This window comes from Secundilactobacillus oryzae JCM 18671, assembly GCF_000740055.1.
Classification (GTDB): Bacteria; Bacillota; Bacilli; order Lactobacillales; family Lactobacillaceae; genus Secundilactobacillus; species Secundilactobacillus oryzae.
The window spans coordinates 1-57,671 of record NZ_BBJM01000007.1; the positions used below are offsets into that span (position 1 = coordinate 1).

Consider the following 57,671-nt stretch of genomic DNA (forward strand, 5'->3'; position numbering starts at 1 on the left):
GTTACTAGCGAATTGACTTCGCAAATGTTTGTTTTGGATTCAACCTAAGTTGAATCGCCCTGCACATTTGATTCGTCGAAACTTTGTTCAGTTTTCAAAGGTCTACTTTATTTCTTGCAACGTTTATAAATTATAAACGTTGTTATCAGCGAAGTCAACAACTTTTTTCAAAAACATTTTTTTGAATTGGTATATGTTGGCTTTCGTAACTGACAACAGTAACTAATTTACCAGGTATTTGAATTCCGGTCAACACTTTTATTCATTTTTTTGGAATAAAATTCAAAACCGAACTTTATTCCTGAACAATACATAATTAAATCGTTAAAACCGAACGCAAATGGTTAAATGGCCTTTCACTATTCGTAAAAATAACAGGCGTCGAATCCCGCACGAGATCCAACGCCTGTCCTTATTAGTGTCGCTTCTTTTTACGACGCCCTTTTTTTCTAAATGCGGGTTGTTGTCCCGGCTTAATTTTACTTGTATATAACGCTTGACCCTCTTGTTTGTTTTGGGAAAGATAGAATTGCGTGAACGCATTTACCTGTGCACGTTTAGTTGTATCCACTCCCGCAATCCGCATTGCTCGAGTGAGGTTCGTATAAAAGTCATCAAAGTTCTGATCATACAAATGCACAAGGGCATCGTGATGCTTACGAATCCATTCTAATAAGTCCTGTTCATTTGAAAGGACCTTAATAGAAGAAAGATGCTTAACCAGCTCACTCAAAGCGAATGGAATCTGATCAAACAGCGCTTGATCCTTCTCGTCGGACTCTAGAATAGGGACAAACCGACGGAACATTGCTTCGGCGAATAACTCACCATCCCACGTCTCTGGTTCGCGTTTCAGACCAAGAACCATGAGTTCAGAAGCTGCATCAATGATGACATCGAAGTAGTGCCGATCCGTATCCGTTAAATTACCAACAACGGGTAACTTATGGAGATCATCTAGCCAACGGTCAATCTGATCACCAACTGCTTCAGGTGTTTCTGCAACAACCTCAGCTTTTACGGCCTTAGTTTTTTTATCGCTGATCTTCTTAGCCGTATCTGTCTTTTGACTACTCAAAGCGAGCATGTCACTTCGCGTATCCTTAGCAACCTTAATGAATGCTTGACTATCATCAAGGAGTGCCTCGGCCTCAGCAAACTTAAAGAAGCTTGTCAAAATGGGCGTGGTCGCAACATAGTAGTTGTGTGGTTCATCTTGGTCAGTGGCAAATCGACCCGTAAGTATCGTTGCGACGTCTTTTGGTTGCCAATTTGCAAGTGTGGAATTCTTAGCCGTTAAAAAAGCAGTCAATACCTGCTCAGTAAACTTCTGCTGGTTATCAGATAGTTTCTGGAACAAACTACTCTGCTGAAATTTACCGATGATTTCCTGTGGGTCCATGAGTTAATCTCCAATCCGATTCGAAAGTACTGCACTCATTATAGAAAAAATGAGCATGATTTTCAAACTAAGGTGGATTTATGTAAAAAACACTTAAGGTCGGAGAAAAATCAAAGACATTCGCATCGCTTTTTTGTATCCTTATCAACTGAAGAATGAGAGAGGAGTCAACTCATGGATCCAGTAGTTATTGTGAGCGCCGTCCGTACCCCAATCGGTAAACTTGGCGGTGCCCTATCCAGTTTAAATGCCGTCGAACTTGGTACTATCGTTGCAAAAGAGGCTATTCGTCGCGCACAGGTTTCACCTAAGCATATCGACCAGGTCATCTTTGGTAACGTCCTTCAAGCCGGCTCAGGGCAAAACGTTGCCCGTCAAATTGAAATCAATTCAGGCATTCCCGATACCAGCACCGCAATGACCACTAACCAAGTTTGTGGGTCCGGGCTTAAAGCCGTCCGCCTTGGTCAGACCGCCATTGAAATGGGAGATGCTGACGTTGTGTTAGTCGGCGGTACCGAAAGCATGTCTGCTGCGCCGTTCATTGCACCTCACGTCCGTTTTGGTCATAAATACGGACAAGTCCCGTTCTTCGACAGTGTAGAACATGATGGTTTAGAGGATGCTTTTTCCAAACAACCCATGGGCATCACTGCCGAAAACGTAGCGGAACAATTTAAAGTGACTCGAGAAGCACAGGATGCCTTCGCACTGCAATCACACCAACGGGCGGTTCAAGCTCAGCAAAATGGTGCCTTTAATGAAGAAATCGTTCCCGTAACAATTAAAACTAAACGTGGTAGCATTACTGTTTCTGAAGATGAAGCCGTCCGCCCAGACACTTCTATAGAAGCTTTAGCAAAATTACCGGCCTCGTTTAAGAAAAACGGAACCGTTACTGCCGGCAATGCAGCAGGTCTGAACGATGGTGCCAGCGCACTCGTTTTGATGAAAGCTTCTCGTGCCGAACAACTCGGCTTAACCTACCTCGCAAAAATTGATGGCTACACCGAAGTTGGCATCGATCCAGCCATCATGGGTTACGCACCTTACTACGCCATCAACAAGCTAACTGCTAAATTAGCAATCAGTACTGAGGAAATTGACCGCTTCGAAATCAATGAAGCGTTCGCCGCGCAGAGTGTGGCGGTGGTCCGCGACCTGAAACTCGATTCTAAAAAGGTCAACGCTAATGGTGGTGCGATTGCGCTGGGTCATCCCCTCGGTGACTCTGGTGCCCGAATTCTAACCACCCTGATTAACCAGTTACACCATGACAATCTCCAAACTGGTATCGCCTCCCTCTGCATCGGTGGCGGAATGGGTATGGCCATGGCCGTTTCTAAAGCTTAATTCCTATAAAATACAACGAGCGCCCTGACAACTTTGCCGGGGCGCTCATTTTTCATTCTTCTATAAAGGTCTGATTCAAATCAAACGTAATCGGTTGTTCGACACTGATTTCGTCTGGCGTCACGTGGCAGCGATAGGCTACCACCTGGACGCCAGCTGCCATGGCTTCTTGAATTGCTGCATAAAGCTTCGGCGCTCGTTCTCTGTATATCGTCATCGTCGTCACGTAATCCATTTGGACAATTAAACAAAGATAGGCACGGTAGCCATCCTCCAGCGCCTTTACCAGCTCGTGGACGTGCTTCACTGCTCGAGTCGTCGGTGCGTCAGGAAAAGCCGCTAAGCCATACCCCTCCAGTGTGACACCCTTCACCTCAATAAAGAATGGCTGGCCATCTGATGCCTCACCACGAAAATCAATCCGTGAATCGCGATACTTTACCTCGGCCTTTAAGGCGGCCACGTGCGTCACGTTTGGTAAATGAATTTGTTCAGCCATTACGGCTTCGGCAGTCACTAAGTTAGGGGCCTGACTATCAATATTAATCCAGTGACCACGCTTATTTACCGCTACAAGATCCCAGTGGGTAATTCGCTTAGGCGCATCGCTGTGAACCAGTGAAACTTCGACACCTTGGATTAAGAGTTCTTTATTCCGTCCCGTATTTTTCACATGGACCCGAATTAACTCATCGTTTAACCGACACACGGCCGTAAACCGATTTTCCTTTTCGATAAACGTGGCAAGTTGATAGTTTTCGTATTTCACCGCAAATTCCCCCCAATGACGAGTAGCGAGCCCTATTTTAGTTCAAAAAAAATGATTGTCTTCGCCCCAAGTTTACCCTATAATTGTCGAGATTTGAAAAATACTTATTAAAAATTAGGAGTGAACATCTTGTCAGCAACATACCTACGACAGGCCACAATGGCTGATTTACCCGCAATCATTTCAATTATTTCCGATGCTAAAGCCTACCTAAAGGAACAAAATATTAATCAGTGGCAATCCGGTTATCCATTTGATTCCGATATTGAAATGGATATCAAGGACGGTATTTCCTACGTCCTGATTATTGACGGCAAGGTGGCCGGCACCGCTGCCATTCACCAAGGTCTCGATCGCAATTACCTCGAAATCCAAGATGGCGAATGGGTTAACGGCACGTTTGCCAAGTATACGGCGATCCACCGTATCGCACTTTCAGGCGCCTTTCGTGGCCAACACCTCTCTGAAAAACTGATGAGTGGGGTTGTGACGATTTCTAGTACCCTAGGCTATAAGGATATTCGGATTGATACCCATCCTAAGAACCTTGGCATGCAACACGTCATTACGTCTAACGGCTTCACTAAGCGCGGCGTTATTCATATGCAGGATGAAAGTGATCCAGAACGATACGCTTACCAACTGATTATTGATTAATTCATACACTAAACCCCGTCAAGTTTAAACTTGGCGGGGCTTTTTTAGTGCAATATGGCCATCAAATCTTCAATCGCTTTATCCGCGTTTCGTGCCCCGTTACCCACAGGATAATACGTCGGATACACCGGATAATAATGGCCTCCGACCTGCAAATCAAAAGGCTGCTGGCGAGTGGTCGAGACGCTTAATGATTTGCCCAATAAAATTGAGCTCACTTGATTACCGAACGCAATAATTTGCTTAGGTTGTACAATTTCAACTTCTTGCTTCAGCGTTTCCAGGTACTCTCGAAAAATCAGGTTAGAGACCGGGATTGTGCCCGCAAAAGTACACTTCGCCAGGTTCGTCATGAAGTAATGGTGCTGCGTCACATCCTGATAAACGGCGTCAGCAAATTCCGGCGTCCAGTCTTGGGGGTGCTTAGCTTCAATTGCTGTCCCCGTTTGTTCATTTAAAAGACCTAGCCGTATAAACAAACGCCAAATTGGCTTCGTGCCAATCCACGGGGCTCGCATCCCCAACCAGTCAGCATGGGTGGAGACATTCCGTCCAGTCGGATTCATAAACACAAACATCGTATCTGGCTGCTGACTATCCCCCGCACCGTAAACCGATCGAAACTGAGGATCACCAAATTCAAGTTGCATTTGATCGTAACGTTGATTAAGCTCCTGCAGTTCCAAATCATTCACCTTCAATCGTGACCAAGTCGCCACTAGCTAAGAGATACAGATACTTGTCCGTCACCGGACGATCGAGGATATCCGCTAATGCTTCTGCGTACAGGTTCACTTGCCCCCTGTAACGTTCTTTAATCTTCTCAATGCTAGCCGCCTTATCATTAAAGGCTACGTAATCCGTTTTGAAATCATAGAGGATAACGCGTTCAGGAAGCACCACGTATCCATCCATGATTCCGTGAATCAGAACCTTAGCCTCTTCGTCATCGATTTCGCCAAACAATTTTTGTGCTGACAGCAAGAGCGAGAAGGGTTGTTCTCGTTTTACTTGAGCTGGATGTGCCACTAACAGTTGACCTAACTCACTATTTTCGAAGAAATTCAGTACGCTGGCCTGATCGATCTTGGCCGCAACCTCTTCCGTCAGGACATTCCCCATCACCAACTCCTGCACACGAGCTGCAATTCGGGCTGCTGTGATTGGTTGGGTTAAATCAATTTCTTGCATCAACAAATGGGTGGCCGTTCCGATTTCAGTAGCCGCCGGTGCTTGCTTCGTTTGAAGGAATCTCGGTTGGTCAAAGTCCTTCGCCACGAAGCGGTTTGCCGCACCAGTTTCATTCTGATTAATGCTAAAGTCGCCCATCTCAATGGTATCCGGGTCGTTAAATAGGCGCTTAACCTCAGATACCGACTGGTACGCGGTCGTTTGCGTCGCCTGTAAATTCGGATAACTAAAGTTCATGACCCGATCAATATCGGAAACGTTCACTTCACTATAATCAGCGTCCCCCAACTTATTGTGCAGGGTCTTCAACCACTCTGCCCCAGTCATCGGCGTCGTTTGCTGACCAATTTTCTGAAGATCCGTAACGGTCACAAACTCAATTTGAAATTGGGTCTCATCCCCATTTAAATCAATAAAGTGCGGATCCACCTGTCGGCTTCTCAAGCTTTCAGCAAACCGTGGGTGCCGAACCAGACACATGCCAATCCAATCTAGCGCGTTGTTGGTGTTTAACCGATCGTTCATGTCTAAGACCAATCGATCACTCTGGCAGGCTTTTTCCCAGTTGGCAACCGCTTTTTCTCGATCCTTAACCGTACCGACAATAATTAACCGCTGTTCAGCTCGGGTTAACGCCACATAAAGCTTTCGCATCTCCTCAGCGAGACTCGCTTGTTTCGTCGCTTCACTGGCCAGCATTTTTTGCAAACTATCAAACTTAGCACGTCGATGCTCATCGAAATAAGTAATCCCGATTCCTAATTTATCGTTTAAGACCGCGTCGCCCTTCGTATCGCTCATATTAAACTGATGACTCATATCCATGAGGAAGACCACTGGGAATTCCAGCCCCTTGCTCCCATGAATGGTCATTACCCGAACGGCATCATCACTCACCTCAGTTGGTGCTTCCGCTAAGTCCTCATCCTCGCTTTGCATACGTTGGATGAACTGCACGAACTGGAATAGTCCTTTGAAATTACTCTTTTCGTAAACTGCAGCTCGTTCGTAAAGTGCATGCAAGTTAGCCTGACGCTGCTTTCCGGCCGGCATCCCCGCTACATAATCCAAGAAACCAGTCTCTTGATAAATGCGCCAAATTAACTCAACTAATTGGTTTTGTTTGGCAACATCCTTAAAAATAGTTAACTGCTTCAAGAAGCGGTCAATTTTTGGAAAAATGGCATCCCCATACGGGTTTCCTGACTGGTAAGTATCGTGGAATTGCAGAACCGCTTGGAAGTAATCCCCCGTCTTATCTGTCACGCGCAAGTAAGCCAACTGATTTTCATCCAAGCCCACGATTGGTGACCGTAGCACCGCTGCCAACGGAATATCTTGGTACGGATTATCAATCAAACTCAATAACGCCATCATAATTTGAATTTCGGTGGTTTTGAAATAGTTTTGCGCATCATTAACCAAAACCGGAATCCCCATTTGGGCAAACAACTCGGTAATGACGAGGTTGTTGTTCTTCGTTGGCGTCAAAAGCGCGAAATCTTTGAAGGCAACGGGACGCATTTCACCCGTCTCTCGGTCAAAAATTTCCGTTCCGTTGGCCTGCATCTCTAAAATCCGTTGACCGACCATCGCAACTTGACCTCGAACCTTATCATCAATCTTGAACGTTGCATCAATGGGTTCATCTTCATTTTGCTCGGTCATGACATTGGTCTGTTGGTCCTCATAAATCAGTAGTTCAGTTGCTGGTGTATAACCATCAGGATAATAAGACGCACCAAAGACCAGCTTGGCACCACCAGTGTAGTCCATCTCACCTAATTCTTGATTCATCAATTGTGTAAAAATGAGGTTGGTGAAGTCATCGACATTCTTAATTGAGCGGAAGTTTTCGGCCAACTGAATGTCTTTTCCTGCTTGAGGATCTTCACCAAAATGATTGAACTTGCCTACAAATAAGCTCGGATCCGCCAAACGGAACCGATAGATGGATTGCTTCACATCCCCCACCATGAATAAGTTCCCCGGTTCATGACGCGTAATGGTTTGCAAAATAGCTTCTTGAAGTGCGTTAGTATCCTGGTATTCATCAACCATGATTTCTTCGTAGCGATCCCGTAACTGTTCCCGCACTGCCTTTCCTTGCTCCGTATCCGCACTGAGAATTTCAAGTGCATAATGCTCAAGATCACTGAAGTCGAGCACATGTTGCCGTAACTTTTCTTGTTGATAGGCGTCGCTAAATGCTTGCACCGTCGTCGCCAATTTGGTCACGATTGCGTGACTTTGTTGCATGACTTCAGTTGTGATCGCTTCGTTTAACGCCAAATAAGTATCCTGTAACTCATCAATGACAGCCAAGGCAGCTTTACGGGCCTCTTGTGCTTCCTTCTTGAGTTCAGGAACGTCATCCTTTTTGGTCACTCGAGGAGACGTCGACCGTTTCACAAATAGCGTCTCGCGCACTTCGTCCCACTTCAAGTCAGGCAATTGATCTTGAGTTGCCCGTAGACTTGCCATTTCCGTTTCACACAATTCTGCTAACTTGGGAAATTCAGCTTGGTTCGCTTTTTCAAGTGCATAACCCAGGTCCTTAATCGCTTGTTCAACACGATTTTGAATCAATGGGAGGATTTGCTTGCGATACAAGTCACTGTCATTCAACGTCCCATTGATTACATAAGGGTCCGCTAGCTGTTGCAACCATTGCGCTGGATTTGGCTTGGCGTTGGCATAGAAATAAACTCGATTAACTAAATCCGTCAGGCCGTCATCGTTACGGTCGTTTGAGAAGTTGGCCGTCAGTCGTTTAAATGAGCCATCTTCATCATTTTCGTACAGCGTTTCTCTGACATCCTGCCAGACTTGATCCCGTAGCAAAATGCCTTCCGTCTTATCCGCCAGCAATCGGAAAACGGGATCCAAATCAATAATATAGTAGTAACGCTCAATAATTTGCTGACAGAAAGCGTCCAAAGTACTGATATTAGCCACCGGAAGTAGGCTTAGCTGATGCATCAGTCGACGTCGATTTTCACCCGTCGTTTCGGTGATTTTGCGTTCCAATGATTTGTGAATCCGATCCTTCATTTCCTTAGCCGCTGCCTTAGTGAAGGTCACGATTAGAAGCTGATCAACCCCGATGCCCTCTTCAGTAATCCGCTTGATCACCCGATCGACCAGCACTCGCGTCTTCCCAGAACCCGCAGAGGCAGAAACTAATAGATTCGTGTCGCGCGTATCAATAACCTGTTGTTGGCTCTTCGTATATTTAATGTCTGCCATCGGTTTGATCAAACTCCTTTCTCAAATTGGCTAAGACTTCTTCGTCACTCAATTTTTCAATTTCATGGTAATTATTTTCTGTTAATAATGGGTCAAACTGCATCACCGATTTGTATGGTGAGAACTGCATAGCTGTCCGTTGATCCGGCCACTTGGCTGGGTTCATCGCAAGTTTGCCAGCAAAAATATCGGTTGCCGCTGATTTAATGAGACCCTCGGTATGTTGCAAGAGCCCATCCAGGTCTCCCGGACGGATGAGGCGACTCCGACTCATCGCCGAGCCATCCTTCTTTTTACCAAACGGATAGAGCGTTGAGTTCCCATAGCCAGCTTCACCCAGTCTGGTATCCAAGGTATTAATCAGGGTTGGATCATCAACCAAGATCCCCTTATACTTTTCTTTCGCCAGCAAGGCCTCAAGAAAATCGTCATCCGTAGCAAGTTTGAAAATATCCTTGAATGAGAGCTTAGGATTCGACAAATGTAGGTATAATGCCCCAGCTAGTTCCGCATTCTCGGTACCGGCAATTGTTGCCAAATTGCGTTTAACAGCATCCAAATAAGTCATCATTTGCATCGCCGTTCCCTGGTAGGCATCACTCAAGTTGAAATCATGAACGCTAGACTTATAGTCGACGACACCCAAGTAAGTTTTACCGTCAACCTGCATTTGATCGATTCGGTCAATTTTGCCACGCACCTCAACCTTGCGAGCACCAGGGAGTGCAAAGGCAATCGGATCCAAACCCGTCTTAGCAGCCACGTGACCAAATAAAACCTCCGTTTGAGTTGGCCGCATTGGGGTTCGCTGACTTTGCTGATGTAACGTCGTCGCCATCCGTCGAACCGTTGCAATCAGTTGGCCCGCAATATAGGCCATTCGGTTGGAGCTCTTCAAAATGGCAAATTGGAGGTTCGCTGGGTCATCTAAAATTTTTGTCACAATTTCATCGACTAATTCGTGAAGTTGCGAATCATCTAGTTCCGCCAAATCCAAGCGCTGATCACGCAGCATTTTAACCAGCATATCCATAGCCGCATGGAAAAATTCACCCGTGCTAGCTGGTGACAATTCAAACACCGGTCGCTCCTGAAGTTTTAATCCATACTTTAAGAAGTAAGCATATTGATTACTATAAAATTCTTCCAGTTTCGAAATAGAGGTATAAATGGTTTTCCCGTAAAGCGCATCAACAATTTCTGGTACCAATGACTTTGGCTCGTTTCGGTAGCTCATCCCACCAAGCAGATGTTCAGTCAGACTGTGATAGTTACTATCCTGAATCAGCGTTTGGTAAACGTACTGCCAAGCTGGTGCCAAAGCCACTTCACTCGTTCGACTTGCATCACTAACCTGCACTAAATGCCTAAGTGTTGCCCGTTTAGCACCTAAATAATGCCAAATTTCATTATCAGCAGGATCTGGCACAGCTGCATGATTTTGGATTTCAATCCCAAAGTGCTGCGCAATTCGAGCCACATAAGGACTGAGCTGCCGTTTCTCCTCTTCATCACCGTTTGTCGAGTACGTAAAAATCAACCGTTCGCTTCCTGATACAAAGGCCAAGTAGTTTAAAAACGGTTCGTTGTTAAGCGTGGCACTATTCGTCTCACCCAAAAATTTATCATCTGGTAACTGAATCTTTTCGCGGTCTTCGTCCGATAATAGGCGATTAGCAACTGTCACATCCGGCATGACGTCGTCGGTTGACCCAATCATGAAAGTGACCTTGCGATTGTTCATCTGGACCATTCCGCTTTCGGAAACTGTCACCTGATCTAACGTTGATGGAATCTGAGAGAATGTTGCCCCCTCGAATCCTGCCTGCAAAAGCGCCAAAAATTCATCCAAATTAAACGCACGATCGCCTAGGATTGCCACGTATTCATCCAGCATGTCACAGAAAGTGGTCCACGTTTGCTCAGGCTGATCCGCTTTTGCCAAATCACCTTGGTCCAGATAGGCATCTCGCCAGGAAATCAATTGATCCTTCACGCCACTGGTCTCTAGAAATTGGTACAGAATAGCCGCAGCATCACGCCCCGTCTTAGCCGCTTTAATTCGCTTGAAAAATGGTGGGAGCGTGTCTTTTACAAGCCGGCGAATTGAATTGATTTGGGCCGCAATGGCCTCGTTCTTGGTCGTTTCAACCCCATCATCTCCCGGCATAAAGCGCGCATATTCCCAGTCGGCGTCTTGTATCCAGCGACTGCCCTCGTAACCAACCTTCAAGACCCAGTTTTCGGTCAGTGCCAACGATTCTCTGAATTCCTGAATGGGCATAACCGTGCCGTCTTCGTTCCGTGGCAATAATAGCTCCGTTTTCAACAGCCGCATGAGATCCCGGTAACGGTAGTAATGCGCGTCCACTTCAAATAGCGCCGTCAGCAATTCCACAAACGGGTGATTTGCCATGGCGATATCGTTATCAATGAAGAACGGAATTTCCTGCATCCGAAAAATAGGGGCCAGCACATTTTGATAGCGGTCCAACTTTCGTGAAACGACTAAGAAGTCACGATAGCGATAGCCTTTCGTTGCCACCAATCGTCGCATTTCTGCCGCCATCTGGGCGACTTCCGCATACCGGTTGTCCGCACTAATAACCTCGACAGCGTTTGGTGTTTGAAAGGGCTGGGGCTTCGTCACGGACCGCCCGTTAGAAGACGTAATCCAGTAATCTTCAACTTGTTGCAAATCCGATGAGATCCGCGATTGACCCGCAACCTTATCGGGTAGCAGTTTAACTTTCGTTACCGTTGCTAGTAGTTTCAACTGTTGATAGGTTTTCTTAGACTGGCTAAATAAGCCCGGCGTCCCGCTTTCATCACGGAGCGTGGCCGCATCAACAGTCAACGCCACTTCCATGTCCGCCGCATTGGCCATAATTTCCTGCAGCAATTTCAGCTCTTGAGCTGAGAACTGTGAAAAGCCATCAATATAAAAATGAGCATGGCTAAGGTCCTGCGTCTTTAGAAAGTCCGACAGCGCATTCAAAATATCCGTGTTTTCAATGTACTTATCACGCATCGCAGCATCAAATGCTCGGTAAACAATAGCTAAGTCATGTAGTTTGGCACTCAAATCAGCACCTTTATCCTCGCCATCGTTGGCGATTTGCTCAAGGTCCTCATCGGTGATACGGCCAATTTTTAACTCCGCCAACTGCGACGCTAATTTACTAATAAATCCTGGGCGACTAGCTTCACCTTTAAATAAAATAAGTTCGTCTGCGTGGTCAGCAATGGCCTGATAGACGATCATATTCAAACCAGCGCTAGAAATTCGGGGAATCTGGTAGTACGGGGTATTCTTCATGAAGTACCAGGCTAGTCGCGTAAACGAAAAAACCTGAACTTGGCTTTGCGCGTACTGATCAGTCGCATCAGCACGTTGCGCTAACTTTTCGAGCGCAAAAACTTCGGATTCAAACTTAATATGATTGGGAACAAGATAATAAAACTGATCGTTAGGATTTTGCTGCAGGGTTGCCCCTAAATCTTCCAATAACACTTGGCGATGGTCGCATCCCGCTTTTCCAATGATAACCTGAAATGACATTAACGCTGTTCCCCTTTCGTGAATTGATTTCTGTCACCATTTTACTGGTTTTACCCATCAAATACTAGCTAACTTGAACATCCGTTCTAGTGATAAATTCGAAAAAAATCCCACCATCCACGTTTGGAAAGGTTAGAATATGATTAGAACATTTTAAGACTGATGAGGTGGTTTGCATGAACAAACAAGAAAAAATTGAAATTCTCCAAGATTTAGTGAAAATCGATTCCCAAAATAACCACGAGGCTCAAGTTGCACACTACCTGCAAAATCTTTTTGAGGCCCATAACATTAAGGCCACCATTTCCGAGTACGCGCCTGATCGGGCTAACTTAGTTGCCGAAATCGGTAATCCAAGTAGCGACCAAGTGTTAGCCTTTGCCGGCCATCTCGATACGGTATCCGTTGGCGACCGTGACCTTTGGACTTACCCACCATTGGCAGCTGAAATTCATGATTCCAAACTCTATGGCCGCGGGAGCGCCGACATGAAAAGTGGTTTGGCGGCCATGGTCATTGCGATGATCGAACTAAACGAGAACGTCGCCCCATTAAAGGGTCGCATTCGCTTCATCGGAACGGTTGGCGAAGAAAATGGTGCCATGGGGTCACGCGACCTCACCATCGACGGCATCGCCGATGATTTATCCGGGATGGTCCTTGGCGAGCCGACAAGCGGTCGCGTCGTTTACGCCCATAACGGTTCACTGAATTACACCGTTTCTTCAACTGGAAAAAGCGTGCATAGTTCAATGCCCGAACAAGGTGTTAACGCACTGACCAACCTGGTTCAATTCGTGAATGCGGAGGCCACCCTGTTTGACGATGTGGCATCGAGCCCGGAAGTTGGTCCCCTGGTGCACAGCGTTACCATTTTTCATAGTGGCGATCAAGTTAACAGCATCCCCGGTAGCGCAACGTTACAAGGGAACATTCGACCCATTCCCGAATTCGATAACCAGGCCGTTATTGACCGTTTGAACCAAGCCGTCGATCAATTAAACGAGGCCCCCAACATGGATCTCAAATTGACCATCAACTACAGTTTCAAGCCCGTCATCAGTCAGGCCGATTCCCCTTTCGTACAACAAATTAAGCACATCTCCGATTCAGTTCTCGGCTCAGAGGCCCCGCTAGCCGTCATCCATGGTGCTACTGATGCATCTGAATATACAAAGTCTGCTAACCAGTTTCCACTCGTGGTCTTGGGTGCTGGCTCCTGGAATGCCGCTCACCGAATCGATGAAAACGTTGCGTTAGATAATTACTTGGCAGTTCTTGAAATTTATAAGCAAATTGCCTTGAAAGTGTTGGGATAAAAATAAGGTTTCGCCGTTTGGCGAAACCTTATTTTTTTACGCTTCCTTCATTTTCTTAACCGTTCTAGCCACATCATCACTGTGCGTAATCATCGAAATGACCGCTGACCCGGCAGCACCCGTAGCACTCACATCCGATAAATCAGCTTCAGTAATACCGCCAATCGCCACAATCGGGCGGTCAGTCGCTTCAACCAGTTTTGTTAATCCCGCCAGCCCAATGACTGGATCGGCATCCGCCTTGGAGCCGGTTGGAAAAATCGGGCCACAACCATAATAGGCAATCCCCGCAATTTGATTGGCTTTTTCAATCTCTGCTAGATTCGAACAGGAATAACCAACAAATAACTTCCCAGCTACCCGCTCGAGTACTGCTTGAATTTGTTCGTCAGATTGACCGACATGGATACCATCCGCTTGAACGGCCAGCGCTAAGTCGACATCGTCATCCACGATAAATGGAATTCCCGCTTCCTGGCACAATTGCCGTAATTCACCAGCAACTGCCAGCCGTGACGTCTTATCGAGCGTTGATTTTGGCCCTTTGTCGCGTAATTGAAAAGCGGTAATACCAGCTTGAATGGCGCTCTCGACCGTGGTTATCAAATCGCCAGCTGGCAAATCTTGTGTACCACACACGAAGTAAGCCTTCAGTTGTGATTGGTTAAATGGAATTTTCATCTTCTGCCACCTTTCGATAAGCCCAGTGATTCAACGGGCTATGACCGTGTCCAACCTGAATTTCATCCTGGATGGCCGCTTCAACGTAGCGTTTGCCGATGTGAATGGCCTCCGCCATTGTGCGCCCCTTTGCTAATTCTGAAGTAATGCACGAAGAGAGTGTGTCTCCGGTCCCGTGGGTTCGGATAGTAGCCACTCGAGGTGCGGAGACCCAAAACGTTTCACCAGATGCCAACAGCGCTAAATCACGTACCTCGTCACTATCGCCGTGCCCGCCTTTAATTAAGACGTTTTGGGCACCTTTGGCCTGAAGTCGGTGCGCCGCTTCAGCCATATCTGCTTCTGAGGTAATTGTCATCCCCGCCAAACGCTCCGCTTCTGGTAAATTCGGGGTGACCAAGGTTGCCAACGGAATCAGTTCATCAGCAACCACTTGAATAGCGTCCTCTGCCAATAACGTAGCCCCGCCTTTGGCAATCATGACCGGGTCAACGACTAGCGGACCTAAATCGTATTTTTTCAAATTGTTCACGACAATTCGTACGTGTTCAGCATCCCGGTTTTACAGGCGCGAATTTTTAAATCCGCCGCAACAGATGCAAATTGCTCGTTGATTAATTTTTCGGGAAGCGCCATGAAGTCCTGAACACCCAGTGTATTTTGCGCTGTCACAGCGACAATTACCGCAGCCGCAAAAGTGTGACGCTCCTACATTATTTTAATATCGGCCATCACCCCGGCACCACCACCGGAATCCGTTCCAGCAATGGTTAAGGTTTGGGGAAACTCATTAATTTCACTCATCATCTATCCGTCCTTTACTCGTAGTCCGCTACTGCTTCTATTTCTTGAGTCGTTACCAAATGGAGTTGATCCATCAATTTCACCGTAAAGGTTCCCGGTAATTCGGCACCAATCGCCTCAGCCACCAATTGACCGGTTGTTCCAAAAACGAGGCATGCCGTTTGTGCAGCTTCAAAAGCATCATCAGTGACTGCCGCAAAGGCGCCCACGATACTGGAAAGCATATCTCCCGAACCAACGTGTAGCTGAAACAGTGGCGTTCCGTTTTTAACAGTCACCACCGTGGTGCCATCCGTAATGAAATCAGTCGGCCCGCTTAAAATGACCACGCAGTTGTGTTTCAACGCGGCGGAACGGGCAATGGCCTTCAAGTCGCCTTGACCTTCGCCAGCATCAATTCCCTTTGCCGCCCACTGAATTCCGGCCAGCGCTGCAATTTCACCCGCGTTTCCGCGAATCACACTAACCTGAAAATCACGAAGTAACGATTGGGCAACTCCCAAACGATAAGCCACCGCTCCGACAGCAACAGGATCCAAAATAACCGGCTTCCCATACTGATTGGCTAGTTGGCCCATTTTACGAACGTGCGCCACCTGGTCTTGAGTGAAAGCCCCTAAGTTGAGCGCCACCGCTCCGCTCATTTTGACCATCGCTTCCGTTTTGGCAATTTCTTCCGACATGATGGGTGAGGCTCCAATCGCATTAATACCATTCGCCACGTCTTGCACCGTCACAAAGTTGGAAACATTCAGGACGATGGGATTCTGGGCGCGCAACTCGTTTAGCAGGGATAGTTTCATGGGAATCCTCCTCAAAAATAAAAAAATAGGGTCGCCACCCCGCATAGGATGACGGCCCAATTCATCGCCGTTCATTAACACGTTCCTACGCAAGTGTGAACTTACAGGTTCAAAGGGTTTGTCAAAAACATCTCAGCCCACATGGGGCACCCCTCGTGTTTTATCTAGTCTAATCATAATGGTTTAATTTGGAAGCGTCAACAAAGAAAGGAGCCGTACCAAATTTCGGCACAACTCCCTATCCTATTGATTAAAGGGTTCAGGAAGCAATCTACTTCCGATAATCCCCATACCCAAAGTACTGGTATCCTGGTTTCAAATTATTGTTGAATTGCTTATCCAGTGGAACGAACACGTAGCCCTTGGCCCGCAAGCGGTTAATGATGCTAGGTACCGCCTGAATCGACGTCTTGTGAATATCGTGCATCAAAATAATGGAGCGTCCATGCGTCGTTGCCACAACGTGATTAGCTGTTTTAGCTGCGTTTAGATAAGACCAATCGAGGGAATCCACATTCCACTGAATGATTGGACGGTTAAACGCTTTAATCTCAGTGTGGGTAATGGCGCCATATGGTGGCCGAATGTACTTTGGCTTGACTCCGGTCGCTTTGTAAATGGCCTTATCAGTCCGACTAATTTGACTCTTTGCCGCACTTAACGACATGTTTGCAAGATCCGGGTGATTCCACGAATGATTGCCAATCGTGTGTCCATACTTCAAAACGAGTCGTGAGGTTGCTGGACTAGCCTTCACCATGTAGCCCACTTCAAAGAAGGTGGCCGGAACGTTATACTTTTTCAAAATCTTCAGCAGTTTAGGCGTCAACGATGGGCTTGGCCCATCATCAAAGGTCAAACTGACATACTTCTTTGCGTAACCTACCGTTCGGTGTTGAAATCCCTGATTAATTTCAACAGGTTGCGGGGTGACGTTTGCCGAAACTGGCTGTTGATCGCTAATCACCATAAGTCCAAATCCGGTTGCTAACAACGCGATGAAACGTTTTTCAAGCTTTGTCACTTTTAACATAAGAAGTACCTCCCCACAGGGTAACTAATCTGCCCGCTATTTAATTTTAGAGTTCATTCGTACGTAAACGATTCTCCCTCAAAACGTCATTCGTACAAATTTCGAGCTCTTGAAGCACCTCGGGATCGCTTGGGTTTGTCGCTGCGGCGTTTTCGGCCAGTGCCCAACGCGCCAGATTATCCGTAATCGGCACGATGTCCTGGGCAATCGTCATTTCCGCTTGGTCCTGATGTGCTTTTTTAATAATTTGAAAACTATCATAATCCGTAATCAGCCTAAGAGTCGCTTGTTTGCCATGTTCTACCGACTTAAAAATCACAAAATGAGACTTTTGATTCGCTTCACTTATTCGCTGTTTGACGAGTTCCAATTGTTCTCGATTGGTCGTCATCGCCATGCCCAGGTCACCTCCTATTCATAAGGTTATTTTACCAGCTTTATCGAAATGTAAGCGCTAAAATGACTCGTTATTTTCGAACTTGGCCATTCCCATAAATGATGTACTTCGTAGATGTAAGTTCGTTCAATCCCATAGGCCCTCTAGCGTGAAGTTTTTGGGTACTAATGCCAATTTCAGCTCCAAAACCAAACTCAAAGCCATCAGTAAATCGTGTGGACGCGTTGATATAAACACAAGCCGCATCAATTTGCTGCAAGAATTTTTGCCCATTTTGATAGTTATTCGTGATAATCGCTTCCGAATGCTTCGTACTGTAGTGATTGATGTGGGCAATAGCCTCATCTTCACTATCAACTACTTTAACCGCCATAATCAAATCATTGTACTCCGTCGCCCAGTCATCATCTTCAGCAGCAACCATACTTGGCACGATACTACGAGCGCGGTCGTCTCCGCGTAATTGTACGTCATTTGCCTCCAGTGCTGCCGCAATAGTTGGTAAGTATTCGGCTGCAATAGAAGAGTGGATCACTAGTTTTTCTGCTGCATTACAAACGGATGGTCGCTGCACTTTTGCGTTAACCGCAATGTCGGCTGCCATTTTCAAATCAGACTCAGCATCCACGTAGATGTGACAGTTACCGGCTCCGGTTTCGATGACCGGTACCTTTGCCGTTTCCACCACTCGCTGAATGAGTCGCTGACTCCCACGAGGAATCAAAACATCAATATAGCCAACTAACTGCATCATTTCGTTGGCGGTTTCGTGTGATGTATCGGTAATCATTTGAATCGCATTTTCATCAATATCGTGGGCCTGCAAGATGGCACGGAACGTCTCGCTGATTGCGATATTAGTCCGAATCGCCTCTTTGCCACCGCGCAAAATCACCGCATTACCCGTTTTAAAACTCAACGCTGCAGCATCCGCCGTCACATTTGGCCGGGCTTCAAAAATGATACCGATAACGCCTAGGGGTACCCGCTGTTTTCCAATCAGAAGTCCCGCCTCGTTATGCCACATCTTATCGACGTTACCGATTGGATCATCTAATCCAGCGACTTGGCGCATTCCATTAGCCATATCGGCGATTCGAGATTCTGTCAATGTTAAACGATCGACGAAACTCTGTTTGAGACCCGTTGCTTCTGCTAAATCGGTTGCGTTAGCCTGCAAAATAGCAGCCTGATTATCTACCAGTCCCATCGCCATTGCCTCGAGTAGTTCATTCTTTGTCGTTGTGGAAAGTTGTCCTAATGTCGTGGCAGCCGTGCGTGCCTGTTCACCAACTAATTGTAACTTATGATTGACCATGACTAGAAATCTCCTTTCGTTGTAGCGCCGTAAACCAAGTACCAACTGGTTCTCCATCTAAGATGTTAAAAATCACTCTGGGATCGCGGCCATTTGCCAAAACCATTTGCCGGTTTTCGTTAATCAATCGTTCTGCAGCTAATAGCTTAGTCACCATGCCACCAGTTCCAAATCGGCTTCCCTTATCACCAGCTAAATTAAACGTTTCCTGGTTAATTTGGCTAACCTGTGAAATCAGAGCAGCTTCCGGGTTTTTAAGCGGGTTCATATCGTAGAAGCCATCAATATCGGAAAGCATAATCAGTAAATCCGAATTGGTGCGACTGGTAACGATTGCCGAGAGCTGATCGTTATCCCCAAAGCGGGTCTTATGATCCAGCTCATCGACCGCCACCGAATCATTTTCGTTCACAACCGGAATAATTCGCTGCTGGAGTAATTCATCAAATGTATTCAGAACATTCTGACGACTTTGTGGGTAATCAAAGACGTCGTGAGTCAGCAACAACTGACCAATTTTTTGACCATAATGTTCGAACCGTTGGGAAAACATCATGATGAGCTTGCTTTGACCAATGGAAGCCAGCGCCTGTTGTGCAGCAATACTAGCTGGTCGCTCCGTCAAACTCAATTGGTTCAAGCCGACACCAATGGCACCTGAGGAAACCAAAATAACCTGTTTGCCCTGGTTACAAAGTGAGCTCAACACGAATGCAAGCTGGTCGATGTTCCGAAGGTTGATTTCACCACTGGGGTAAATTAAGCTACTCGTCCCAATTTTGACCACGATTCGGTTTGCATCAATATTTCGGTTTAACTGCTCATCCTGCATCTTGTTTTCCCCTTTTCATTATTCACTAATCTATTTTTAATATTTTATCAGATGATAGCGTACTCCTAGGTGAATCGCAAGCTTTATCCTTCCTTTTCGACGAGGCCAATCGACTGATTCGTATGCTCACCCGTCAAAAGCTCTTGGACGATAAACTGACTTAGTGTTTCACGTGAAACATTGCCGCTTGGCATGGCGTTTCCTTCATTATATAGTGCTAATTTTCCGTATGACGTTGCCGACACGTTGCTAACGCGCAAGATGGTGTAGGGGATTTCTTCCTCATCAATCATTTTAATGGCGTAACGCTGCTGTTTAAGAAAGGCTGATTTATCCGTAATGCCGGGATAAGAAATTTCCTCCGTAACTTCTTCGTCAATCCCCGCGACAGATCGGAATACAAAGCGCACGGCTTGATTATTCGTTTCCCGGATAGCTTCAGTCACCGCTTCGATAGCCCAATCGACATCCATTCCCGTCAAATCAGAATAAATAACCGCCACATTCCTAACTGCTTCAACGTAATCAGCTGCAACATGCGCATCTCCGCCGTAATACGTTACCCCAGTAATCGGTTCTCGTGGCTCCGACTCCCAAACGCGTAACTCAACTTCCGCTTCTTTAACTAATGATTGCATCACGGTTGAGGCGATGTCACCGTGGTCGCTTAAAACTAGTATCTTTTTCATCCTAATTCTCCGTTCAATTTAGTGGTTTCATTGTACCGCATTCGGCTTTTATTCGGTGTCGTCGCTAGCCCACTCGCAAAACACGAACATTATTCGGATATTGATTCAATTTCACAAACATGTTATGCTAATAACTGGTTTTTAAAAGTAAAACACGAACATTATTCTGAAATCAGCAATTTATATTATTTTACAAGGAGCTTATTATGGCAGACAAAATTGCAAATTATTTTAAATTCGACGAACTCGGAACTAATTACAAGACCGAATTCTTAGCCGGATTAACCACCTTCATTTCAATGGTTTACATCCTTTTCGTTAACCCTAACATCCTGGGAGCTTCTGGAATGGATAAAGGAGCCGTCTTCACGGCAACTGCCTTAGCCAGTGCTTTCGGTTGTTTCGTAATGGGAATCGTGGCGCGTTACCCAATCGCCCTTTCATCAAGTTTGGGAATCAACGCCTTCTTCTCATACACGGTTGTTATCGGTATGGGCTACACTTGGCAAACCGCACTTGCGGGTGTCTTCGTTGCTTCTATTTTATTCATGATTTTAACTGCCTTTAAGATTCGGGAGATGGTCGTCGATGCCATTCCTCGTGATTTAAAAATGGCCATCGCATCTGGAATTGGCTTGTTCATCGCCTTCATCGGTTTAAGCGAAGGTGGCCTGGTTTCTGCCAGCAAATCAACCATCGTTTCCCTGGGCTCACTTCAGGTTGGGACAACCTGGCTAACGATTGTCGGTTTAGTTGTGACGGTTGTCTTGATGAGTGCCCGCGTGCCTGGTGCCATCTTCATCGGAATGATTGTCACAACGATTGTCGGGATGGTTTCAGGATTAATCGATGTCCCTAACCAAATCGTTGCTTCTGTACCAAGTTTGAAGCCAACGTTCATGCAAGCGTTCTACCACGCACCAGAAATTAACTCAGTTCAATTACTTGTCGTCGTGTTAACGTTCTTGCTTGTAACGTTCTTCGATACAACTGGAACGTTCGTTGGTCTTGCAGAACAAGCTGGCCTTGTTAAAAACAACAAGATTCCTCGAATTGGTAAAGCCCTTGTTGCGGATTCATCTACAATGGTGGTTGGTTCTCTCTTAGGAACCTCACCAATGGGTGCCTTCGTTGAATCATCAGCCGGAATTGCAGTTGGTGGTCGTTCAGGTTTGACTGCCATCGTCACTGGTTTCTTCTTTATCTTGGGGATGTTCTTCTCACCACTTTTAACGGTTATCACGAACCAAGTGACTGCTCCAGCTTTGATCATCGTCGGGGTTCTAATGGCGCAATCATTGAGCGGTATCAATTGGAAGAAATTTGAAATTGCAGCACCTGCCTTCCTTATCATCGCGGGTATGCCTTTGACTTACAGTATTTCTGACGGAATTGCCCTCGGTTTTATCATGTACCCACTTTCAATGATTGCTGCTAAGCGTGGTAAAGAAGTTGGCGCTATGATGTACGGTTTAGCGGTTGTCTTCATCATCTTCCTTTGGATTTTGAATACAAAATAGCATTGCACTCCAATTTAAAAACTAGTATTCTTAGAAATTGAGGTTTTTAAAACTTAATATCTAAGCAAAGGAAGGAATTTGTAATGAATTCTAAGACTAGTTTTTTAGGAATTGATAACGTTCGAGACGTTACTCGCGTATCAATTGTCGCTGCACTCTATGTCGTTCTTACGATGGTCTTGGCGCCCTTTAGCTTCGCTGCTGTTCAAGTGAGATTAGCCGAAATGTTTAACCTTTTGGCTATTTTTAACAAGCGTTACGTGATCGCAGTCACTTTAGGCGTGGCCATTTCCAACTTTTTAATGTCACCATTGGGCATGATTGATGTAGTTTGGGGGAGCTTATCAACGCTCTTCACCTTAGTTGTACTACGTTTCTTCATCCCCTACGTGAAAAGCTTCAATTCACGACTGGTGACGGGCGTACTCTGGGTAACCTTCTCAATGTTCACCATTGCCGCCGAAATTGCTTTTATTGGCAAGACTGCCTTTTGGGCAACTTTCTGGCTCAACTGGGGAACGATTGCCATTGGAGAGTTCATCTCATTAGTGATTGGGGCCATCCTACTCTACATCATGAGCAAACGAATCGATTTAGATAAATTATTAGACTGACCAGAAGAAGCACCTCCGACTAATTCAGAGGTGCTTCTTTTCTTTTATTACACTATCTAATTGAAATTAAACTGACGCTCATTTTGGTACGCCATTGATATTAAATAACCTAGCGCTATACTTTATATAGAAATTCGGAGTAGGAAACACAATGACTAATAAAATCAGTAAAAGCTTACTATTACTCGTAACAATCACTGGGGGACTATTCCTATTCAACACAGGTAGCCAAGCGCAAGCAGACAGCTCGTTTGCGAATGTTTCCTACGTACAAGCAAACCGGAAAATTAAAACTAACTTATATCGAACCATCAATGGTAAAAAGAGCAGTTATTACCTACCTAAGGGCGCTAAATTTTCCGTGGCTGGCGTATCTAGCACGAGGAATGCTAAGGGCACTGTTGATTATTTCGTGTCCCCTAGTCTAGATAACTATAGTTACCGATATCGAAGTGCATTTACAAATTTTAAAAAAACAAACGGGCACATTACCACAAGCGAAATACCTTTCACTTCCAAAAATTTTACTAAAGTAAATATGCCATATAAATTTTCAAATCAATATTTCCAATACGGTAAAGCATGGTCTTTTAGTATTAAACAATTCCACCAAATTTTTAATGTCACTCAAGATGGGTACATCCAGTTTTACTCTACTGCATCTTTAAAAAAGAGCAACGTTCCAAACTCCTTTAGTAATTGGGACCCTAAAACTGGCAGACAACTTCCTGAAATTAGTGCTCAAAAGCCTACAACCACTCGTAAAATAACGGCTACAAAGAAGGCCGGTAGTAACATCACTTATGTTTACTATTCAAAACCAATTCATGGACTCAAAGAAGCCAAAGTTGGAAAAAATAATTATCGACTTAAAATAAATTATCAAAAATCATTTGATAAAGTAGAAGGAAACTTAGAAGCTCGTTGGGCCTCTTCCTACGTCGGTGGGAGCCCATATTTCATACTTTTTGATGCAAATAGTACAGCTGACTAACTTAACAAACAAAAGCAGCAGACATTCCATTTTGAGGATGTCTGCTGCTTTTTACTACAATATTGGTGATAATAGCCGACTCGCATGTTGCTTAAACTTCAGATAAGCAGATTGCGCCTTGAACTTTTCAGGCGTCATGAGCGTGCTCATTGTCATGTCATTTTCAAAAATTTGTTCTAGTTCATGTGCCAGCTTAGCGTCATAAAGGAAGGCATTAATTTCAAAGTTTAGTTTGAAGCTTCGATAGTCCAGATTAGCAGAACCAACCGAGGCCACCTTACCGTCCACAACCATCGTCTTAGCGTGCATAAAGCCGTTGTCATAGAAGTAAATCTTCACTCCATCATTAGCCAACAGACTAGCATAGTATTGGGTTGCCCGGTAAACGAAGGCGTGATCCGGCATGCTAGGAATCATAATTCGGACATCCACACCAGCCATCGACGCAATTCTTAGTGCATCAAACACACTATCATCGGGAATCAAGTAAGGGGTCTGAATCCAAAGCCGTTTTTGCGCCATTTGGATTAAACGAATGTAGCCCATCTTAATCTGTTGCAGGTCGCTATCGGGCCCACTCGAAACGATTTGCAGATTGGTTTCACCCTTAATCTTAGTAAGTGGAAAGTATTTAGGATCAACAAAGTCGGTTGGAATCTTATGGTACTTATCCGTCACGTTCCAATCCAAAATGAACCGCGCTTGCAGTCCGAATACCCCAGAACCCACAATGCGCAAATGCGTATCGCGCCAGTTACCAAATTTTTCCTTACGACCCAAGTATTGGTCGCCAATATTAAAGCCACCGGTATAACCAATCTTCCCGTCTACCACCACAATCTTACGGTGATCACGGAAGTTCAAACGAAAGTCTAATAATGCAGAGTGAGTTGCTAGGAACGGTTCGGCGTGCCCACCCGCTTTATTCAACGGCTTAAAGAAACTCCGCCAGGTTCCCATTGAACCCCATGAATCGTAGATAACTCGAACTTCAACGCCGGATTGCGCCTTTTTCACCAGAAGATTCAAAATTTCATTTCCAATTTTATCGTTATAAAATGTGTAAAATTCGATATGAATACTAGACTGAGCAGCTTCAATATCCTGAATCATTCGGTGAAACAGGTCATTGCCATCCGTGAAAATCTTAATCCGATTCTTACGTGACAGAATGGCGTGCTCCGTTCTGACAAACAAGTTCACTAACGAAGCGGCTTCTTCTGTTATATCATCTGCCGGAAGTCGTTCCGTCCCAATTTGGTAACGTTGCTGCATGACCCGTTTGTCCAACTGCATTCGGACCTGGTTTTTCACTCGGTAGATTTGCCGGCGTGGCAGTTTTCTGCCGATGAACGCGTAGGCCAAGAAACCTACTAGTGGCAATAAAACCAACACAATCAGCCAGGCCCAGGTTGCGGCAATATCCCGTTTTTCTCGAAACACGGTAATGAAGGCAAACGCCGCGTTAATAAACACAATAATTTCAAAAATCAGTACCCAATTAATCGTCACTTTGTCTGCTCCCCCGTTTCAAATTTTCATTACCTATGATAGCGGACTTTGGACGCTTGTGCTTATCTTTTTCCTATTAAATGTTGTAAACTGTAGAAAAAATGAAGGGGCTAGTCGCATGAACATCATCAACACACTGATTTCGGTCCCACACGGTCGTGGAACCTTTCGAATTTTTCATTGGCTATTTCGGGAAAATCCATTTATTGGATTTGGTGTCCTACTCGCCATTGTTTTGTACCTTATTTACCGTTATATGAACAACCAAAACTAACTGCAAACGCTTCTTAACATTGTGCTCAATTGGATTGTGATATACTATTCGTCAGACAGGAGTGATTAATCATGAAGAAATCCCGGACAATGGCCATTTTAATTAGTCTTGCCGCGGTACTTATCGTTGCGCTATCAGCATGCGGCAAAAGCAACAACCACGCAAATCAACAAGCTAGTTTCCGTAATGAAGTTAAGAGCACTAAGCCTAGTGCCGTCGAAACTCAGATCACTAAGAACAACGATCTTTGGTACCTTTCTGGTGGAATCAACACCAAGAGTAACTCAGGATTTGAAGCTTACAAATTCAATTCAGACACTAAAAAGGTAACCATCTACAACGTAAGTAAGTACTACAAGACTTATGCTGCTGCTAAAAATGCTAACGCCTTGAACAAGGAAGGTACGCTGTCATACTCATTTGATACGGACAGCAAGGATCAAGCCGTCATCAAGTTTAAGGGTAAGCTTTCTGGCATCCCAATGACTCAGACCTTCACGATCAAAGACGCTACTACTGGCAAAAACAAGTCAACGAAGCTTCACGTAACGGGTTACAAGATCGTTCGTGATATTGACGAAGACAAGACGAATAACGTTTTTGTGAAAATCGCCAAGAAGTAACTATATTAAAGACCATGATGTGAGCAGACTCACGCCATGGTCTTTTTTTGATGCCCCCCAAAAGTAGTAAACTATTAGTAAGTAAACCAAAGGAGTTCTTATCATGAAAAACTGGCAATTTTTAAATGATTATACCTTACGAAACGGCGTTAAACTCGCCAACCGAATTGTCATGGCCCCCATGACGGAACAATCTAGTTTCGAGGACGGCACGATTACAACTGATGAAATCGAGTACTATCGCCTGCGTGCCGGCGCAATTGGCATGCTGATTACCGGTTGCGCGAACGTCAACGATCTCGGTAAAGGATTCGAAGGCGAGCTCAGTGCCGCAAACACCGACATGCTGCCAGGCCTCCGCCGCTTAGCTAACGCAACTAGTACCGGTACGACTAAAAGTATCCTTCAAATTTTTAGCGCTGGTCGCATGACGAACACCAAGATTTTGCGTGGTGAACAGCCCGTTTCGGCTAGTGCCGTGCCATCCCTTCAACCAAATGCTGAAACGCCACGAGAATTAACCCCTGAAGAAGTCGAACAAACCATCAAGGACTTTGGTAACGCCACTAAACTAGCGATTGAAGCTGGATTTGACGGGGTTGAACTTCACGGTGCAAACACCTATCTCATTCAACAATTTTTCAGCCCTCACTCCAACCGCCGAACCGATAAATGGGGTGGCTCCTTAGAAAAACGGATGGCTTTTCCGCTTGCCGTTGTTTCGGAATGTGCTCAAATCATTAAAAACTATGCTGACCGGCCCTTTATCTTAGGTTATCGCCTTTCCCCTGAGGAACGCGAAGAACCAGGTATTCGTTTAGCAGATACACTGGAGCTGGTGAAGGCATTGAACGAAACGCCAATTGATTACCTTCACATTTCACTCGCGGATGCGAAAGCGCCATCCATCGTCGATAAGACTGATCCAGAACCCGTTTTCGCTAAAATTAAATCAGTTCTCAGTACTGATCTGCCACTAATCACGGTAGGTCACGTGGCTAGCCCTGACCAAGCAGAATCAATCATCGAGGCAGGCAACGATTTCGTCGCCATCGGTCGTGAATTAATCCGCGAACCTCATTGGCTCCAAAAAGTTCAAAATGGCGACGAGGATAGCATCCGTTACACTATTTCCAAGAGCGATATGGCTGAACTACGCATCACCCGCCCACTTTGGCAATTCCTGGTGACGGCATTTAAACGAGGTTTCCCGCTTTCAACGGACGAGCATCAGATTCAACATTAATCTTAATAACAGACAAACGCTTTCATTTACGCTATGATAGTCTTAAAGGAGCGTGATCTACGATGCCAAAAAAAATGCCAACGATTGATCCCAAGCAACTCTTCGAATTTGAAAAAGAAATGCGCCAACAAAATATGGCGCTCGTGAAAGAAAATCCGTGGTTAGTGCCACCAGTTGTTGCGCTAGCGGTACTTCCCGTTGCCGTAGCGACAGTTGGTTTCTTCCATAACCGCTCTTTAAAAAACAAGTTAAAAATTGAACGCGAAAAGACCAAGCAACTGACCTTGGAAGCTAAAATGAACCAATAAATAACGAAACGAGTGATGCTGGATTAACTGGCATCACTCGTTTTTGGTTTAATTAACGTATTATTCGCAGGGGTGGCAAAGCGATTCTCTCGGAGGAGTTTGAATCCCTCGTGCTCATAAAATGCCAACGCTGCCTTATTTTCCGTAACACATTTTAACGTTAGTGGCCGCTTAGCGCGTTTTTCTAATTCCTGGATGAGCTGATGGCCGACACCTTGATGTTGCCACTCAGGATCGATAAACAATAGGTGGACGAAAGCCAGGAGTCGGTTCATCGATGCGAAACCAACAATTATGTCGTCTTGAACGGCTACAATTACCGATTCGCCCCGTGAATCGCGCGCAAAATCAGCTAATTCTGGTGATGCCACCCATTTGAAGCTCTGCTGACGTGCACTTAAATAAATCGCTGCCAACCGCTCTTGGTCCTCATTTTTCATTGATCTAATCGTGATTGCCACCCGCATCATCCCCTTCGCTTTATTTTACAACGCTAAGGCAGATACGCCAAGATACTAAAAAGCCCGATTACATAGCCATGCAATCGGGCTTTTCTATTAATTATCCTTCTGATTCAAACTCTTTTAACGTCTTCAATCCTTCTGCGTAGTAACGCTTCCTGAATTTTTCAATCTCCTCTGCCGAGAACTTATCTGCATCTAGCTTAAGTTGCTCAACCGGAATTGGACGTTCACCAGTAATTTGAACATCAATCAACACTGGTTCGCCACGCTTAGTAATTTCCAGTGCCTCGTCAAAAGCCTTTGGTAAGTCCGCTTGTTTCGTAACGGAAATGCCAGTAACGCCTTGTGCTTCTGCCATTTTAGCGAAATCGACACCACCGAGACTAACTCCGAATCGGCGTTGTTGATCGTCTTCTTGCTCATCAACGATGAAACCAAGTTCATCATTTTTGAAGACCACGTTAATGATTGGCAGCTTGTACAATGTTTCCGTGATGAGATCTTGCACAACCATTGATTCTGCACCATCTCCAGCTAAGCTAAAGACCTGCTTGTCTGGGAAACTCAATTTAGACGCCAATGCGCCTGGTAGTCCAGAACCCATCGTTGCAAACAGACCTGACGTGTACCAGCGTTGTTTGCCAGAATTCTTAATCAATCGAACTGAGTTTTGGGTAACATCCCCGACGTCAATTGAGAAGAACGCATCATCTTCCGCAATTCGATTAATTTCTTTGAAGACTGGTTCGAAACGTAAATCGCCATCCGTCTTATTCATCATGTGGTCATTGTATTCACGCCAATTATCCGCATTTTTAACGTTAGCCTTGTACCAGTCACTCTCAGCAGCCTTGTCTGCACGTTCACTGAGCTTTGCCAAAGCCTTCTTGGCATCAGCCCACATTGCGACTTCTGTCTTGTGACGCTTACCTAGGACAGCTGGGTTATTATCAATTTGAATAAACTTGGCTTTCGGATTAAATAGAATTTCTGCAAATGGGAAGTTCGATCCGACAAATAGAATTAGGTCAGTTTCCGCTAACGCTTCGTTAGCTGGCTTTGAGGCAACTCGCATGGCTGAACCAAGCAAGGCCGGGAAGTCATAAGGAATTACATCCTTAGCCAATGCGGCGTAAGCAATTGGTAATTGCAACTTTTCTGACAAGGCCATTGCTTCGTCAGCTGCACCGCGAACACCTTGACCAATATATAGAAGTGGCTTTTTAGCTTGTTTGATTAACCCAAGTGCCGCATCAACCTCTTCATCGGTTGGCGCTGGTGCTTCAGCCTTACGGAAATTAGCGGCGGCAGGATAGTAACCGTCTGCCGGAATTTGGGCCTCAGCCAAGTCGTTAGGTACCACAACGACTGCAGGACCATGGTTTGCGTACGCCTGACGAATCGCTTCATCCACGACATGTGGTAAACTTTCAGCCGTCACAACAGTTCGATTGTAGTAGGCACCATCGCTAAATAGTTGTGATTCATCCTGTTCTTGGAAGAAGTCCATGTTCATTTGGCCGTGACCAACTTGGCCCACGATGAACAAAGTTGGTACTTTATCCATTTTTGCATCATAAACGCCTTGGAATAAGTGGGTGGCACCAGGACCAGCAGAGCCAAAAGCGACACCAATTTTACCTGTCACCCGACCATCACTAACCGCAGCCAATGCGCCAACTTCTTCGTGGCGGACGTGGATGTACTTGATGTTGCCAGCCTCTTCCTCATCTCTTAACGCATAAACGATGCCGTTAATGCTACCACCTGGGATACCATAAATATGATCAACGCCCCAACTTTCCAGGGTTTTTACCATTGCTAAACCTGAACTAATTGTTCCTGCCATCATGAATTACCTCCCAAAAATCGTTACTTACAATTTGTAAGTGTATTGTAGTCTCTAACTGAAAACGTTTCAAATAAATCGACTCGGTCCTAATTACTAGGCGACTTAACGCCATTTCCTCATTGATTAGCTATTTATTTTCAAAACAATTAGAAATAAAAAAATCGTTCAATCTCTTTTCAGAAATTGAACGATTTCACGGGAGGTATATGGGGTTTCCCGTGTTCAACGATACTTCGCACGAAGTAAGTTGAAGCATAATTGGTTATTGGTAACTTGGTATGCCTCAAATATAGGAGATTTTTTTGTCAAAAACAAGTTTTTTACCCCTTCAAATCAAAAAAAGTTAAAAAATTTAGATAAAAGTAATTATAATCATTCGTTTTATATTTCCATGCATTTTAGCCGCCTACTTTACGATTAATCTCAGCAAAAGCGGTGTGATATACGTCTCAATTAATCCCGCGACAAAGATGAGTGGAAGTGCCAAAACGAGTGCATCAATGACTGATTCATAGATGACTTGCCACAGTGAGGCCTCGGTTTTGTATCGGTCATGCCGAAATAGTCCATCATAAACGGTCCACATAAGCCGAGCACTAATCGCAACCGCAATCAGTTGCGAAGAAACCTCAAAAATACCGTGTGGCAAAATTCCCAAAACAAACGTGATCCATGGATGGGCTGCACTAGCCAGTACCGCACCCACAGAAATGGTTTGCTGGAGAACAAAGAGAATATAGATTGGAACTGGGACGATCCCCAGTGCGATGATAATGAGATCAGCCGAATAGTTGTGTAGAAATAGTGGCAGAAACGAAAGCTTCTCACCCACTTTAAGGTTAACGAGTCTTTGAGCCATTTCCAGTGCCGATTCGTGCCCCATCGTTAACCGCATCCCCACGGTTAGGACAATCGATGCCGCAATCATGACTAATAAGTAGCGAATAAACCGCTTCAAATAAAAGGTTTTGAATCTTCTTAAACTCTCCTTGATGATTGTCATCTTAATCAACTCCCCACATCACTTGATCTTTTACGAAGGTGATTATAATCCCAATCAGCACGCTTACAAGTAATCTGACTGACCGCCATTTTGAGCAAATAAAAAACATCCCCACTAATGTGAGAATGCCTAATTACTAATAACTTAAGGAATTGACGTTATGCCGCTTCGTCGCCGTTGATGACCAGACGGGGACCTTTACGACACCATCAATCTTGCTCTTCGGTACAAAGCCCCAGTAACGACCGTCGTTTGAAACGCTTCGGTGGTCACCTAAAACGAAGTATTCGCCCTTTGGCACAACCTTGCTACCGTTGCCCCACTTGAAACGTTTGGAGAGTGTCTGGAGGTTCCAGGAGTTGTGCCCTGAACCATCCGTGGTTCCACTGGTACGTTCAGAAGCACTAATGAAGTTTTGGTTGACCTTCTTCTTATTCACGTATAATTGACCGTTGTTAAACGAAACTGTATCGCCCGGAAGCCCGATAACTCGCTTCACATACTTCGTCTTGGCCTTGGCACTAGGATCAACCCCATGAGCATCAAAAACCACAACGCTGAGGTGCTTAATCTTTGATTGTTTGAGAATCCAAACCTTTTCATTATTATCTAGGTTAGGTTGCATTGAGGGCCCGTCCACTCGGACACGGGCAATGACAAATTTTCCAAGTAACGCAGCGAGTAATAACCCAACCGCAATCGGAATAATCCAACTCATGATTTCTTTAAATACTTTCATATTGTCGACTCCCATTATTTATTCCGCGTCTTGCAATTTAACTAGGCAATCCGCGACCAACAGTATAATATTAACATTAAAATAGTTTTTACAGTAGCAATTAACAATTATTTAACTAACTAAGGAGTTGCCATGCAAACGAATACCATTGAAAACCAAACGCTAGCGCTAGACGAGGTCGAACCCGACACCGTTTACGTTAACTGTCATTTTGGCTACTCTAACGACACCATCCGTATCTCTGACGTGACTTTTCGGCACTGTGAGTTTCAGCAAAGTAACTTTGCCGACGCCGAGTGGACTGATTGCACCTTTGAAAATATCGATTGGTTAAACGCGACCGCTCACCGTAACGTTTTTTTCAGCTGCGATTTCAGCAACTGTCTGCTGATGGGTCTCGATTTAACTGGTAGCCAATTAAAACAAACCACGTTTACTGCCTGCAAAGCGACCTACATCAATGTCAGCGAAACGCTGCTTGATCATGTGACCTTTGCCGATTGTCAGCTGATCGATTCTGCCTTCCAAGCTATCAAGGTTAAGGGGGCTCTGACTTTCAGCCAGTGTGACCTCACTGGGATTGATTTCACGGACTCACCGCTCAAGCAAGTCGACATCTCAACATCCTATTTTGAGACGCTCCACCTTTCGCTCGAGCGCATTATGGGCCTAACCATTAGTCCGTTGCAAGCAACTCAACTCATCACCCTGTTAGGGGTTAAAATTAGTGACTAATTTAAAGGAGTTTTACTGTGTCGAATTCTAATACGCAAAAAACAATCTGGTTCTCCATCCTACTGGGAACCCTCAGTGCGACCGGACCACTCGCAATTGATTTATACCTCCCTGCCTTACCACAAATGACAGCGCAGCTACATACAACGACTTCACTAGCCCAGTTAAGCATCACTAGCTGCTTGATTGGGCTGGCAATCGGACAAATCATCATTGGTGGTATTAGTGACCACATCGGTCGTAAAAAACCACTTATTATGGGCTTTTTCCTCTTCGGAATTGCCTCAATTCTGATTTCCTTCACGTCATCCATCACTTTACTCATTGCCTTACGATTTATCCAAGGTATCTGCGGTGCCAGTGGCCAGATTCTAGCCCGCGCAGTGGCGCGCGACCTCTTTTCTGGTCATAAATTAACCAAGTTTTATGCCATGCTTAATTCCATTAACGGCGTTTTCCCAATCATTTCACCCATTATCGGGGGCTTCATGATTCATTTTGTTCCGTGGCAGGGCGTTTTCGTCCTGTTAGGACTCATCGGCTTCGTATTAGCCGGACTCATCGTGGTGGGCTTACCAGAAACCTTGCCCACTGAGGAACGCGCAACTGCAACTTTTGGCATTCCATTACATCAATTGGTTCGGTATTCAAAGTGCCCCATTTCCTCTCTTGGACACTCGTAACCGGCCTCATCTACGGCGCCCTTTTCAGCTACATTTCGGCCTCGGCCTTTATTTTTGAAAAAACGTTCCACTTGAGTCCACAAGTTTTCAGCTTGTTTTACGCACTAAATGGCCTGGGCATGATTCTTGGTAACAATATCCCCGGCCGGCTCATTAACCGTTATTCTGAGCGTTTCCAGGTTAAAATTGCCTTAATCATTACGATTTTAGCCAGTGGCGCCCTCTGGCTAAGTTCACTTTGCAACGCCGGTTTATGGGTGGTCGTCGCACTCATTCTCGTTTTCGTCATTATGAACGGTGTCCTGCTCACCTTATCGACCGCCATTATCATGAACTTATCTGACAAAAATGCCGGCAGCGCGTCTGCCATGGTCGGCCTCTCCCAAAACGCCTTCGGGAGCGTGGCTTCTCCCCTCGTTGGTGCCTTGGGAACCGGTTATGCACCGATGGCTGGCATAATTTTCATCACGAATCTAATGGCTCTGGGCTTAATGGGGCGTAAAAAAGCTTAGCCCCATTTGGCGCTAAGTTACGATTGCGTTACAATAGTTTTATTCATTTTAGAAATGCGATTTATAAAACATTCATCCCACTTAACGGTGGGATTCTTCATTTCATAGGAAGTTTTAACGATACGGAGGCCGGTTTAATTTGACCAATTTAGGGAAAAATACCAAACAACACATTCAGTCTAAGGGGAGACTGAATCTATTAGCATTTATTTTGCCATTTTTAATTATTTGTCTCGTGTTTGCAGCAAAACGCGTTACCCCATTCGGTAGCAACAATTTACTCTTCAGCGATATTGGCGCGCAGTACCTGCCGTTTTTGTCAGCATTTCGCCACGCGATTCTGACCCACAATTTTCATCTATTCTCGTTTCAGATCGCGCTCGGCGATAACATCACACCGCTCCTCGGCTACTATCTTCTGAGTCCGTTCAATTTGATTGTTCTGCTATTTCCAAAGGCCATGCTACCGACGGCGATGAGCGTCATTATTATTTTAAAAATTGCCAGCATCGGCTTAGCCATGAGCATCTTTTTACGGCGGGTTTACCACACCATCGATTACACGATTGTGTGGTTCTCGACGGCATTCAGTTTATGCGGCTTCGTTGCCATGAATTTTTTCACGCTGATGTGGCTAGACGCTTTAATTCTGCTACCACTAGTGGCATTGGGTATTCACCGTCTCTACAACGTTCACAAGTTTGACCTTTACATTGTCACGCTATTATTGAGTATTATCACGAACTACTACTTAGGCTACATGACCTGCCTATTTTCGGTTCTTTACTTCTTCTATTTGATTTTCAAAAATTCGGAAGCTAAGTTACTGCCCACTTTAAAAACGGCAGCCATTAAAATTCGCGACTTCTTTTTCGCCTCCATTATCACTGGTGGCTTAAGTGCGATTTTGCTCGTACCAACATTTCAAGCCATGCTCACTACTGGTAAAGGCGCCTTCAAACTGAGCAGCTTTCTACCTTTGCCGACTTTTGGCTTTGGTGCTTTCACACAATTCGAAGTGGCAAGTGGCAACTATCTCGATCGGATTTTTCACTATCCCAGCCTCTACGTTGGCCTGTTAATGCTGCTTTTGCTCGTCACGTATTACTACACGGAAGAGATCCCGCAACACTACAAAAATATGTCGGTCTGGCTACTCGGAATTTTATTTCTGGGTATGTGGCTCAGGTCTTTCAATACCGTTTGGCACATGATGCAGCAACCCGCTGGATTTCCATTCCGAAACGTCTACTTTTTCTCCTTCGTCTGCATCATTTTGGCGTTTGAAGCCTGGCAAACTCATCCGGGAAAAGTCCTTAACGACCTGCAAAAACTGGCGGTAATTGCCACAACAATCGGCCTACTGCTACTTGGCCGCCTGGGCTTCTTCCTGGACGCCGCGTTAGTCGGTCACAAGTACGAAGCCTTCATCAAGGGACTCATCCCACCCTTTGAATTTTTCGCCATTTCCTGTTTGATTGTCTTACTGGAAGCCATCTTCCTCTTTGCTAAACGCCAGACCATCTTCTCGCTAGGTGTCATCAGCTTGATTTTGATTGCGGAGCTCAGCGGGAACTTTTTCAAGGCAATGTATGGCATCCCCTTTGGTAGTCAGCCCCGGTTTAGTCGCGATTTAAAAATTGAACAACGTCAAATCGACCGGATTACACAAACTGATCATTCTTTTTACCGCATCGACAATCACAGCACCATCATCGCAGATTCTGTAGGGAGTCGCTACAACAGCTATAATGACTCTTTGTTGTTCAATTACAACGATCTCACCTCATACAGTTCAACTTTGGACAATCAAACGCGCGTCATGCTACGAGATCTTGGCTTATTTAGTAAAAATGAGCGGCGTATTTCCTCTCAGGGAATTTCTCCGCTAGTCGAAACGTTGGCCGCAACTAAGTACACTAACCATCCTCATCGCAATCAACCTAGCCTGAAATCAAGCTACGTTGGCATTGGTTTTGCGATTCCAAAAGCAGCGGCTGAATTCAAGTTGTCGCCATTTGATATTGAGTACAACCAACAAACCTTACTGAATCTAATGGGGGCGCCGACTAATACGATTCATCCAGTTTCTGAATTAACTCATGACGTCGATCCTGATTCTCAGTTTCCCAAACTGGTTCACCACACGCTCAAATTTAAGGCCCCCGCTACTGGTCGCCTATATGGTTCTGGCAACCGCATCATCTATGAAAGTTTTAAAGTAAATGGTATCTCACGACGGCCACGGTTCCAATTTGAACACGAACGCTTCTTGATTAATTTGGGGACGCATAAACGCGGGGATTCGATTTCCGTCGATTTTCTGGCTGAACCCACGTTGTCCAACCAAGGATCCGATTTCTTTGCTTACGACGCTACACACTATCATCAATTTATCAAAACACTCAAAGCGCATAAATTCCGACTAGATCCGGATTCAACGGCGACCCGTTTGCACGGTACAGTAACCGGATCACGGAAAAACCGATTACTGTTCATGTCCGTTCCAAATCAAACCGGATGGTCGGCCCAAGTAAATGACCGATCCGTCCCCATTCGCGCCGTTGCGGATCACTTTATGGGAATTCCTTTGAAGCCCGGTAAAAATCACGTTAACTTAACTTATCACGTTCCCGGCTTTTTTGCCGGTGAACTCATTTCTGCGGTTTCGTTCGGACTACTTGTTCTTTTTGGCTGGCGAATGCGTCACTTCCGCAAAACAAAATAAAAAAACTGCCGTATCACTCACCTAAGAGTGGTACGGCAGTTTTTAGATTAACTTGGAATCTTAGCAATTCGACCTTGTTCAATATAAACCGTCAAAATTGCGATATCGGCTGGGTTAACTCCGCTGATCCGGGTTGCTTGCGCAATCGTTTCAGGCCGAATTTTATTTAACTTTTGGTGTGCTTCGGTAGCTAAACCGTCGATGGCATCGTAATCGATGCGTTCTGGAATCTTCTTATCTTCCATCTTCTTCATCCGCGCCACGTTGGCTTCCGCCTTCTTAATGTAGCCATCGTATTTGATACGAACTTCAACTTGCTCGATAACCCGACGATCAAGTGGTTCCTCGGTCGCTGGAATAAACCGTAGCAAGTCATTGTATGAAACAAGTGGACGACGTAAGAAGTCCGCAGCTAAAACGCCATCTTGAAGTGGCTTTTCATTATGAGAAACGACAAATTCGTTGACCTCATCTGAAGGCTTGATTCGGATTTGGTTCAAACGGGCAATTTCAGCTTCAACAGCATCCCGCTTTGCATGGAATCTTGCGAGGCGCTCGTCTGAAATTAAGCCGAGTTCGTAACCCTTTTCCGTCAAACGCATATCGGCGTTATCGTGGCGAAGAATCAAACGGTATTCTGCTCGACTCGTTAGCAACCGGTAAGGCTCGTTAGTTCCCTTGGTTACCAAATCATCAATCATGACACCGATGTAACCCTCTGAGCGCTTGATTGTGAATTGACCCTTGTCGAGGGCACGGAGACCCGCGTTAATTCCCGCAATTAGCCCTTGACCAGCAGCTTCTTCGTAACCAGAAGTTCCGTTTGTTTGACCAGCCGTGTAAAGGTTCTTGATGGTCTTTGTTTCGAGCGTTGGTTTCAATTGGTAAGGTGACACGACGTCGTATTCGATGGCGTATCCTGGACGCATCATTTCGGCTGATTCAAGTCCCTTGATTGAGTGCAAAATTTGTTGTTGCACTTCTTCAGGCATTGAAGTTGAAAGACCTTGAACGTAACATTCCTTAGTATTACGGCCTTCAGGTTCCAAGAAGAGTTGATGGCGTTTCTTATCTGCGAAACGCACAATCTTATCTTCGATAGAAGGACAATAACGTGGGCCCACACCTTCAATCACACCAGAAAACATTGGCGCGCGGTCGAGGTTTTCACGAATAATCTCATGTGTCTTTTCGTTAGTGTAAGTTAACCAACAAGACAATTGGTTCTTCAAAGCCAAGTAGTCTTCGTCAGGCGTTTCAAAACTAAAGTGGTTAGGCTCAACGTCACCAGGTTGCTCCTCAGTTTCGTCATACTTGATGGTGGTTCCATCAACTCGAGGTGGGGTACCCGTCTTAAAACGTTCGAGGTGAAGCCCCATCTTCTCAAGGTTAGCTGTTAGCTTCATTGCTGGACGTGAGTTGTTAGGACCGGATGAATACATTAATTCACCGATGATAATCTTACCTCGGGCAGCCGTTCCGGCACAAACCACAACGGCCTTTGCGCGGTAAGTGGCACCAGTATCAGTCACAACACCGCGACACTCGCCATCTTCCACAATGAGGTCGTCCACGACACCCTGACGAAGGGTTAAATTAGGTTCATTTTCGATAGTGTTCTTCATTTCAGCATGGTAAGCGTGCTTGTCAGCTTGGGCACGCAAAGCGCGGACAGCTGGTCCCTTACCAGTGTTTAACATTCTCATTTGAACGTAGGTCTTGTCTATGTTCCGACCCATTTCGCCACCAAGGGCGTCAATTTCCCGAACAACGATTCCCTTCGCAGGTCCACCAACGGATGGGTTACATGGCATAAAGGCCACCATGTCCAAATTGATGGTCATGAGTAGCGTCTTGTTTCCCATTCGGGCGGCTGCAAGTGCGGCTTCGGATCCAGCGTGACCTGCACCAACGACGATAACGTCGTATTCGTCGCCATTATAAGCTCTTACTTCAGTCATTCCCTCTAACTCCTTTTGTATTGTTTCACGTGAAACATCTCTTTTTATTTTCCGACACAGAACTGGCTAAATAATTGATCTAGCAGCTCATCTTGATAACTATCCCCGGTGATTTCACCTAGGTAGCTCCAACAACGGGTCATATCGATTTGCACGAGGTCTACTGGCATTCCAGCTTCGATACCGTGCAAAACATCATCCAACGCATTTTCAGCCTGCTTAAGGAGGCCAATATGCCGGGCGTTTGTGACCATCACGTTGTTTTGATTACTTTCGATTCCCTCGTTGAAGAACATGTCGGCAATCCGTTCTTCTAACTGATCTAGTCCTGAGTTAGTTAAAACGGAAGTCCCGATAATATCCTCGGGTTGCGCCCACTCAGCAAGATCTTCGTCAGAAACCTGACGAGGTAAGTCGGTTTTATTTAAGATAACCAAGCGCTTCTTGTCGGCCGTTAACCGCAAGAGCTCTTTATCTTCTTCAATTAATGGCTCACTAGCATTAATCACAACCATAATTAAATCCGCCGTATTAATGGCTTGTCGAGAACGCTCTACCCCGATTTTTTCCACTTTATCATCCGTATCGCGAATTCCGGCTGTATCCACCAGTTTCAATGGAACACCACGAACATTAACGAATTCTTCGATCACGTCACGCGTCGTCCCAGCGACGTCCGTTACAATGGCTTTATCTTCATGAAGCAAATGGTTTAGTAAACTGGATTTTCCCACATTTGGCCGACCGACAATTGCCGTTGCCAAGCCATCACGGAGTACTTTACCTTGTTTTGCTGTTTTTAATAATTGGTCGATTGACTGACGAACCTCGGTTGCCTTTTCCTTTAATAGGTTGGTCGTTAAGGTTTCGACATCATCGTACTCTGGATAATCGATGTTAACTTCAACTTGTGCTAACACCTCAAGAATATCTTGTCGTAAGTTTTTAATGAGTCGTGACAGTGACCCATCAAGTTGGTTAAGGGCAACTTTCATGGAACGATCCGTCTTTGCTCGAATCAAATCCATGACCGCCTCGGCCTGTGACAGGTCCAGACGGCCGTTTAAGAAGGCCCGCTTGGTGAATTCCCCTGGCTCAGCCATTCGAGCACCCTGGCTCAAAATAAGCTGTAAAATCTCATTAGTCGCCACGAGGCCACCATGACAGTTCACCTCAACGACATCCTCTTTTGTATATGTTTTAGGCGCCCGCATTACGGAAACCATGACCTCATCCACAACACTTTTCGTTTCGACGTCTAAGATATGACCATAGTTAATCGTGTGACTGTCGACTTGATCTAAATTTTTGCCTTTATATAAGTGATTAACGATACCAATTGCGTCTTCGCCACTCACCCGAATGATGGAAATTCCACCCTCTCCAGGCGGCGTTGCAATTGCCGCAATAGTATCGAATTCTGTTGTTGCTGACATGTTTTGTCCTCCTAATTGCTCATGACCGCACAAAAAAAGTGCCCACTCCATGCCACCTAATAGCATGGATAAAGCACTTTGACTACTTTATCTATTTAAGATAAGAATGATTGCTTCTAATATAAAATGGATTGCCCGCTTTGTCAATCAAATTTGGGCGGATTCAGATTACAATTTCGGTGCGATTACGACTGCTCGTCTTGGTTCCTTACCAGCAGAATAGGTAATCACGTGGTGGTTCTGGCCTAGTGTTGAGTGGATTTGCTTCCGTTCAAACGCAGGCATTGGATCCAAATAGACGGGTTTCCCACTCGCCACAACTTCACGAGCCATGTTGTCGGCCAAACGAGTTAGCGTTTCTGCCCGACGCTCACGATAACCGGAAACATCTAATTCAACCTCAAGATGCGCTGCCCCTTTATGGTTCAAATAAATTTGTGCAAGACTTTGCAAAGCGTTGATGGTTCGACCGTGCTTACCAATCAAAAGTCCTTCATCTTCCGTTGTGTAACGAATGGTGACCTGTCGAGAAACCAATTCCGTATCCGAGGTTGCGTCAACGCCTAATTGTTCAATAACGTCGGCCAAATAATCCTCAAGCTCGGCAACGGCCTGTTCGTTGGACTTAGATCTCGTATGTTTACTGCTGGGTGTCGCTTTCTCTTGGCTCACGGTCTTAGGTTCATTTGATGCCTTTTTTACCGTGTTTGATTTTTCGGTGCTTTTTGCCACTTTGGTGATGTTAACCTCCGCAAGCCGCTTTCCAATTCCCAGAAAGCCGCGTCGGGGTTGAACTTCAACCGAAATTTGGGCATGGTCTCGATTCAGCTGCAGTGTTGAAAGGCCTGCCTCAATTGCTGCCTCAACTGTTGCACCTTTAAAAATCGTCATGACTATTTCCTCCTATGATAACTTGTAACACTTCCGTTCAATAATCCAGATTAGATTTTATCACACAATCCGTTGAAATAAAGGACTTTATGATGAGAAGTCAAAAAAATCCCCAATCAAAAATTGATTGAGGACTCGAAATAATCAGTGTTAATTATTTGCGGCGGCTCTTTTTGGCTCGTTGAATGGCCTTTTTCTTAGCCCGTTCACGATTCTGCTGCTCGCGTTGCTTCGTTTCCCGTTCACGCTGAATCTTCCATGGGTTTTGAATCAACATTGTTTGTCCCGCTTGGAACGCATTGGTGATTACCCAGTAAAGGGACAGTGCGGCTGGCACGTTTAACGCAGTGAAGAAGATAATGATTGGCATCCCGATGGTCATCATCGTGGTCATACTGTTGCCTTCTGGTTGTGACTTCATCGATAACCAAGAACTGATGAAGGTAAAGACGGCAGCTAAGATAGGAAGCACGAAATATGGATCCTTATCCCCTAGCTTGAGCCAGAGGAAGCCCCCTGTTCTCAAAGCTTCTGTCCGCCAGATGGCCTGGTACAGCGCCCAGATGATTGGTAATTGCACAATCAATGGTAAACAACCGGCTACCGGATTAACGCCAGCCTCAGAATATAACTTCTGTTGTTCTTCACGCAGTTTTTGCATGGTTTCCGTGTCGCGAGAAGAATACTTCTTTTGGAGCGCCTTAAGCTGAGGTTGAATTTCTTGAGTACGACGCATACTGCGCGTTTGGAAAATCATCAATGGTAAAATGACAATCCGCACCAAGATCGTAAAGACGATAATTCCCATCCCATAACTGCCACCAAAAAGGTTAGACAGCCAGATAATGGCACGCGAGAAGTTTAAGACGATTAAGCCATCCCAAATTCCCGTACTATTATTTGTAATCGGCTTGTTACTACAAGCGGTTAAGATGAGGACTAATCCAACGAGCGCCAAGCTCAATAAGATACGTCTGTATTTTTTCACTATTTTTCCTCACTATAATCAGAGTCAAGTAATTTTGCTAACTTCAATACGTGGATCAAGTGATGTTTCGTTTCTTCCATTGATAACTGGTCAGCCCGTGGACGAGCAATAACTAGAAAATCAACGTCTTGCTTCAAATACGGCTTTAACTCCAGCAATGATTGCCGGATTCTTCTCTTGACCCAGTTACGATGAACCGCGTTACCAACTTTCTTACCAACGGAAATCCCAACCCGAAAATGCGGTTGGTCTTTTTTCTCCATTGCATAGATGACAAATTGACGATTTGCCACCGACTGACGGGTTTCAAAAACTTCTTGAAATTCCGTTTCTTTTTTAATGCGGTATGATTTTCGCATGATACATCTCCAGAATGTGTCGAATCCGTACTAACTGACAACAAAAATAGTCGCGACCAAATTCAGCGAAAAAGAAAAGACCACTGAACGGTCAGTGGCCTTATGCAGATAATACTTTTCTGCCTTTTTGGCGTCTACGAGCTAATACGTTACGACCGTTGCTTGTACTCATACGCTTACGGAAGCCGTGTACACGTTGACGGTGACGTTTCTTTGGTTGGTATGTTCTCTTCATAAGGACACCTCCTACTTAATCGCTATTTTAAAAGCTGAATTATTTACATCATAGATTTTCCTAAATGCATTTCCTGAATATAATATCACACTAATTAGGAACTTCAAAGGAGAATTTTCAATTTTGTGAGCTTTCTGTGTTTTTTAAATTTTGTTTCATACACAGAGCCTGTGGATAACTTGTGGATAGCATTTATTTTATCCACCGGATTCCCACAAATTTATCCCCCAATTCACAGGCACTGAATCATTCTATAAACTACCCTGTTGAAACTGTTAATAACTTGTGAAACACTTGATTATATAGCATATTTTGTCCACAAGTATCTGTGGACAAGTCGATTTTTTTTGAAAATCACCAGAGTTATTCACACCCCTGTGGAAAAGTTTTTGACACCCTGTGAAACATTTATGAACAGGTTCGTTTGCCTGTGGAAAACTCATTTTTTTCATGCTAAACTGAATCTACAATTTCACATAAAGGAGGAATAACTTTGCTTGATCTTCAGTCAACTTGGGATGCAATCGCTGAAAGTTTCCGTGAAATTTCAACGCCAGTGACTTATTCAACCTGGATAGCGAGCGCAGAACCCATATCTTTAATTAATCGGCAACTTACGATCAAGCTTCCATCAGCACTACATAGAGATTATTGGGAAAATAACCTTACGCAGGAGCTCGTGGCTTTTGCGTACCAAGCCACCCATGAGGATATTCAACCGGACTTCATCATTGATTCGGATCTGACGGAAGAAAAAAAATCTACCACAGAGACGACTTCTGATGGACCAGGACTCATTCCTACTTTTATGAAGGAAACGAAGTTAAATCCGAAGTATACATTTGATACTTTTGTTATTGGAAAAGGTAATCAAATGGCTCATGCTGCGGCGTTAGTCGTTTCGGAAGAGCCCGGCAAAATGTACAATCCGCTGTTCTTTTATGGTGGTGTTGGCTTGGGTAAGACCCACTTGATGCACGCGATTGGAAACAAGATGATGGCGGACAAACCTGGTACCCGTGTTAAATATGTGACGAGTGAGGCCTTTACCAATGACTTCATTAACGCAATTCAAACTCGGACACAGGAACAATTTCGTCAGGAATACCGTAACGCCGACCTTTTGCTGGTCGATGACATTCAGTTCTTTGCTGATAAGGAAGGAACTCAAGAAGAATTCTTCCATACTTTCAACTCATTATATGATGATGGCAAACAAATCGTTTTGACATCCGACCGGTTACCACGCGAAATCCCCAAGCTGCAAGACCGCTTAGTTTCAAGGTTTGCCTGGGGGTTATCTGTGGATATCACCCCACCTGATTTGGAGACGCGGATTGCCATTCTTCGTAACAAAGCGAATGCGGATCAAATCGACATCCCCGATGACACTTTGAGTTACATCGCGGGCCAAATTGATTCCAACGTTCGTGAGCTCGAAGGTGCGCTATCCCGTGTTCACGCTTATGCCAAGCTAAAGAACACGCCAATTTCCACTGATTTAGTCGCCAAATCGTTGCAAAGCCTGAACCTTGGCAATGCACATACGGAGATTACAATCTTGGCCATCCAAAACACTGTGGCCAACTACTACCACGTCTCATTGGCTGACCTTAAGGGTAAAAAGCGGATGAAATCAATCGTTATGCCACGGCAGATTGCCATGTACTTGGCGCGCGAGTTGACTGATAGCTCACTACCTAAGATTGGAAATGAGTTTGGTGGCAAGGATCATACGACCGTTATTCATGCTTACGAAAAGATTACTGAGTCGCTTAAGCACGACGACAATCTTAAGAGCGAGCTCGATGACATCAAAAATGAACTAAAAAGATAATCTTTAAGAGTAGTTACTTATCCTAAAATTAAAATTATGGGATTAAGGACTGCTTTTTTTATGGTTTTTAAGCTATCATGGGTTTAGTAACTTTTACCTGTCAATTTGTCCACTGTGGATAAAAAAGGAAAACTCCCGAAGTTATCCACAAGTTACGCACAGGCAATGTTTCTTAGTAGGCTAATGTTCGTCATAGTTATCCACAGTATCAACTGCCCTACTACGACTTCTATCTTTTATTAATTAATATAATTACAACTAAGGAGTGACACACCCATTATGAAATTCTCAATTCGGCGTTCCGTTTTTATTAAGGAACTCAACAATGTTCAACGAGCAATCTCATCAAAAACCACAATTCCAATTTTGACGGGATTAAAACTAGTTGCGTCAGATGAAGGTTTGACCCTTACTGGTTCTAATGCAGATATTTCAATTGAAACGGTTATTTCAGCTAGTGATGAAGACAATGGTTTAGCCATTGCTAGTACAGGTGCCATTGTGTTACCTGCCCGTTTCTTTAGTGAAATCATCAAGCGTTTACCTGAAGATACGTTTGAACTTAACGTTACGGAAGGTTTCCAAACTGAAATCACTTCTGGTTCAGCTGCCTTTAACGTGAATGGCTTGGATGCCAATAACTATCCACATCTACCTGAAATTGATACAACTGATGCGATTAAATTAGATGGTGCTGTTTTCAAAGAACTCATTAGTCAAACAGTTATTGCAGTTTCTAATCAAGAAAGTCGCCCAATCTTAACAGGGGTTCACTTCGAGTTGGACGCTGATCAATTTTTGGCAGTTGCAACGGATAGTCACCGATTGAGCCAACGCAAGGTCAACTTACCAACTGGTTCTTCAACTAAGCACAACGTCATCATCCCCGGAAAGAGTTTAATTGAGCTTTCGCGAATGATCGGTGACGAATATGATCAAGTTGAAATGCGTTTATCCGAAAACCAAGCCCTTTTCATTCTGGGCGAAACGTCCTTCTACACTCGTTTGCTTGAAGGTACTTATCCTGACACTTCACGTCTGATTCCAAGCGAAGCCGAAACGACAGTTGAATTTGAGGCCCCGGCCTTACTTGCTTCAATCGAGCGGGCTTCATTGCTATCACATGAATCACGGAATAATGTCATTAAGCTCATCATTAAGCCAACCGAACAGACTGTGACCATCTTCGGTAACTCACCAGATGTTGGTAAAGTTGAGGAAGATTTGAAACCTAACGCTGTGACAGGTTCCGAATTAGAAATTTCATTTAACCCGGATTACATGAAGGATGCCCTTCACTCATTCGGTCAATCGACAATCAAAATTTCATTTACCTCTGCGTTGCGTCCATTTACGTTGGTACCAACTGAGGATCAAGAGAACTTTATTCAACTAATTACACCAGTGCGGACATTCTAGTTCGTCTTAATAGCACAAAATGCCACCTCGCATTCATTGCGGAGTGGCATTTTTTTGTCTGATGGAGTCAAATAGTGAAATTTCTCAGCCGAATTGTGGAAAAATGGTTGATTTGAATTTTAACGGGCTTATTTTTCGCTCTCAGGAATTTTAACCCCCTCACGCTTTTTCGTCTTAAAATCGATAAAATTGCGCAGAACGCGTCACATGCTTTCGTAATCTGTACTTTTAAGCCCAAAAAGCGTATAATATTCTTATGTATAAAGGTGGGTGAAGAGATGAATAAAGACGTCACCATTGACACTCCCTACATCACATTAGGGCAATTGCTTAAGGAAGAAGCTGTCGTTGGCACGGGTGGTCAAGCAAAATGGTATTTGCGCGAGCACACGGTTTCGGTTAATTCAGAGCCAGACGATCGGCGTGGCAGAAAGCTATATGATGGAGATACCGTTCAAGTACCTGAAGTAGGTACGTTTACGATACGCTCAAAGTAGGGTGAAACATGTATTTAAGAGACATGAGTCTACGTCATTTTCGAAACTATGAATCGGTAGATATGACCTTCAAAAACGGCATTAACATTTTGTTGGGTAAAAACGCCCAAGGGAAGACGAGCCTGTTGGAGGCCATTTATGTGTTGGCTTTAGCACGTAGTCACCGAACGAGTAGTGATCGAGATTTAATTAATTGGGATGCGACGGCTGCACAAGTTTTGGGATGCGTCCAAAAGCAATCGACTTCAGTACCACTGGAGTTGGATTTGGGCAAGACCGGTAAGCGTGCGAAGGTGAACCATTTGGAACAAGCTAAGTTGTCCCAGTATATTGGTCAGCTGAATGTTATCTTGTTTGCGCCTGAAGACCTTTCCTTGGTCAAAGGCTCACCACAAGTGCGACGCCGGTTTATTGATATGGAATTCGGTCAAATGAATTCTCGCTATCTTTACAACTTGTCGCAGTATCGCACGATTTTAAAGCAGCGAAATCGTTATTTGAAAGAATTGCGGAATCATAAGCAGTCGGATTTAGTCCTCTTAGATGTCTTATCCGACCAATTAGCAGCCTTTGGCGCGGAGATTATCTTCGAACGCTTGAAATTGCTTAAGGAGCTCGAACACTGGGCAGCCGCGGTTCACAAGGAGATTTCACAAGGTAAAGAACGCTTGACGTTTAAGTATGTTAATCCGCTTGAACCGGAGCAGTTGGCTTCAACTGATTCGATTTATGAGGGATTAAAAGCATTATTTGAACAAAAACGAGAAAAAGAACTCTTCCAGCGCACAACTCTATTTGGACCGCATCGAGACGACTTGCAGTTTTTCGTAAACGACAAGAACGTCTCGACTTTTGGCTCACAGGGACAACAACGGACGGCGGCTCTTAGCGTAAAGCTGGCGGAAATTAACCTGATGAAGGAAGAGACCGGTGAATACCCGGTATTGTTACTGGATGACGTACTTTCAGAGCTTGATGATAGTCGTCAAACACACTTGTTGACGGCGATTCAAGACAAAGTTCAAACGTTTCTGACCACCACGAGCTTAAGCGGGGTCGCCAGACAACTCATTCACGATCCTAAAGTCTTCCACATTGAAAATGGAAAACTATTGGAATAATCCTAAGATAACGCCGTTTTGATTAAGGGGGATGCACTTTTGGCAGACGAAAAAGAAACAAAAAAAGAGCGCGCAAGAGAATATGACGCCAGTCAGATTCAAGTTCTTGAAGGCCTAGAAGCTGTTCGTAAGCGACCAGGTATGTATATTGGATCAACGAGTTCACAAGGACTTCACCACCTCGTTTGGGAAATTATCGATAACGGGATTGATGAAGCTTTAGCTGGATTCGCAAACGAAATTCATGTGACTGTTGAAAAGGATAACAGTATTACTGTTGTCGATAACGGTCGTGGAATTCCAACCGGGATTCAAGAGAAGACAGGAAAATCCGCTTTGGAAACTGTCTTCACCATCTTGCATGCCGGTGGTAAGTTTGGCGGCGGCGGTTACAAGGTTTCTGGTGGGTTGCATGGTGTTGGTGCTTCCGTTGTTAACGCCTTATCAACAGAATTGGATGCCCAAGTTGTTCGAGATGGCAAACGCTACTACATCGATTTTGAGCGTGGTCACGTTAAAACCCCAATGAAGTTAATTGATGAAAATGTACCAGAAAATATTCACGGAACAACGGTTCACTTTGTGCCAGATCCAGATATTTTCCGCGAAACAACAACTTATGACATTAAGACGCTGACAACTCGGATCCGAGAACTTGCCTTTTTGAACAAGGGCCTGAAGATTTCGATTCGGGATGAACGTCCTGAAAAGCCAACCGAAGAGGATTTCCTCTACGAAGGTGGTTTGAAGCATTACGTTGAATATTTGAACCAAAATAAGACCACCTTATTCCCGGATCCAGTTTACGTTGAAGGTGTGGAAAAGGGCATCACGGTTGAAGTAGCGCTACAATACACGGATGATTATCATTCCAACCTATTGACGTTTACCAACAACATTCACACCTATGAAGGTGGAACGCATGAAGAAGGGTTCAAGCGGGCTTTAACGCGAATCATTAACGATTACGCTCGTAAGAATAACCTTTTGAAGGATAACGAAGATAATTTAACGGGTGAAGATGTGCGTGAAGGGATGACAGCTGTCCTTTCCATCAAGCATCCGGATCCTCAATTTGAAGGTCAAACTAAAACCAAACTAGGAAACTCCGATGCAAGAACCGTGACGGATCACTTATTTAGTGAGTACTTCATGGACTTCTTGATGGAAAATCCTGACGTTGCGAAAACCATCGTTGAAAAGGGAACTTTAGCCTCAAAGGCTCGGGTTGCTGCTAAACGGGCTCGTGAAGTAACGCGTAAGAAGAGTGGTCTAGAAATTAGTAATTTGCCTGGTAAGTTAGCTGATAACACCAGTAAAGATCCTGCTATTTCAGAACTCTTCATCGTCGAGGGTGATTCTGCCGGTGGTTCAGCTAAGCAGGGGCGTTCTCGTTTAACGCAAGCCATTTTGCCAATTCGAGGTAAAATCTTGAATGTTGAAAAGGCCAGCATGGACCGGATTTTGGCCAACGAAGAAATTCGTTCGCTATTTACGGCGATGGGAACTGGATTCGGTGATGAATTCGATGTATCCAAGGCCAACTATCACAAATTGATTATTATGACCGATGCCGATGTCGATGGTGCGCATATCAGAACGTTATTATTAACGCTGATGTACCGCTATATGAGACCACTTGTTGAGGCAGGCTACGTTTATATCGCACAGCCACCTCTGTATCGTGTCCGCCAAGGTAAGATGCAAAAGTACATCGATTCTGATGAAGAATTGCAAGAAGTTCTTGGTCAATTGCCACCTTCGCCAAAACCAGCTATTCAACGGTACAAGGGTCTTGGAGAAATGGATGCGGAACAACTTTGGGAAACGACAATGGATCCCGAAAACCGTCGTTTGCTCCGGGTAGATCCTGAAGACGCCGTTCAAGCGGATCAAGTTTTCAGTATGCTCATGGGTGACAAGGTTGAACCACGTCGAAAGTTTATCGAAGAAAACGCCCAGTTCGTTGAAAACTTGGACATTTAATTAATCAGAATTTTTGAAAAATTAGTTTTGAATTATGAATGGAGGTTAAGGATTTGGCAGATCAAGAACTACCAGGCCGAATTGAGAATGTCGACTTATCGAAGACGATGAGAACGTCATTCCTGGACTACGCGATGAGTGTTATCGTCGCTCGGGCATTGCCAGACGTTCGTGATGGACTGAAACCAGTTCACCGGCGTATTTTGTATGATATGAATGAGTTGGGTGTGACGCCCGACAAGCCTTACAAGAAGTCTGCCAGAGTTGTTGGTGACGTTTTAGGTAAGTATCACCCTCATGGTGACACGGCCGTTTACGAATCAATGGTTCGAATGGCCCAAGATTTCAGTTATCGTCACATGTTAGTCGATGGGCACGGAAACTTTGGTTCCGTCGATGGTGATGGTGCTGCGGCCATGCGTTATACCGAAGCCCGTTTAAGTAAAATCGCCATGGAAATGTTGCGGGATATCAACAAAGATACGATTGATTTCCAAGACAACTACGATGGCACTGAACGAGAACCCGTTGTGTTACCAGCGCGATTCCCTAACTTGCTTGTTAACGGGGCTTCTGGAATTGCTGTCGGAATGGCAACCAACATTCCACCGCACAACTTATCTGAAGTTATCAGTGCGTTGCACATTTTGATGAACAATCCAGATGCCACAACGGCTGATTTGATGGAGGCCTTACCTGGTCCCGATTTCCCAACTGGTGGGGTTGTCATGGGTAAGTCTGGTATCAGACGTGCTTATGAAACTGGTAAGGGCTCAATCATTGTTCGCGCCAAAGTGGACATTGAAGAGCAAAAGAATGGTAAGCAACGGATTGTTGCGACCGAAATTCCTTACATGGTCAACAAGGCCAAGTTGATTGAACGGATTGCTGAATTAGCCCGTGAAAAGCGGATTGAAGGCATCACGGATATCAACGATGAGTCTGACCGTGAAGGTATGCGGATTGTCATTGACGTTCGTCGTGACGCTAGCGCAGAAGTCATCCTGAACAATTTGTACAAGATGACCATGATGCAAACGTCATTCAGCTTCAACATGCTTGCCATCGTTAAGGGTGCGCCAAAGATCCTGAGTTTGAAGGAAATCCTAGTCGATTACCTCGAACACCAAGTTGAAGTTATTCAACGTCGGACTGCTTTTGAACTGAAAAAGGCAGAAGCTCGGGCACACATCCTTGAAGGATTGCAAATTGCGCTTGATCACATTGATGCTATTATCAGCATCATTCGTAATTCCCAAACTGGGGAAGTTGCGAAGGACCGGTTGATGAACGAATACAAACTCAGCGACAAGCAAGCGCAAGCTATCTTGGATATGCGTTTGGTTCGTTTGACCGGTTTGGAACGTGACAAGGTTGAAAATGAATACAATGCCTTACTGAAATCAATTGCGGAATACAAAGAAATCTTGGCAAGTCGTGATCGGGTTAACGAAATCATTTACCAAGAACTCTTGGATATCCAATCTAAGTTTGGCGACGCTCGTCGAACTGAATTGATGGTTGGTGAAGTGCTCAGTCTTGAAGACGAGGACCTCATTGCTGAAGAAGACGTAATCGTTTCGGTTACTCACAACGGTTACATTAAGCGATTGCCAACGTCAGAATTTAAGGCCCAAAACCGTGGTGGCCGAGGCGTTCAAGGAATGGGCGTTCATAATGATGACTTCATTGAGCACCTTGTGTCTGCCTCAACCCATGACGTGATCTTATTCTTCACGAATGCGGGTAAGGTTTACCGGATGAAGGGTTACGAAATCCCTGAATATGGCCGTTCAGCTAAGGGAATCCCAGTGATTAACTTATTGGGAATCAACACCGGCGAACGAGTTCAGGCGGTAATTAACATTTCTGGGGATGCCGAAAGTGAACGCTTCTTGTTCTTTACGACAGTTCAAGGAACGGTTAAACGGACGCCAGTTGATGAATTCACTAACATTCGGAGCAATGGTCTGAAAGCCATTACGTTGCATGAAGACGATGAACTTATGAATGTGGCCATCATTGAGGACAAGGACAACATGATTATCGGAACTCACCAAGGTTACGCGGTCAGTTTCCGTTCGACGGATGTTCGTTCAATGGGTCGTTCCGCTGCCGGAGTTCGTGGGATTCGACTACGTGATGATGATTACGTCATCGGTGCCGATATTCTTGAACCTAACAGTAAAGTCTTCGTCATTTCTGAAAAAGGATTTGGGAAGCAAACGGCCGCTAGTGAGTACCCGATCAAGGGTCGTGGCGGTAAAGGAATCAAGACCGCTAACATTACAGCGAAGAACGGACCACTTGCTGGTTTAGCTACTGTCTCTGGTGACGAAGACATCATGCTGGTGACTGATAAGGGTGTCATGATTCGATTCGGAATCGAGAAGGTTTCTGAAACTAGGCGGGCAACGCTCGGAGTTCACTTAATTCGAATTGACGAGGACGCTAAGGTTGCTACAATGACTGCCGTGGAAAAGGAAGAAGAATCGACTGACCAATCAAGTCAGGATGATGTAACTTCTGAATCGGTAGCCCCAGCTGATGATTCAGCAACGGATTCAGATTCAACTGAAGACTAAATATCACAAAATCAGGACAGTAAAAATTGTCCTGATTTTTTTAATGGATTTGGTAAGAAAGTGGCGTATTTAGAACTGTAGCGCAAAACAAACTCTCTTGTCGCGTCTCGTATTGCACTTTATTTTTGAACATGATATACTACTTATCTGTGAGTGCCGTCTTCTAGACGGAGACTCTCCTTGCTCATCTAAATCTAAATCGGGTGAGCCTGAAGTCCATAAGGAGGTGTATTTTTTCATGGAAACTACTAAATATGAAATTACATACATCATTCGTCCTGACCTTGACGACGCTACTAAGACTGCCTTAGTAGAACGTTTCGACAAGATCTTAACTGACAATGGTGCAAGTGTAATTGATTCAAAAGACTGGCAAAAACGTCGTTTGGCATACGAAATCGGTGGTTACAACGAAGGTGTTTACCATATCGTTAACTTAACTGCTGAAAATGCGGATGCATTAAACGAATTTGACCGTCTTTCAAAGATCAATGACAATATTCTTCGTCACATGATCGTAAAGCGTGAAGCTTAATATAGACCGATAATTTACTTTATCAATAACAACGAGAGGAGCAATCCGTTATGATCAACCGAGCAGTACTTACGGGACGCTTGACAAGAGATGTTGATTTACGTTACACACCAAGTGGTGCAGCCGTTGGAAACTTTACGTTAGCTGTTGATCGGCAATTTACCAATCAAAACAACGAACGTGAAGCGGACTTCATTAACTGTGTCATCTGGAGAAAGTCTGCAGAAAACTTCGCTAACTTCACCCATAAAGGGTCATTAGTTGGTATCGAAGGCCGTATTCAGACTCGAAACTACGAAAATCAACAAGGTCAACGAGTTTACGTGACTGAAGTTGTCGTTGAAAACTTTGCCTTGCTTGAACCACGTTCAGCTTCTGGCAATGCTGGTGGCAACAACTTCTCAGCTCCTAATGATAACAATGCTCCTCAAGGAGATACCAATCCATTTGGTGCACCTGCACAAGGTAATTCAGCACCTGCTGGCGGTTTTGGTGGAAATCAAAACCAACCAGCTGCTGATAACAGCAACCAAAATGACCCATTTGCAAATAATGGACAGTCAATTGATATCTCTGATGACGATTTACCATTCTAAGATCAATAATTGATCTTGGTTAATCAAGGAGGGAAAACACATGGCTCAACAAAGAAGAGGTGGCCGTCGTCGCCGTAAGGTTGACTTCATCGCCGCAAACCACATCGAATACATCGATTACAAAGACACTAACTTGTTAGAACGTTTCATTTCTGAACGAGGCAAGATTTTACCACGTCGTGTGACTGGTACTAGTGCAAAGAACCAACGTAAGCTTACAATCGCTATCAAGCGTGCAAGAATCATGGGCTTAATGCCTTTCGTTTCTGAAGAAGGCTAATTGTTGGCAAAGAAGGGTCAAAGCTGAAAAGCTTTGGCCTTTTTTGTCGGCTTTTTTAACTCATTCGCTTTCAAGAGGCTAACTTTTTTGAAAACCCTTAATGTGCTAAAATATAGCTACCATTGAATCGATTGAATCGTAAGAGGAGTAGCTATGAAAAAATTGTTTTCTTGGGAAAATATGCCGGAGTTTCTGCTTAACAAACGTTTGCGTGGCATCACTATTTTCATCGGTATTTTATCATTGATTGGTATCTGGTTAGCTTTCGTCTATAGCTGGATTTTGGGTCTCATTGGTGTGATTGCGGTGATTATTGGTCTCTACATGACCTTTAACGCAATGAATGAGATTGGAAAAGATACCACTCGCTATATTGCCGATCTTTCTTATCGTATCAAACGGGGTGAACAAGAGGCACTGTTAGAAATACCGGTTGGGGTCATTATATTTAGTGAGTCCAACGATATCGAGTGGGTGAATCCTTACATTCAGAGATACTTCGGGGATCAGATGGTCCTTGGCGAGAAGTTGGAAGATGTTGACCCTGAATTAGCTGAACTCATCGCGGGTCAAAGTGAAGAAAGCACAATTAAAACGGTATCGTGGCACGACTATAAGATTTCACTCTTAGTTCAAAAGGAACTCAGGGTGGCTTACGTCATGGACATTACGAACTACGAGAATATTTCTCAGCTCTATAACGACGAAAAGCTGGCATTAGGACAAATTTTCTTGGATAACTACGATGAAATTACGCAGTCTATGACCGACCAAGAAATTTCGAACCTCAGAAACTACGTCACCAATGAGCTTTCTAGTTGGGCGCAGGAATTTGGGATGTACATCAAACAGCTCGATGATGATCACTTCTTCCTGCTAACTTACGCTAAGACACTTAAGCGAATTGAAGAGGACAAGTTTAAAATCCTTGACGTCATTCGCGAAAGTACCTCTAAGCAAAACTTCCCACTAACCTTGAGTATTGGGATTTCTTACGATGACTTAAACTTGAATCACTTGGCTGACCAAGCACAAAGTAATCTTGATTTGGCGCTCGGACGTGGTGGTGACCAAGTTGTTGTGAAGGCGCAAGACGAAGAAGCTCGTTTCTACGGGGGTAAGACTAACCCAATGGAGAAGCGAACTCGAGTCAGAGCTCGTATGATTTCGCAGGCTTTACAAGAGCTGATGAATGAGTCGGATCAAGTCTTTGTACAAGGTCATTTGCATCCAGATATGGATTCTGTTGGAGCCTGTTTGGGGATTCGTCGAATTGCTAAAATGAATCATAAAGACTGCTGGATCGTTTTGGATCAAGAAAACGTGCATTCAGATATCCAGCGGTTACTTGAAGTTCTCAAGGATTATCCAGAAGTTATGGCGTCTATTATCACACCAGCTGAGGCGCTTGAGAAGGCCACTAAGCAAAGTTTACTGATTATGGTAGACCATTCCAAGACGACCCTTTCAATCGCACCAGAGCTCTATAACAAGCTCGAAAATCGGGTCATGATTATCGACCATCACCGTCGAGGCGAGGCTTTCCCTGAAAATCCAATTTTGGTTTACATCGAACCCTACGCTTCCTCAACGTGTGAGTTGATCACAGAAATGTTCGAGTATCAATCACAAGAAGAAGAGCCAATAAATAAGGTTGAGGCAACCGCCATGTTGACGGGGATTTTCATTGATACCAAATCCTTCTCATTAAGAACGGGAACACGAACCTTTGATGCGGCCAGTTATTTAAGATCTGCTGGGGCTGATTCAGTTCAAATGCAGGAATTGATGAAGGAAAACGTCGACAGTTATCTTGCCCGGAACCATTTAATCGAGCTGGTTGACTTTATCGATAAGGATAAGGCAATCGTAGTCGGTGAAGATGACCAAATTTACGATTCTGTTACCGCGGCACAAGCGGCGGACGATTTGCTGAATATGTCGGGTGTGGACGCCTCGTTTGTCATCACCAAGCGCGATGACGGACAAGTTGGGGTTTCCGCTCGTAGTCTAGGCGATTACAACGTTCAACTCATCATGGAACAAATGGGTGGTGGTGGTCACCTTTCCAGTGGCGCCACTCAGATTGAAGGCAAAACGATCATGGAAGTTAAGCAAAGATTGATAGATATTTTAGCGGAAAATGATGCACCAGAGACTGAATCCGACGCCGAGTAATTTTAGGTGTCACATGGACCGATAGTGTGATACAGTTTTAAATGAGCCGACTTGTTCGGTACGCTAATTAAGAAGGAGGGGATCACTGTGAGAGTAATCTTTCTTGAAGATGTTCGCGGAAAAGGTAAACGCGGTGATATTAAAGAAGTTCCAGATGGCTATGCCCAAAACTTTTTAATTAAAAATGGTAAGGCAAAGGCCGCCACGAAATCCGCAATGAGCCAAATTGAAGGTCAAAAAAAGGCCGAAGCAAAGCATGAAGAAGAGCTTTTAGAAGAAGCAAAACAACTTAAGACAACGCTTGAAGATGATAAGACAGTTGTAGAATTGAAAGCAAAAGCGGGGACTGATGGTCGCCTGTTTGGCTCAATTCCAAGCAAACAAATTGCCCAAGCGCTTAACAGCCAATTTGGTCTCAAATTGGATAAACGTAAGATTGAACTGAATGAGCCAATTCGCGTAATGGGATATATTAATGTACCAGTTAAACTTCACCAAGACGTTACCGCTAAGATTCGGGTACACGTTTCGGAAAAGTAAACTGGTCATTTGATGAAAAGGTCTCAAAATCAATTACTGGTTTTGAGCCTTTTGTTTCTTAAGGGTTTAGGAGAACGCAATAATGAATAACGAGATTATTAACGATCAGACACCACCACAAAATATTGAGGCGGAAAAAGCCGTTTTAGGGGCAATTTTTCTTAGTACTGATGCAATTGTCGATACTATGGCGTATTTACAGCCAGAGGATTTTTATCGTCGTGCTCATCAGCTTATTTTCGCTGTCATGGTGGACCTAAACGACCGGGATGAGGCGATTGATGCCGTGACCGTCAGTGACGAATTGACGACGCGGAATCAGCTGGAAGATATCGGTGGCGTGAGTTATATCGCCGAGCTGGCATCTTCCGTTCCGACGGCAGCCAATGCCAGTTACTACGCTAAAATCGTGTCCCAGCAGGCCATTTTACGACGTTTAATTCGGACTGCGACTGATATTGTCACAAAAAGTTATTCGCAAGACGACTCTGTGGAAGATCTATTAGCGCAAGCTGAACAAAGCATCATGAACGTGGCGGAGGACCGAAATTCTTCTGGGTTCAAGCCGATTAAAGATGTTTTAACGAATACCTTTGAAGAAATCGATAAACTTGCCCAACAAAAAGACACGGTTACCGGGTTATCGACCGGTTACCGCGACTTAGACAAGATTACGACTGGGTTGCATGAGGATGAATTAATGATTTTGGCAGCCCGGCCAGCCGTTGGTAAGACGGCGTTTGCGCTAAACATTGCCCAAAATGTGGGAACGAAGACTGATAAAACGGTTGCTATCTTTAGTTTGGAAATGAGTGCAGAATCCTTAGTTAACCGGATGCTGTGTGCGGAAGGAAGCATCGATGCTAACCATTTACGAACGGGGCAACTGAGCGAAGAAGAATGGCAAAACCTAGTTGTTGCAATGGGAAGTCTATCCAAGGCTAATATCTATATTGATGATACGGCTGGTATCAAGATGTCCGAAATTCGGGCTAAATGTCGTCGTTTGGATAAGGACCGTAATGGGGATCTGGGCCTAGTGCTCATCGATTACCTCCAACTGGTTGAAAGTAGCGGTGCCGAAAACCGGCAACAAGAAGTTTCCCAAATTTCTCGTCAACTCAAGAAATTGGCTAAGGAGCTTCACGTGCCAGTTATCGCACTGTCACAACTTTCTCGTGGTGTAGAACAACGCCAAGATAAGCGACCAGTGTTATCCGATATTCGTGAATCTGGTTCGATTGAGCAAGATGCTGATATCGTGTCCTTCCTCTACCGTGATGATTATTATGAACGGGAAGATGGTGAGGATAACGATGGCGGCGGGAATGATGAAATTCAAAATGTGGGTCCCGTTGAAGTCATCATCGAAAAGAACCGTTCAGGTCCTCGAGGAACCGTTAAATTGCTATTCGTTAAGTCGTATAACAAGTTCTCCTCGATTTCCAACATACCTGATCAGAGCGCTTAATTTACTGGCTGGGCAAGGCATTCGCTTTGGACCAGCCTTTTTGCTGGGCACAAAAAAACAGGTCCGCCTCACGGGGCAGACCTGCTAGTTATCAGTATTTCAATTCATTTCTCATATTCCAAGGGGAGGAGGAGTATTTGAAAATGGAGTTTGGGGGGGATGATTGGAAAAGCTTGGGGAAGCTATTTCCTAACCATGACTACACTATAACTCCTAAATTTGAAGAAATTGTGACGAATCAGCAATGACTTCTTAAAGATAATATTACAGAATATAGATAGGCGGTGGTCCGATGAAAGAGATTCGATTGAAATGGTTATTAACCGGGGCCATGCTGAATAGTATTGGGACCAGCTTTATCTGGCCACTTACGACCATTTACATGCATAATGCACTTGGAAAATCATTAACTGAAGTGGGCGTTATTTTATTGATGTACTCAATTGCTAACGTTATTGGGAGCTACATCAGCGGCGCTTTGTTTGATCGGTTAAATCCGCAGTTTTTAACCTTATTTGGCGTCTGTATTTCCGGATTAGCCATGGGGACCATGATCTTTTTCCATGGCTGGCCAGCTTATCCAATTGGCCTCATTGCGATTGGATTTGGAACGGGTTGGATTATCACGCAAATAAATTCACTGGGCACGACGATTCGCTCGCGTGACGGTCGCTATGTTTTCAATATGCTCTACTTTATGCAAAACCTGGGCGTGGTCTTTGGAACGTCGTTAGTGGGCTTTGTGTACGATACGAGTATGTCGCTCCTATTTGTGATTACAACGATCTTATACGTCTTGTTACTGCTTGTGGTGGCTATCTTTTACCGAGTGGGTCAGCGCACCAAGCAGACTGAGCAAACAGAACGAGCGGTTAAATTACGGCTGCCGA

General features: G+C 44.7%; 50 protein-coding genes, 1 pseudogene and 1 riboswitch (1 of these 52 running past the window's edge). Of the genes and pseudogenes, 27 read left to right on the top strand and 24 right to left on the bottom strand.

Going from position 1 to position 57,671, the window contains the following annotated elements; translation table 11 throughout:
• Window positions 1-415: 415 nt before the first annotated feature.
• Entirely contained in the window at window positions 416-1,402 is a 987-nt protein-coding gene (locus LOSG293_RS02820) for a hypothetical protein (protein ID WP_051907177.1), read from the bottom strand.
• Between the two features lie 174 nt (window positions 1,403-1,576).
• On the opposite strand from LOSG293_RS02820, the gene LOSG293_RS02825 reads away from it, so the two are divergent.
• Window positions 1,577-2,755 carry an acetyl-CoA C-acetyltransferase gene (locus LOSG293_RS02825; protein ID WP_034526794.1) on the top strand — a complete coding sequence of 393 codons (1,179 nt, stop codon included), beginning with the start codon at window positions 1,577-1,579 and terminating at the stop codon, window positions 2,753-2,755.
• Window positions 2,756-2,807: 52 nt separating this feature from the next.
• Here LOSG293_RS02825 and sfsA read toward each other — a convergent pair whose 3' ends face one another.
• Complete coding sequence (gene sfsA, locus LOSG293_RS02830) at window positions 2,808-3,524, bottom strand: DNA/RNA nuclease SfsA (protein WP_034526796.1); 717 nt, start codon at window positions 3,522-3,524, stop codon at window positions 2,808-2,810.
• 129 nt (window positions 3,525-3,653) lie between these two features.
• Here sfsA and LOSG293_RS02835 point away from each other — a divergent pair, with 129 nt between their 5' ends.
• On the top strand, window positions 3,654-4,181 hold the full coding sequence (locus tag LOSG293_RS02835; protein WP_034526799.1) for a GNAT family N-acetyltransferase: 528 nt from the start codon (window positions 3,654-3,656) through the stop codon (window positions 4,179-4,181).
• A gap of 44 nt (window positions 4,182-4,225) precedes the next feature.
• Here LOSG293_RS02835 and LOSG293_RS02840 read toward each other — a convergent pair whose 3' ends face one another.
• The 3 genes from LOSG293_RS02840 to LOSG293_RS02850 are packed head-to-tail and all read right to left on the bottom strand — an operon-like array spanning window position 4,226 to window position 12,183.
• A complete protein-coding gene (locus LOSG293_RS02840; RefSeq protein WP_235786788.1) occupies window positions 4,226-4,876 on the bottom strand; it encodes a uracil-DNA glycosylase family protein in 651 nt (216 codons plus the stop codon).
• Window positions 4,869-8,621 (bottom strand): helicase-exonuclease AddAB subunit AddA, encoded by a 3,753-nt coding sequence (gene addA, locus LOSG293_RS02845; protein WP_034526803.1) that lies wholly within the window; start codon window positions 8,619-8,621, stop codon window positions 4,869-4,871. The genes LOSG293_RS02840 and addA overlap by 8 nt, the downstream gene beginning before the upstream one ends.
• Complete coding sequence (locus tag LOSG293_RS02850; RefSeq protein WP_034526805.1) at window positions 8,608-12,183, bottom strand: PD-(D/E)XK nuclease family protein; 3,576 nt, start codon at window positions 12,181-12,183, stop codon at window positions 8,608-8,610. The genes addA and LOSG293_RS02850 overlap by 14 nt, the downstream gene beginning before the upstream one ends.
• Before the next feature lie 176 nt (window positions 12,184-12,359).
• Between LOSG293_RS02850 and LOSG293_RS02855 the strand changes: the two genes are divergently transcribed.
• Window positions 12,360-13,502 (top strand): ArgE/DapE family deacylase, encoded by a 1,143-nt coding sequence (locus LOSG293_RS02855; RefSeq protein WP_034526806.1) that lies wholly within the window; start codon window positions 12,360-12,362, stop codon window positions 13,500-13,502.
• A 36-nt stretch (window positions 13,503-13,538) separates the two neighbouring features.
• On the opposite strand, the gene thiE is transcribed toward LOSG293_RS02855, so the two are convergent.
• The 8 genes and pseudogenes from thiE to LOSG293_RS02895 form a co-directional block, all read right to left on the bottom strand.
• Window positions 13,539-14,183, bottom strand: coding sequence for a thiamine phosphate synthase (thiE, locus tag LOSG293_RS02860; RefSeq protein ID WP_034526807.1), 645 nt, complete (start codon window positions 14,181-14,183; stop codon window positions 13,539-13,541).
• Window positions 14,167-14,987: pseudogene (thiD, locus tag LOSG293_RS02865) on the bottom strand (bifunctional hydroxymethylpyrimidine kinase/phosphomethylpyrimidine kinase). Before thiD ends, thiE begins: the two are co-directional and overlap by 17 nt.
• A gap of 14 nt (window positions 14,988-15,001) precedes the next feature.
• Window positions 15,002-15,790, bottom strand: coding sequence for a hydroxyethylthiazole kinase (thiM, locus tag LOSG293_RS02870; RefSeq protein ID WP_034526809.1), 789 nt, complete (start codon window positions 15,788-15,790; stop codon window positions 15,002-15,004).
• A gap of 65 nt (window positions 15,791-15,855) precedes the next feature.
• A riboswitch (TPP riboswitch) is annotated at window positions 15,856-15,954 on the bottom strand.
• A gap of 107 nt (window positions 15,955-16,061) precedes the next feature.
• On the bottom strand, window positions 16,062-16,823 hold the full coding sequence (locus tag LOSG293_RS02875) for a polysaccharide deacetylase family protein (protein ID WP_051907178.1): 762 nt from the start codon (window positions 16,821-16,823) through the stop codon (window positions 16,062-16,064).
• Window positions 16,824-16,869: 46 nt separating this feature from the next.
• Window positions 16,870-17,220 carry a hypothetical protein gene (locus LOSG293_RS02880; RefSeq protein WP_034526810.1) on the bottom strand — a complete coding sequence of 117 codons (351 nt, stop codon included), beginning with the start codon at window positions 17,218-17,220 and terminating at the stop codon, window positions 16,870-16,872.
• 70 nt (window positions 17,221-17,290) lie between these two features.
• Window positions 17,291-18,538: a glutamate-5-semialdehyde dehydrogenase gene (locus LOSG293_RS02885; RefSeq protein WP_034526811.1), complete on the bottom strand. Its 1,248-nt coding sequence runs from the start codon at window positions 18,536-18,538 to the stop codon at window positions 17,291-17,293.
• The gene (gene proB, locus LOSG293_RS02890) at window positions 18,525-19,370 is read right to left on the bottom strand and encodes a glutamate 5-kinase (protein WP_034526812.1); all 846 of its coding nucleotides are present in this window, start codon (window positions 19,368-19,370) and stop codon (window positions 18,525-18,527) included. The genes LOSG293_RS02885 and proB overlap by 14 nt, the downstream gene beginning before the upstream one ends.
• 83 nt (window positions 19,371-19,453) lie before the next feature.
• Complete coding sequence (locus LOSG293_RS02895) at window positions 19,454-20,059, bottom strand: NAD(P)H-binding protein (RefSeq protein ID WP_051907179.1); 606 nt, start codon at window positions 20,057-20,059, stop codon at window positions 19,454-19,456.
• Between the two features lie 206 nt (window positions 20,060-20,265).
• Here LOSG293_RS02895 and LOSG293_RS02900 point away from each other — a divergent pair, with 206 nt between their 5' ends.
• The 3 genes from LOSG293_RS02900 (at window position 20,266) to LOSG293_RS02910 (ending at window position 23,187) form a co-directional block, all read left to right on the top strand.
• A complete protein-coding gene (locus LOSG293_RS02900; protein WP_034526813.1) occupies window positions 20,266-21,579 on the top strand; it encodes an NCS2 family permease in 1,314 nt (437 codons plus the stop codon).
• 83 nt (window positions 21,580-21,662) lie between these two features.
• The gene (locus tag LOSG293_RS02905) at window positions 21,663-22,193 is read left to right on the top strand and encodes a QueT transporter family protein (protein ID WP_034526816.1); all 531 of its coding nucleotides are present in this window, start codon (window positions 21,663-21,665) and stop codon (window positions 22,191-22,193) included.
• Between the two features lie 151 nt (window positions 22,194-22,344).
• Window positions 22,345-23,187 (top strand): hypothetical protein, encoded by an 843-nt coding sequence (locus LOSG293_RS02910; RefSeq protein ID WP_034526817.1) that lies wholly within the window; start codon window positions 22,345-22,347, stop codon window positions 23,185-23,187.
• Between the two features lie 54 nt (window positions 23,188-23,241).
• Here the strand turns inward: LOSG293_RS02910 and cls are convergent, their stop codons facing one another.
• On the bottom strand, window positions 23,242-24,699 hold the full coding sequence (gene cls, locus LOSG293_RS02915; RefSeq protein ID WP_034526820.1) for a cardiolipin synthase: 1,458 nt from the start codon (window positions 24,697-24,699) through the stop codon (window positions 23,242-23,244).
• Between the two features lie 118 nt (window positions 24,700-24,817).
• Here cls and LOSG293_RS10030 point away from each other — a divergent pair, with 118 nt between their 5' ends.
• The 4 genes from LOSG293_RS10030 to LOSG293_RS02930 all read left to right on the top strand — a co-directional run bounded on the left by LOSG293_RS10030 (window position 24,818) and on the right by LOSG293_RS02930 (window position 27,150).
• Entirely contained in the window at window positions 24,818-24,973 is a 156-nt protein-coding gene (locus LOSG293_RS10030; protein ID WP_191976208.1) for a hypothetical protein, read from the top strand.
• A gap of 71 nt (window positions 24,974-25,044) precedes the next feature.
• Complete coding sequence (locus LOSG293_RS02920) at window positions 25,045-25,596, top strand: hypothetical protein (RefSeq protein WP_034526822.1); 552 nt, start codon at window positions 25,045-25,047, stop codon at window positions 25,594-25,596.
• 103 nt (window positions 25,597-25,699) lie between these two features.
• A complete protein-coding gene (locus LOSG293_RS02925) occupies window positions 25,700-26,842 on the top strand; it encodes an NADH-dependent flavin oxidoreductase (protein WP_034526824.1) in 1,143 nt (380 codons plus the stop codon).
• 62 nt (window positions 26,843-26,904) lie between these two features.
• Window positions 26,905-27,150: a hypothetical protein gene (locus LOSG293_RS02930; RefSeq protein WP_051907180.1), complete on the top strand. Its 246-nt coding sequence runs from the start codon at window positions 26,905-26,907 to the stop codon at window positions 27,148-27,150.
• Between the two features lie 23 nt (window positions 27,151-27,173).
• On the opposite strand, the gene LOSG293_RS02935 is transcribed toward LOSG293_RS02930, so the two are convergent.
• From LOSG293_RS02935 to lepB, 4 genes are all read right to left on the bottom strand, one after another.
• Entirely contained in the window at window positions 27,174-27,611 is a 438-nt protein-coding gene (locus LOSG293_RS02935; RefSeq protein ID WP_051907181.1) for a GNAT family N-acetyltransferase, read from the bottom strand.
• A 100-nt stretch (window positions 27,612-27,711) separates the two neighbouring features.
• Window positions 27,712-29,463: a pyruvate oxidase gene (spxB, locus tag LOSG293_RS02940; protein WP_034526899.1), complete on the bottom strand. Its 1,752-nt coding sequence runs from the start codon at window positions 29,461-29,463 to the stop codon at window positions 27,712-27,714.
• 409 nt (window positions 29,464-29,872) lie between these two features.
• Window positions 29,873-30,469 (bottom strand): stage II sporulation protein M, encoded by a 597-nt coding sequence (locus tag LOSG293_RS02945; protein ID WP_051907182.1) that lies wholly within the window; start codon window positions 30,467-30,469, stop codon window positions 29,873-29,875.
• Between the two features lie 136 nt (window positions 30,470-30,605).
• Window positions 30,606-31,208 (bottom strand): signal peptidase I, encoded by a 603-nt coding sequence (lepB, locus tag LOSG293_RS02950; protein ID WP_034526828.1) that lies wholly within the window; start codon window positions 31,206-31,208, stop codon window positions 30,606-30,608.
• A 132-nt stretch (window positions 31,209-31,340) separates the two neighbouring features.
• Between lepB and LOSG293_RS02955 the strand changes: the two genes are divergently transcribed.
• The 4 genes from LOSG293_RS02955 (at window position 31,341) to LOSG293_RS02965 (ending at window position 35,866) form a co-directional block, all read left to right on the top strand.
• Window positions 31,341-31,943 (top strand): pentapeptide repeat-containing protein, encoded by a 603-nt coding sequence (locus LOSG293_RS02955; protein ID WP_034526831.1) that lies wholly within the window; start codon window positions 31,341-31,343, stop codon window positions 31,941-31,943.
• Between the two features lie 17 nt (window positions 31,944-31,960).
• Window positions 31,961-32,626, top strand: a complete 666-nt coding sequence (locus LOSG293_RS10245; protein ID WP_268870187.1) for an MFS transporter — start codon at window positions 31,961-31,963, stop codon at window positions 32,624-32,626.
• The gene (locus LOSG293_RS10250) at window positions 32,596-33,138 is read left to right on the top strand and encodes an MFS transporter (RefSeq protein WP_268870188.1); all 543 of its coding nucleotides are present in this window, start codon (window positions 32,596-32,598) and stop codon (window positions 33,136-33,138) included. The genes LOSG293_RS10245 and LOSG293_RS10250 overlap by 31 nt, the downstream gene beginning before the upstream one ends.
• Before the next feature lie 139 nt (window positions 33,139-33,277).
• Entirely contained in the window at window positions 33,278-35,866 is a 2,589-nt protein-coding gene (locus tag LOSG293_RS02965) for a YfhO family protein (RefSeq protein WP_034526835.1), read from the top strand.
• A gap of 47 nt (window positions 35,867-35,913) precedes the next feature.
• On the opposite strand, the gene mnmG is transcribed toward LOSG293_RS02965, so the two are convergent.
• From mnmG to rpmH, 6 genes are all read right to left on the bottom strand, one after another.
• Window positions 35,914-37,827 carry a tRNA uridine-5-carboxymethylaminomethyl(34) synthesis enzyme MnmG gene (gene mnmG / locus LOSG293_RS02970; protein ID WP_034526837.1) on the bottom strand — a complete coding sequence of 638 codons (1,914 nt, stop codon included), beginning with the start codon at window positions 37,825-37,827 and terminating at the stop codon, window positions 35,914-35,916.
• A 44-nt stretch (window positions 37,828-37,871) separates the two neighbouring features.
• Window positions 37,872-39,263 (bottom strand): tRNA uridine-5-carboxymethylaminomethyl(34) synthesis GTPase MnmE, encoded by a 1,392-nt coding sequence (gene mnmE, locus LOSG293_RS02975; RefSeq protein ID WP_034526839.1) that lies wholly within the window; start codon window positions 39,261-39,263, stop codon window positions 37,872-37,874.
• A 168-nt stretch (window positions 39,264-39,431) separates the two neighbouring features.
• Entirely contained in the window at window positions 39,432-40,154 is a 723-nt protein-coding gene (gene jag / locus LOSG293_RS02980) for an RNA-binding cell elongation regulator Jag/EloR (protein WP_034526841.1), read from the bottom strand.
• 154 nt (window positions 40,155-40,308) lie between these two features.
• Window positions 40,309-41,142 (bottom strand): membrane protein insertase YidC, encoded by an 834-nt coding sequence (gene yidC, locus LOSG293_RS02985; protein ID WP_152551080.1) that lies wholly within the window; start codon window positions 41,140-41,142, stop codon window positions 40,309-40,311.
• Window positions 41,142-41,501, bottom strand: a complete 360-nt coding sequence (gene rnpA / locus LOSG293_RS02990) for a ribonuclease P protein component (protein WP_034526845.1) — start codon at window positions 41,499-41,501, stop codon at window positions 41,142-41,144. Before rnpA ends, yidC begins: the two co-directional genes overlap by 1 nt.
• 100 nt (window positions 41,502-41,601) lie before the next feature.
• Complete coding sequence (gene rpmH, locus LOSG293_RS02995) at window positions 41,602-41,736, bottom strand: 50S ribosomal protein L34 (RefSeq protein WP_081919867.1); 135 nt, start codon at window positions 41,734-41,736, stop codon at window positions 41,602-41,604.
• 493 nt (window positions 41,737-42,229) lie between these two features.
• On the opposite strand from rpmH, the gene dnaA reads away from it, so the two are divergent.
• The 13 genes from dnaA to LOSG293_RS03060 all read left to right on the top strand — a co-directional run.
• The gene (dnaA, locus tag LOSG293_RS03000; protein WP_034526848.1) at window positions 42,230-43,573 is read left to right on the top strand and encodes a chromosomal replication initiator protein DnaA; all 1,344 of its coding nucleotides are present in this window, start codon (window positions 42,230-42,232) and stop codon (window positions 43,571-43,573) included.
• Between the two features lie 279 nt (window positions 43,574-43,852).
• Window positions 43,853-44,992, top strand: coding sequence for a DNA polymerase III subunit beta (gene dnaN / locus LOSG293_RS03005; protein WP_034526851.1), 1,140 nt, complete (start codon window positions 43,853-43,855; stop codon window positions 44,990-44,992).
• 278 nt (window positions 44,993-45,270) lie between these two features.
• Window positions 45,271-45,489: a S4 domain-containing protein YaaA gene (yaaA, locus tag LOSG293_RS03010; protein ID WP_034526853.1), complete on the top strand. Its 219-nt coding sequence runs from the start codon at window positions 45,271-45,273 to the stop codon at window positions 45,487-45,489.
• 8 nt (window positions 45,490-45,497) lie between these two features.
• Window positions 45,498-46,610 (top strand): DNA replication/repair protein RecF, encoded by a 1,113-nt coding sequence (gene recF, locus LOSG293_RS03015; RefSeq protein WP_034526855.1) that lies wholly within the window; start codon window positions 45,498-45,500, stop codon window positions 46,608-46,610.
• A 39-nt stretch (window positions 46,611-46,649) separates the two neighbouring features.
• Entirely contained in the window at window positions 46,650-48,596 is a 1,947-nt protein-coding gene (gene gyrB / locus LOSG293_RS03020; protein ID WP_034526858.1) for a DNA topoisomerase (ATP-hydrolyzing) subunit B, read from the top strand.
• Between the two features lie 38 nt (window positions 48,597-48,634).
• The gene (gyrA, locus tag LOSG293_RS03025) at window positions 48,635-51,181 is read left to right on the top strand and encodes a DNA gyrase subunit A (RefSeq protein WP_034526861.1); all 2,547 of its coding nucleotides are present in this window, start codon (window positions 48,635-48,637) and stop codon (window positions 51,179-51,181) included.
• Window positions 51,182-51,419: 238 nt separating this feature from the next.
• Window positions 51,420-51,716, top strand: coding sequence for a 30S ribosomal protein S6 (rpsF, locus tag LOSG293_RS03030; protein ID WP_034526864.1), 297 nt, complete (start codon window positions 51,420-51,422; stop codon window positions 51,714-51,716).
• Window positions 51,717-51,766: 50 nt separating this feature from the next.
• A complete protein-coding gene (ssb, locus tag LOSG293_RS03035; protein WP_034526867.1) occupies window positions 51,767-52,312 on the top strand; it encodes a single-stranded DNA-binding protein in 546 nt (181 codons plus the stop codon).
• A gap of 40 nt (window positions 52,313-52,352) precedes the next feature.
• Window positions 52,353-52,592, top strand: coding sequence for a 30S ribosomal protein S18 (gene rpsR, locus LOSG293_RS03040; RefSeq protein WP_034526869.1), 240 nt, complete (start codon window positions 52,353-52,355; stop codon window positions 52,590-52,592).
• A gap of 153 nt (window positions 52,593-52,745) precedes the next feature.
• Complete coding sequence (locus LOSG293_RS03045) at window positions 52,746-54,770, top strand: DHH family phosphoesterase (protein WP_081919868.1); 2,025 nt, start codon at window positions 52,746-52,748, stop codon at window positions 54,768-54,770.
• Window positions 54,771-54,857: 87 nt separating this feature from the next.
• The gene (rplI, locus tag LOSG293_RS03050; protein WP_034526872.1) at window positions 54,858-55,310 is read left to right on the top strand and encodes a 50S ribosomal protein L9; all 453 of its coding nucleotides are present in this window, start codon (window positions 54,858-54,860) and stop codon (window positions 55,308-55,310) included.
• An 82-nt stretch (window positions 55,311-55,392) separates the two neighbouring features.
• Complete coding sequence (gene dnaB / locus LOSG293_RS03055) at window positions 55,393-56,781, top strand: replicative DNA helicase (protein ID WP_034526874.1); 1,389 nt, start codon at window positions 55,393-55,395, stop codon at window positions 56,779-56,781.
• Window positions 56,782-57,073: 292 nt separating this feature from the next.
• On the top strand, window positions 57,074-57,671 hold the 5' portion of the coding sequence (locus LOSG293_RS03060) for an MDR family MFS transporter (RefSeq protein WP_034526876.1). The gene runs 575 nt beyond the window's last position; only the first 598 of its 1,173 coding nucleotides appear in the window; it begins with the start codon at window positions 57,074-57,076; the stop codon falls past the right edge of the window.

Excerpts from the sequence above, each read along its gene's own strand:
- LOSG293_RS02820 (WP_051907177.1), bottom strand. The coding sequence starts at position 1,402 with ATGGACCCACAGGAAATCATCGGTAAATTTCAGCAGAGTAGTTTGTTC.
- LOSG293_RS02825 (WP_034526794.1), top strand. The coding sequence starts at position 1,577 with ATGGATCCAGTAGTTATTGTGAGCGCCGTCCGTACCCCAATCGGTAAA.
- addA (WP_034526803.1), bottom strand. The coding sequence starts at position 8,621 with ATGGCAGACATTAAATATACGAAGAGCCAACAACAGGTTATTGATACG.
- LOSG293_RS02850 (WP_034526805.1), bottom strand. The coding sequence starts at position 12,183 with ATGTCATTTCAGGTTATCATTGGAAAAGCGGGATGCGACCATCGCCAA.
- LOSG293_RS02855 (WP_034526806.1), top strand. The coding sequence starts at position 12,360 with ATGAACAAACAAGAAAAAATTGAAATTCTCCAAGATTTAGTGAAAATC.
- thiE (WP_034526807.1), bottom strand. The coding sequence starts at position 14,183 with ATGAAAATTCCATTTAACCAATCACAACTGAAGGCTTACTTCGTGTGT.
- thiM (WP_034526809.1), bottom strand. The coding sequence starts at position 15,790 with ATGAAACTATCCCTGCTAAACGAGTTGCGCGCCCAGAATCCCATCGTC.
- LOSG293_RS02875 (WP_051907178.1), bottom strand. The coding sequence starts at position 16,823 with ATGTTAAAAGTGACAAAGCTTGAAAAACGTTTCATCGCGTTGTTAGCA.
- LOSG293_RS02880 (WP_034526810.1), bottom strand. The coding sequence starts at position 17,220 with ATGGCGATGACGACCAATCGAGAACAATTGGAACTCGTCAAACAGCGA.
- LOSG293_RS02885 (WP_034526811.1), bottom strand. The coding sequence starts at position 18,538 with ATGGTCAATCATAAGTTACAATTAGTTGGTGAACAGGCACGCACGGCT.
- proB (WP_034526812.1), bottom strand. The coding sequence starts at position 19,370 with ATGCAGGATGAGCAGTTAAACCGAAATATTGATGCAAACCGAATCGTG.
- LOSG293_RS02895 (WP_051907179.1), bottom strand. The coding sequence starts at position 20,059 with ATGAAAAAGATACTAGTTTTAAGCGACCACGGTGACATCGCCTCAACC.
- LOSG293_RS02900 (WP_034526813.1), top strand. The coding sequence starts at position 20,266 with ATGGCAGACAAAATTGCAAATTATTTTAAATTCGACGAACTCGGAACT.
- LOSG293_RS02905 (WP_034526816.1), top strand. The coding sequence starts at position 21,663 with ATGAATTCTAAGACTAGTTTTTTAGGAATTGATAACGTTCGAGACGTT.
- LOSG293_RS02910 (WP_034526817.1), top strand. The coding sequence starts at position 22,345 with ATGACTAATAAAATCAGTAAAAGCTTACTATTACTCGTAACAATCACT.
- LOSG293_RS10030 (WP_191976208.1), top strand. The coding sequence starts at position 24,818 with ATGAACATCATCAACACACTGATTTCGGTCCCACACGGTCGTGGAACC.
- LOSG293_RS02920 (WP_034526822.1), top strand. The coding sequence starts at position 25,045 with ATGAAGAAATCCCGGACAATGGCCATTTTAATTAGTCTTGCCGCGGTA.
- LOSG293_RS02925 (WP_034526824.1), top strand. The coding sequence starts at position 25,700 with ATGAAAAACTGGCAATTTTTAAATGATTATACCTTACGAAACGGCGTT.
- LOSG293_RS02930 (WP_051907180.1), top strand. The coding sequence starts at position 26,905 with ATGCCAAAAAAAATGCCAACGATTGATCCCAAGCAACTCTTCGAATTT.
- spxB (WP_034526899.1), bottom strand. The coding sequence starts at position 29,463 with ATGGCAGGAACAATTAGTTCAGGTTTAGCAATGGTAAAAACCCTGGAA.
- LOSG293_RS02945 (WP_051907182.1), bottom strand. The coding sequence starts at position 30,469 with ATGACAATCATCAAGGAGAGTTTAAGAAGATTCAAAACCTTTTATTTG.
- lepB (WP_034526828.1), bottom strand. The coding sequence starts at position 31,208 with ATGAAAGTATTTAAAGAAATCATGAGTTGGATTATTCCGATTGCGGTT.
- LOSG293_RS02955 (WP_034526831.1), top strand. The coding sequence starts at position 31,341 with ATGCAAACGAATACCATTGAAAACCAAACGCTAGCGCTAGACGAGGTC.
- mnmG (WP_034526837.1), bottom strand. The coding sequence starts at position 37,827 with ATGACTGAAGTAAGAGCTTATAATGGCGACGAATACGACGTTATCGTC.
- mnmE (WP_034526839.1), bottom strand. The coding sequence starts at position 39,263 with ATGTCAGCAACAACAGAATTCGATACTATTGCGGCAATTGCAACGCCG.
- jag (WP_034526841.1), bottom strand. The coding sequence starts at position 40,154 with ATGACGATTTTTAAAGGTGCAACAGTTGAGGCAGCAATTGAGGCAGGC.
- rnpA (WP_034526845.1), bottom strand. The coding sequence starts at position 41,501 with ATGCGAAAATCATACCGCATTAAAAAAGAAACGGAATTTCAAGAAGTT.
- rpmH (WP_081919867.1), bottom strand. The coding sequence starts at position 41,736 with ATGAAGAGAACATACCAACCAAAGAAACGTCACCGTCAACGTGTACAC.
- dnaN (WP_034526851.1), top strand. The coding sequence starts at position 43,853 with ATGAAATTCTCAATTCGGCGTTCCGTTTTTATTAAGGAACTCAACAAT.
- yaaA (WP_034526853.1), top strand. The coding sequence starts at position 45,271 with ATGAATAAAGACGTCACCATTGACACTCCCTACATCACATTAGGGCAA.
- recF (WP_034526855.1), top strand. The coding sequence starts at position 45,498 with ATGTATTTAAGAGACATGAGTCTACGTCATTTTCGAAACTATGAATCG.
- gyrA (WP_034526861.1), top strand. The coding sequence starts at position 48,635 with ATGGAGGTTAAGGATTTGGCAGATCAAGAACTACCAGGCCGAATTGAG.
- rpsF (WP_034526864.1), top strand. The coding sequence starts at position 51,420 with ATGGAAACTACTAAATATGAAATTACATACATCATTCGTCCTGACCTT.
- ssb (WP_034526867.1), top strand. The coding sequence starts at position 51,767 with ATGATCAACCGAGCAGTACTTACGGGACGCTTGACAAGAGATGTTGAT.
- rpsR (WP_034526869.1), top strand. The coding sequence starts at position 52,353 with ATGGCTCAACAAAGAAGAGGTGGCCGTCGTCGCCGTAAGGTTGACTTC.
- LOSG293_RS03045 (WP_081919868.1), top strand. The coding sequence starts at position 52,746 with ATGAAAAAATTGTTTTCTTGGGAAAATATGCCGGAGTTTCTGCTTAAC.
- dnaB (WP_034526874.1), top strand. The coding sequence starts at position 55,393 with ATGAATAACGAGATTATTAACGATCAGACACCACCACAAAATATTGAG.